Genomic DNA, 53676 nt, shown 5'->3' on the forward strand with positions numbered 1-53676 from the left:
GTGGTGCTGACCGGCGAGCCGCCGGACCCGACCAGGATTCCGGGCGGCTGCCGCTTCCACGCCCGCTGCCAGGTGCTCGCCTCCGGCAGGGCCGCGGAGGCGGGCGTGGACGCCCGGTGCAGGGGTGAGCTGCTGGAGATCCTGCCCGCCTCGGCCGGGGCGCAGGCGGCCTGCTACTACGCGGACGCCACCGGCTGAAAGGCGCGCGGTCCCGGCCCGGTATCGGCGGCCGGGACCGCGTCGTTCCGGGGTCAGCTGCCCGCGGGAGGCTGTCCCTCCGGGCCGCCCAGGTCGTCCCAGTCCGGGTCGTCGACGACGACGCAGGGGCCGGGCTCGCCGGGGATCATCATGGTCGCGAGCGTCCACACCACTCCGGGGTCCTCCCCGCCCCTCTCGGCGAACTCCAGCACCAGCGTGTGGTTCTCGTCGATGAGCCGCGGGTCGATGTCCAGCCCGCCCTTCCGCATGTGGACGGCACCGTCCGGCAGGAGCTTGCTCACTCCCCGGTCGCGCTCGCACCGCTTGCCGGGGCCGAGGTAGGTGACGTCGGCCTTGACGCCCGCCGCCCGCAGATCCCTCTCCAGCCGGTCGGCCTCCTCGAACTCGCGGATCTCCACCCCGACGGTGCCGTCGGACTTCTCGGTGACCGCGTACGCCGCGCTCTGCGCGCCCGTCAGCAGCGGCACCGCGAGCGCCGTGACCGCCGCCGCCCCCGTCACCGCCAGCCCCAGGAACAGGCGGCGCCCCCCGCGACGGCGCCTGTCCTCGCGCGCCGTGAACTCGGCTTTCAGATCCATCAGCAACTGCTCCTCGAAGCTCATACGATGATCCCTTCCGTGACGAAAGGCAGGTCCTTGAGAGTCCGGCGCGCGCGGTGCAGCCGCACCATGGCGGTCCCCGACCGGATGCCCAGGGCGGCCGCGGCCTCCGTGACCGTCAGCTGGTCCATGACGACCAGCTCCAGCACGGCGCGCTCACCCTCCGGTAACTCGGCCATCGCCTGGAAGGCCCGCCTGGCGGGCCGCTCCGCGTCGATCCGCTTCTCCACCCGGCTGATGTCGTCGCTGTCCAGCGGTCTTCGCCTGCTCACCCGGTCGGTCAGCTGGGACTCACGCAACGCCCGGCGCCGTTCGGCGGAGAGCGTGTTGCGGGCCACGCCGTACAGCCACGCGACCTCGCTGCCCCGCTCAGGCCGATAGGTGTGGGCGGACTCCATCACCGCCAGGAACACGTCCGCCACCAGATCGGCGACCTGGTGAGGGTCGTCGACCCGGCGGGCCAGGAATCGCGTGACCCCGTCGACGTGCCGCCGGTAGAAGGCCTCGAACGCCCCGATGTCGGTGGCGAACTCCGCCTGTTTGCGACGCACCGGCCACGCTCCTCTCGTCGATCCACACCTGTAATTGGCGGGAGACGGCCGGTGCCTTACAAAGGAGCCGGCTCTGCGAGACTGCTCGTACGGAAGGGGGACGGGGTGGAGCATCGCCCCGACTGCTGATGGAGAGAGCCGACGCCGCGCGCAACCGGGCCCGCGTCCTCGACGCGGCCGCGAAGCTGTTCGCGAGCAGGCCGCCGCACGAGGTGACGATGGAGGACATCGCCAAGGCGGCCGGCGTGGGCCGCGGCACCCTCTACCGCCGCTACCCCGACCGCGCCGCCATCGCCGTCGCCCTGCTCGACGAGCACGAGCGCGCCCTGCAGGAGAAACTGCTGCGCGGCGACCCGCCGCTGGGTCCCGGCGCGCCGCCGGCCGAGCGGCTGGCCGCCTTCTACGCCGCCATGGTCGGCCTGCTGGAGGACCACGCCCACCTGGTGCTGGGCAGCGAGGTGGGCCGCTCGCGGTTCGAGACCGGCGCGTACGGCTTCTGGCGCGCGCACGTGCGCTCCCTGCTCGCCGCCGCCGGCACCCCCGGGCCCGACGCGCTGGCCGACGTCCTGCTCGCCCCGCTGGCCCCCGACGTCTACGTCCAGCAGCGCCGGACGCTCAGCCCGGAGCAGATCACCGGCGCGCTGCGCCGCCTCACCCGAGCACTCTGACGATCGCCTGCCTGATGAACCGGCGGGCCAGCTTCGCCCTGCGGAACCGGCTCAGCACCGGCCCGTCCGTCCCGTACCTGCGGGCCCTGATCCCGTCCACCACGACCGGCGGCGCGCCCATCTCGCCGAGCACGTCGAGCGCCTCCCGCTTGCTGATCAACCGCCCGTCCCGCAGCGTCACGGCCGCCCGCGCCACCGTGACCATGCCCAGGTCCACCCACTCGTCCAGCAGCCACCGCCGCCGGCCCCGCGTCTTCACCAGCCAGAAGTCCCGCAGATCGGCCTGGACGAACGCGGCCAGCTCCGCGTCGGACACCGGCGGGATCAACGCGTCCGGCCCCGGTCCGTACAGCTCCAGCGCCCCCGTGAGCAGCTCCCGCCGGGTCACGGCGGTGACGGGCCGCTCGAACAGCTCGCCCATCGCCCACGTCACGTGCTCCCGTCCGTGTTCGGCCAGCTGCCCGTCGGTCATGTACGAGCAGTGCAGCCGTTCGGCCAGCGCCCCGTCCAGCCCTCGGTGCAGCCGCTCCACAGCGTCGCGCCGCCGCTCGTCCAGCGGCTCCCGGACCACGGCGATCAGGTCCAGATCGCTCCGCCCCGGCTGGTAGTCGCCCTTGGCCAGTGACCCGTGCGCCCACACCGCCATCAGCGGCACGGCGGCCCCGGCCTCCGACAGGAACCGGGTGAGCAGGATCTCGGTAGAGGTGTGCATGATCTCTACTCTCCCTCTCCATGGTTCGATGACAAGCGGTTAAAGGCATTGCCCCGGACGCGCCCGCTCGGGGACCATCTCCGGATGAGCTTCGAGCAGAGTGCGCGGCCCGTGGCGCTGATCACCGGGGTGGGCAGGACTGTGGGGATCGGGGCCGGGATCGCGACCCGGCTGGCCGCCTCCGGGTGGGACGTCGGCTTCACCTACTGGACTCCGTACGACGAGCGGATGGCGTGGGGCGCCGAGGCCGGGGCCCCCGAGACGATCCGCAAGGCGCTGGTGGGCGAGGGCGCGGCCGTCGCGGCCGTGGAGGCCGACCTGGTCGAGACGGAGACGCCGGCGCGGGTGTTCGACGAGGTGGAGAGCCGGCTGGGCAACGTCACCGCGCTGGTGATGTGCCACTGCGAGTCCGTCGACTCCGGGCTGCTCGACACGACCGTGGCCAGCTTCGACCGCCACTTCGCCGTCAACGCCCGCGCCTCCTGGCTGCTGATCCGCGAGTACGGCCGCCGGTTCCGCGGCGCCCACGGCACCGGCCGGATCATCGCGCTCACCAGCGACCACGTCGTCGGCAACCTCCCGTACGGGGCGAGCAAGGGCGCGCTGGACCGCATCACGCTCGCCGCCGCCCGCGAGCTGGCCCACCTCGGCGTCACCGCGAACGTGATCAACCCCGGCCCGATCGACACCGGGTGGATGCCCGACGACCTGAAGGCCACCTGCGCCGAGCACACCCCGCTGGGCCGGCTCGGCACCCCGCGCGACACCGCCGACCTGGTGCAGTTCCTCTGCTCGCCCCAGGGCGGCTGGATCAACGGCCAGCTGCTGAAGAGCGACGGCGGCATCTCCGCCTGACCGCCGTCAGAGCGCGTGCCCTCCGGCGACCTGGATGACCTGCCCGGTGATCCACCGCGCCTGCCGTGAGGCCAGGAACACGACGGCGCCGGCGTTGTTCACCAGCACGTCCACCGGCCCGAGCCGCCGCTCGACCGCGCCGAGCAGCCGCGCCGCCGCGTCCGGCGCGGCCAGGTCGGCCTCGACGGCGATCGCGTCACCGAGCTCGGCGGCCAGCTCCTCCGCGGCGGAGCCGGAGGGGGTCGTGTGCGGCCAGTCCGGTGTCGATCACGGGGTGCCGAACAGGGCGCTGACGGACTCGCCGAAGTGGATGCGGCGCATGGCCTCGGCCAGCGCCGGGGCGATGGACAGGACCGTGAGTTTGTCGCCGGGCTTGGGCGGGGGGACGGTGTTGGTGCAGACGATCTCCTTGACCTCCGGCAGCGCGCTGAGCCGCTCGATCGCGCCGTCGGAGAACAGGCCGTGGGTGCAGGCGACGCGGACGGAGCGGACGCCGCGCTCGCGGAGGCGGTCGAGGAGCTCGATGACGGTGCTTCCCTTGGCGATCTCGTCGTCCAGGATGATCACGTCCTTGCCCTCGACGTCGCCGATCACCGAGCTGATCACCACGCGGTCGTCGCTGAAGCGCTGCTTGGCGCCCATCGCCACATCGGCCCCGATCAGGCGGGCGAAGTGGGCGGCCTCCTTGGCGTTGCCCAGGTCGGGGGAGACCACGACGGTGTCGGACAGGTCGTGGCGGGAGAAGTGGGCCGCCAGCTCGCGCAGCGCGTGCAGGTGGTCGACGGGGACGCTGAAGAAGCCGTGGACCTGCGGCGAGTGGAGGGTCATCGTCAGCACCCGGCCGGCCCCGGCCGCCACCATCAGGTCGGCCACCAGGCGGGCGCCGAGCGAGATGCGCGGCGCGTCCTTCTTGTCGGAGCGGGCGTAGGCGTAGTGGGGCAGCACGACGGTGATGCGCGCCGCCGAGGCGCCCCGGGCGGCGTCGAGCATGAGCAGCAGCTCCACCAGGTGTTCCTGGGTGGGCGGCACCAGCGGCTGGATCAGGAAGACGTCGCGCTCGCGGCAGTTGGCCTGGAGCTGGACCGCGATGACGTCGTTGGCGAAGCGCGAGACGCGCACAGGATGGAGGGGGACGCCGAGGTGGGAGCAGATCTCCTCGGCCAGCTCGGGATGGGCGCTGCCACTGAAAACCGTGATGTCTCGCACGATTTCCCAAGAGTAGCGGATCACCCGTCGAGCAGCTCGGGGGTGAGCGCGTCCAGACGCTCGACGATGCGCCAGGCCAGGACCAGCGCGTCCGGCGCGGGCGGGTAGCGCGGGTGCAGGACGGCGACGACCCGCATGCCGGCCGCGTCCGCCGAGCGCAGCCCGTTGCTGGAGTCCTCGACCGCCACGCACTCGTCGGGATCGACGCCGAGGAGCCGGGCCACCTTCAGGTAGCCGTCGGGGGCGGGCTTGCCGCGGTCCACCTCCTCGGTGGAGACGGTGGCGTCGAAGCAGTCGTGCAGGTCGCTCGACTCGAGCACCACGTCGATGAGCCGCCGGGGCGAGGAGCTGGCCAGCCCGAGCGTGAAGTGGTCGCCGAGCCGCCGCACCGCCTCGGGCGCGCCCTTCATCAGCGGCAGGTGGGCGCGGTAGCGCTCGGCCATCCGGTCGACGACCTGCCGGGCGATCTCGTCCGGCGGCAGCCGCACGCCGAGCTCGTGCAGGTACGAGGCCCACTCGGCGGTGCTCATGCCCATGAGCCGCGACTGGGTGTCGTCCTGCCAGGTGCCGCCGTGCTCGGCGACGAAGGCGCGGCGCACCTCCTCCCACACCGGCTCGGAGTCGACCAGCACGCCGTCGAGATCGAATACGCAGGCTTCCACGGACAAGACCCTACCCATGCCCTCGGCCGTCCACTATTTCCGATAAGTCAAGCCAAGGGAGGTTCACGGTGTTTCGTACGTACGTTGACCGTGCCCATCCTGCTTTCCGGGCATTTCTCAGGCATGGCCGAGCTTCCGTACGAGGCTGACGACGATAGGGGCGCGGGTTTCGTCGCCCCGCTCGCCTCCGCCGTCGTCAGGGACGCCGACGGCAAGGTGGTGTGGGACGCGGACGCGTACGGACGGGTGGACGGCGGCTGCCCGGCCACGGCGCACCCGAGCCTCTGGGCGCAGGCGGGGCTGCTCGCCCGGCGCGGCCTGTACGAGGTGGCCGAGGGCGTCTATCAGGTACGCGGGCTCGACCGGGCGGCGATGACCCTCGTGGAGGGCGACACCGGCGTGGTCGTCGTGGACCCGCTCCGCTCCGCCGAGTGCGCCGTCGCCGCGCTGCGGCTGTACCGCGGGCACCGCGGGGACCGGCCGGTCTCCGCGGTGATCTACTCGCACTCCCGCGCCGACCGCTTCGGCGGCTCCCGCGGCGTCACCCTCGGCGGCGTGCCCGTGCTCGCCCCCGCCGGCTTCCTGGACCGCGCCGCCGAGGAGTTCCTGTACGCGGCCCCCGCCGCGAACCGCCGGGCCGCCTACACCTACGGGCCGGCGCTGCCGGGAGGGCCCGAGGGGCGGCTCGGCCCGGCGCGGTCGGCGGGCACGGTCTCCCTGGTCCCGCCCACGGCGCTGATCGAGCGGACCGGCCAGGAGGAGACGCTCGACGGGGTGCGGTTCCTGTTCCAGCTCGTGCCCGGCGCGGCGCTGGCGTTCCTGCTGCCCGAGCGGCGCGCGCTCGGCCTGGCGGTGAACGCCGGCGACCCGCCGGGCGGGTGCGACCCCCGGCTGTGGACGCGCGGTCTGTCGGAGGCGGTCACGCTCTTCGCCGGCCGCGCCGACGTGGCCTTCGCCGCGCACCACGAGCCCGTACGGGGCGGCGAGGAGGTCACGCGCCTGCTGGAGCGGCACCGTGACCTGCACTCCTACCTGCACGACCAGACCGTGCGCCTGATGAACAAGGGCCTGACCCCCCAGGAGATCGCCGAGTGCCTGCAACTGCCCCCCGCCCTGGCCGCCCTGCCCGGCTCGGCCGGCGTCATCAGGGCCGTCTACCAGCACTACCTGGGCTGGTTCGACGGCAACCCGGCCCACCTGTGGGAGCACCCGCCCCGGCAGAGCGCGATCCGCTACGTGGAGTGTCTCGGCGGCGGCGCGGCCGTGGTGGCGCTGGCCGAGAGGTATGCCGCCGGGGGCGACCTGCGCTTCGCCGCCCAGCTCCTCAACCACGCGGTCTTCGCGGACGAGGGCAACAAGCGGGCCCGCGACCTGCTGGCCGAGGTCTACACCCGGCTCGGCCACGGGGCCCGCGACCCCGCCTGGCGCAACGCGTACCTGATGGGGGCGCTGGAGCTCACGGACGGGATCGCGGCCGCGGACGGCGGGACCGTCGCGCCGGGCACGCTCGCCGCGCTCGGCGCCGAGCAGGTCCTGGACGCGCTGGCCGTCCGGGTGGACGGCCCGAAGGCCTGGAGCGAGAACCTGGCCATCGACTGGCACCTGACCGACCTGGGCCGCCGTTACCGCACGGTGCTGTCCAACGGCGTGCTCATCCGGCAGGCGGACCCGCCGGAAGGGCCGGTCGACCTGACGCTGCGGCTCACCCAGGCACAGCTCGTCGCCCTGCTCGCGGGGCGGGGCGTCGGCGAGGTGTCGAGGGAGGGCGACATGCGGGCGCTCAAGCGCCTGTTCGCCGCGCTGGACGCCCCTGTGCCCGGCTTCGCGATCGTGACCCCCTGAACCGGCGCGTCCACAGCAGCGTGGCCGCGGCCGCCAGCAGCACCGGCCCGAGCACCAGCGGCGCCGAAGGACCACCGGCGTGCCAGCTCGCCGCCGCGGCGCTCACGCAGGTCAGCACGGTCACACCCAGCGTCGCCGCCCACAGCGGCAGCACGTGCAGGAAGCCGAAGAACAGCGGGAACACCAGCCAGACCAGCGGCGGCGACAGCATCGCGAGCACCGCCCACGCCAGCGTGGCCGCCACCAGCCAGAGCTGCCCCCGAGCGTCACGAGTCACCTACTCACGGTAACCCGCCGGGTCCCGGCCGAGCGCCCCGCCCCCCTCGAGCAGGGCGTCCGACACCGTGACTAGAGTCCGCTCTAGCGAATCGAGGCACCAGAGTACGCTCAGGCTCGTGGACCGCGTCAAGAGCCGGCGGGCGGAGCAGCGCAGAACCACCCGGCGCCGGATCGTCGAGGAGGCGTTGCGGCTCTTCGTCGGCCAGGGCTACGCCGCGACGACGCTGGAGCAGATCGCCGACCGCGCCGGGGTGGCCGTCCAGACGGTCTACTTCCACTTCGGCAACAAGCGCGGCGTCCTCGCCGAGGGCCTCGACGTGCTGACGGCCGGCGACGACGAGCCGGTGCCGCTGATCGAGCGGCCGTGGGCCCTCCAGGCCACGGGGGAGCCCGACCCCGCCGGGTCGCTGAGGATCTGGGTGGGCAACGCCCGGGTGATCTTCGAACGCGTGGCGCCACTGATGCGCGTCCTGCGCGACGCCGCCGGCGCCGACCCCGAGATGGCCGTCACCTGGGAGACCAACCAGCGCCAGCGCCACGCCGACCACCTGGCGCTCGCCCGCCACCTGGCGGAGATCGGCGGCCTGAGGGATGGCATGTCGTCGGAAAGGGCAGGAGATCTGGTCTACGCGCTGGTGAGCCCGGAGACGTACCAGCTGCTGACCGAACAGCGGCGCTGGTCGCCGGCCGAGTGGGAGTCGTGGGTGTACGAGACGCTCTCCCGCTCGCTGCTCCGGGGCTGCTGACCGAACCGGGGGAGCACGTGGCGGACACCCGCAAGCACGCGCTGGCCGTCTGCCTGACGGCCGCGTTCATGGCCGGGCTCGACGTGAGCATCGTCAACGTCGCCCTGCCCTCGATCCGGGAGGGCCTGCACGCGTCGGAGGCGGGCCTGCAGTGGATCCTGTCCGGTTACGCGCTCACGTTCGGCCTGCTCCTGGTGCCGGCGGGCCGGCTGGGTGACGCGCGCAGCCGGCGGACGGTCTTCATGTGGGGGGTGGCGCTGTTCACGCTCGCCAGCGCGGCGTGCGGGTTCGCCCCCACCATGCCGGTGCTGATCGTGTCCCGGCTGCTGCAGGGCCTGGCCGCCGGGATGATCAACCCGCAGGTGTCGGGGCTCATCCAGCAGATGTTCCGGGGCGCGGAGCGGGGCCGGGCGTTCGGCGCGCTCGGCGCCACCATCGGCGTCTCGACCGCGGCGGGACCGCTCATCGGCGGCGCCCTGGTCTCCGCCTTCGGCGCCGACCAGGGCTGGCGGCTGGTGTTCCTGGTGAACGTGCCGATCGGGCTGGTCCTGGTGCCGCTGGCGCGCCGGCTGCTGCCGCCGCCGGAGCGGACCGGCCGCCGGGAGAGCATGGATCCCGTCGGGGTGCTGCTGCTCGGGGTGGCCGTGACCGTGCTGCTGCTGCCGTTCATCCAGCAGCACCAGTGGCCGGGCGCGGGCAAGTGGCTGCTGGTCCCGGCGTCGCTGGCCCTGCTGGCGGCCTTCGTCGCCTGGGAACGGCGCTACCGCGGGGAGCCGCTGGTGGACCTGTCGCTGTTCAGGCTGCGCTCCTACGGTCTCGGTACGGCGATTGCGCTGCTGTACTTCGCCGGGTTCACCGGCATCTTCTTCATCTTCACCCTCTACCTGCAGGCGGGCCTGCACTACAGCCCGCTGCTCGCCGGTCTGGCGATCACCCCGTTCGCGGTCGGCTCGGCCGGGGCGGCGGTGGTCGGCGGCCGGCTGGTGAACCGCGCGGGCCGCCGCGTGGTCGTCGCCGGGCTGGTCACGGTGGTCGCCGGACTGCTGGCGACCATGGCCGCCACCCTGCTCGTGCCCGGCCCGCACGTGGCGCTGGCGACCGCGCTGCCGCTGCTCGTGGCGGGCGTCGGCAGCGGCCTGACCATCGCGCCCAACCAGGCGGTCACGCTGTCGCAGGTGCCGCCGGCGGGCGGCGGCAGCGCGGCGGGCGGCGGCAGCGCGGCGGGCGTGCTGCAGACCGGTCAGCGGCTCGGCTCGGCCATCGGCATCGCGGCCGCCGGCTCGGTCTTCTTCGGCCTGCTCGGCCAGGGCTGGCCGGTCGCCTTCAGGCACGGCCTCATGGTCGTCGTGCTGTTCGTCTGCGCGGGGCTCGCCGCGGCGCTCTACGACCTGCTGCGCCGGTCATGAGAGCAGTGTGGCCTCCACGTCCGGGTCGAGGCCGACGGCGGGCCGGTCGGGCCGTACGGGCGCCCGCCCGCCGATGCTCCTGAGCCAGGCCCAGGTGTCGGCCACGGTCTCCTCGACCGGCCGGCACCGCAGGCCCGCCGCCACCGCCCTGGACACGTCGCCGCCGTGAACGAACGCGTGGCCCTCGCCGGGCAGCCAGATGGGCAGGTCGGTCCACGGCTGCACCCCGGCCGCCAGGATCGCCTCCTCGCTCGTCCAGCGCAGCTCCGCGTCCGACCCGGTGACCCGCACGCAGGTCTCCAGCAGCTCCCGCATGGTGACGAACCCCGGCGGGCTCACCACGTTGAAGGCGCCGCCGACCCCGTCGAGCGCGGCTTCGAGGCACCACCTGGCCAGGTCGCGGGCGTCCACGTACTGCAGGCCGAGGTCGGCGGGCTCCGGAGCGAGCACCGGTCCGCCCCGCGCGATCCTGGACAACCACCACGGCAGCCGCCCGATGTTCTCGTGCGGGCCGATGATCAGCCCGGCGCGGGCGAGCAGCGCCCGCCCGCCGAACGCCGCGGTCGCGGCGAGTTCGCCGCCCGCCTTCATCTCCGCGTATCCGCCCTCGCCGCCGTCGGGCGACCCCTCGACGACCGGCATGCTCTCGTCGGCTCCGTACGGGACGGGCGGGGCGTAGACGGACCGGCTGGACACGTACACGTAGTGACCGGCCCGGCCGGCGAGCAGCGAGGCGGCGTCGCGCACCGCGGACGGCGCCCACGACCAGGTGTCGGCGACCACGTCCCACTCGCCGCCGGCCAGCGCGTCGAGCCCGTCGGGCCGCGTGCGGTCGCCGCGCAGCGCGGTCACCCCGGCGGGTGGTTCGTGCGTGCCCCGGTTGAGCACGGTCACGTCGTGGCCGAGGGCCAGCGCCTCCGTCACGAAGGCCCGGCCGACGAACTCGGTCCCGCCCAGCACCAGAAGTCTCATCCGCTCACTGTGCCGCCGGAGCCCGGCCGCACGTAACCCCGCCAAGCCGACAGCGGAATCGCTCAGAGCGGAACTCGATGATTAGACCCGTTGCCGCCGGGCAGAGGCGGCTCGGAGGTTGTCGCATCAAGGGACGAGGGCCCGCTTCCCGTGGGTTTCAGGGGCGTCAGTGACGGGAAGCGGGCTCTTTCACGTCCGGGTGTCAGCCGGTCACGGTGATCCGGTTCGTGGCCGGAGGCGCGATCGGGTTGTTCTGGCCCAGGTAGTCGACGAAGGCGTCGATGTCGAGCGGGCCGCTCCACAGGTCGGTGCCCTCGGTGAACACCGGGAAGGCGTCACCGCCGCCCACCAGGAAGTTGTTCGCCGCCACCCGGATGGTCTGAGTGTCGGTCACCGGCTGGCCGTCGATCATGATGTTCGAGACCTTGCTCCCCCACGGCGCGCTCTGGCTGTAGGTGTAGGTCAGGTTCGCCGACGGCTGCAGGATCCGGTTGAACGGCTGGTTGTTCGGGCCGCCGGTGAACTGCTGCTCCAGCAGCGTCTTCAGCTGCGCCCCGGTCAGCGTCACCACCTGCATCAGGTTGTTGAAGGGCTGGACCGTGAACGCCTCGCCGTACGTGACGACCCCGTCGCCCTCACCGGCCGGCGAGCCCGCGTAGCTCAGCGACGCGCGCACGCCGCCCGGGTTCATGAACGCGATCTGCGCGTTGCCGCCGGTCCTGGTGGCCGCCAGCTGGGCGTCGGCGATCAGGTTGCCGAGCGGCGACTCTCCGGACGCGACCGCGACGTTCGGGATGTCCGCGGTGATCGTGCCGACGGGCCGGTTGGCCACCCCGGACACGCGGTCCTTCCACGTCTGCACGAACGCGGTGATCTCCGGGTCGGGGGCGACCGTGCGGGTCACGACGTGGTTGTCGGCCACGGTGGAGGCCCGGTCGATGTCGCGGGTGCGGGTGTCGACCCGGAGGTCCACCTGGGTGATGACGCGGCCGAACGAGCCGCCCTGCGAGAACAGCCGGTCACGGCCCCGCGGGTCCTTGACCGTGCACAGGTACGCCTGGTGCGAGTGGCCGCTGAGCACGAGGTCGATCTCGGCGTCGACCTGGGTGGCGATCCGGTTGCCCGCGCCGGGGACCGCGCTGCACGCGTCGGGCGACTGGCTCGGCGTCACCTGGTCGCCCTCGTGCACGAGCACGACCTGGGCCTTCACGCCCACCAGCGTGAGCAGCTTGGACGCCACGTTCGCGGCCTTGACCTCGTCCACGAACTTGATGTTCTTGATGCCCTCGGAGGTGACGATCGTCGGCGTGGTCTGCGTGACCAGGCCGATGAAGCCGATCGGCACCCCGTTCATCCACTTGACGCTGACCGGGGGCAGCGCGGGCACGCCCCAGTCGGCCATCAGCTTCTTGATCTGCGGGCTGTTGCCGAGCGCCGAGAGCGCGTCGGTGCGCTCGTGCCGGTTCTTGAAGAGCACGTTCGCGCCCACGTAGTCGAAGGCGGCGCCCTTCCATTTGCCGGCGGGGGAGCAGCCGTCCACCGGGTGGCAGCCGCCCTTCATGATCCGCCGCAGCTCGTCGTAGCCCTCGTCGAACTCGTGGTTGCCGACCGCGGCCACCTTGAGCCCGAGCTTGCCCATCAGCTCGACCGTCGGCTCGTCGTGGTAGGCGGCCGAGATGAGCGGGGTGGCGCCGATGAGGTCGCCCTGCGCCACCGCGATCGTGTTCCTGTCGGCCAGCGCCTTCATGTGCGTGGCGACGTACGCGGCGCCGCCCGCGTCGACGGTGTTGCCGTGCTCGTCGACCATCCGGCCGGAGGACCCGGTCGGAGGTTCCAGGTGGCCGTGGAAGTCGTTCAGTGCGAGCAGCCGGACGGGGACCGTACGCGGCTTGTGAGTTTTACTCGCGTCTGCCGGGAGACCGGCGAGCAGGAGTCCGCCTGAGGCGACCGCTCCGGCCAGCGCCAGCCGGAGGAAGGAACGGGACGTCATGGCCCATGACGTTACGGCGACAATCCGTGCAGCCAATGTCGCAAAGGTAACGATTCATCGGGGCCCCGGCTGGCGGTATTTGCCAGTTGTACGCCTAGAGTTCGAGCTGTGAGTACGCACGTGAGGATCAGAGAACGGCTGGACGACCAAGAAATCGCCGATGTCTTGAGTGTCGTGGAAGCGGCCACGGAAGCCGACCGCGTCCGCCCGCTCAACGAGCACGTGATGCTGCATCTGCGCTACGGCGGCGACCCCCGCGCCCGCTCGCTGCTGCTCTACGCGGACGAGCTCGTCGGATACGCCCACGTCGACCCCACCGACGAGGTGGAGGGCCCCAGCGGCGAGCTGGTCGTCCACCCCGCGCACCGGGGCCGCGGCCACGGCAAGGAGCTGCTGCGCGCCGTGCTCGACCTGACCGGCGGCAGGCTGCGGCTGTGGGCGCACGGCGGCCACCCCGGCGCGGAGGCGCTGGGCGCGTCGCTGGGCTTCGTGCGCGCCCGGTCGCTGTGGCAGATGCGCCGCTCCCTGTACGCCCCGATCGCCGACCCCACCGTGCCCGAGGGCGTCACGGTCCGCACGTTCCTGCCCGGCAGGGACGAGGAGGCGTGGCTCAAGGTGAACGCCGCCTCCTTCGCCCAGCACCCCGAGCAGGGCGCCTGGGAGCTCGACGACCTGCTGCGACGCGAGCGCGAGCCGTGGTTCGACCCCGAGGGATTCTTCCTCGCCTTCCGCGGCGACCGGCTCGTCGGCTTCCACTGGACGAAGATCCACGGCTCCGACGAGCACGGCCACGAGCCGCTCGGCGAGGTCTACGTGGTCGGCGTGGACCCGTCCCAGCAGGGCACCGGCCTGGGCAGGTCACTCACCCTGACCGGCCTGGCCCACCTGCGCTCGCGCGGCCTCGCCCAGGCCATGCTCTACGTGGACGAGACCAACACGGCGGCCATCCGCCTGTACGAGTCGCTCGGGTTCGCCCGCTGGGACGTCGACGTCATGTACGCCGCTACTCCACCGCCCAGTGAAGCGCGTAGTACGACAGCGCCGCGACCAGAGCCGCAGCCGGGATCGTAAGGACCCAGGCGGTCACGATGTTGCCCGCCACTCCCCACCGCACGGCCGACAGCCGCTTGGTCGAGCCCACGCCCATGATCGCCGAGGTGATCGTGTGCGTGGTCGAGATCGGCGCCCCGAACCCGATCGCGGCACCGTACAGGACCGTGGACGCCGCCGCCTCGGCGGCGAAACCCTGCGGCGGGTCGAGCGCGATGATGCGACGGCCCAGCGTGCGCATGATGCGCCAGCCGCCCGCGTACGTGCCCAGCGAGATCGCCGCGGCGGCGGCCAGGATGACCCACTGGGGGATGTCGTCGGTCGGCGCCACGTAGCCGCCGACCACCAGCGACAGGAAGATGACGCCCATGGTCTTCTGCGCGTCCTGCAATCCGTGGCCGAGCGCCATCGCCGCGGCCGAGACCGTCTGCGCGTAGCGGAACCCGCGGTTCGCCTTGCCGGGTTGCGCGTTGCGGAAGATCCAGTAGATTGCGATCATGATCGACGCCGCGAGCGTGAAACCCACGAGCGGCGACAGGATCATGGGGATGACGACCTTCTCCACCACGCCGTCCCAGTGGACCACGCTGGCGGACGCGAGCGCCGAGCCGATCAGGCCGCCGATGAGCGCGTGACTGGAGGAGGAAGGAAGACCGAAATACCAGGTGATCATGTTCCAGGTGATGGCGCCGATCAGGCCCGCCGCCACGATCACCAGGCCGTGAGAGCCCTGAGGTGCGTCAATGATCCCTTTGCCGACCGTCTGGGCGACCTGCGTTCCCAGGTGGGCGCCGATGAAGTTCATCGCCGCGGCCATGAACAGCGCCGCCCTGGGGGTCAGCGCGCGGGTGGAGACGGACGTGGCGATGGCGTTCGCCGCGTCGTGGAAGCCATTGGTGTAGTCGAAGATCAGCGCGATCACGACCACGCCGATGACTAGGGCGAGCGTGAGGTCCACCGGCCCTAGCTTTCCTTGACCGCGATGGATTCGACGGTGTTGGCGACGTGCTCGAAGGCATCGGCCGCCTCTTCGAGGGCGTCGATGACCTCCTTCATCTTCATGACCGTGAGCGCGTCGTACTCACCGCCGAACAGCTTGGCCAGCAGCCGGCGGTAGATCTGGTCGCCCTGGTTCTCCAGGCGGTTGACCTCGATCCAGTACTCGTTGAGGTTCTTCATCGACCGCAGTCGGGGCATCGCCTCCGCCGTGAGCTCCGCCGCCCGCTCCAGCACCTCGACCTGACGGACCACGTCTTTGGGGAGATGGTCGATCTGGTAGAGCACGATGAGGTCGGACGCCGCTTCCATGGCGTCCATCACATCGTCGAGGTTGGAAGCGAGACGGTAGATGTCCTCGCGGTCGAACGGAGTGATGAAACTCTCGTTGAGCCGGTTCATGATCGCATGGGTGCGTTCGTCGCCGGCGTGCTCGCAGGCCCGCATCTTCTCGGCCAGGGACTCCCGATCCGATCCGTCGCTGATGATCTCTACGAGCAAGCGTGATGCGGTGACCAGGTTGTTCGCCGAGTCGGCGAACAGGTCATAGTAGCTGTCCTCACGTGGCGTGAGCCGCAGGCGCACGTCGTTCTCCAGATGTGCGGGGATGGTCCGTGGAAAGGGTAAGGCTTACCAGGTGAAATGCGAACTTCATGTCCCCTTCTCCTAGGCGCTACCCTCCGTATGCTGTACGACACCGGGGCAAGAGTACTTCCAACGCCCCATAGCCGCGCAGCCGGGTACTACACCTCTGTGCGGTGAAAGCTCTGGAACGACCGCGACGGCGTCGGCCCGCGCTGCCCTTGGTAGCGCGACCCGTACCTCTCCGACCCGTACGGGAACTCCGCCGGCGAACTCAACCGGAACACACACAACTGCCCGATCTTCATCCCCGGCCACAACTTGATCGGCAACGTGGCCACGTTGGACAGCTCAAGCGTGACGTGACCGGTGAACCCCGGATCGATGAACCCGGCCGTCGAGTGCGTCAGCAACCCGAGCCGCCCCAGCGAACTCTTGCCCTCCAGCCTGGAAGCCAGATCGTCGGGCAACGTGATCACTTCGTATGTCGAGGCGAGCACGAACTCGCCCGGATGCAGGATGAACGGCTCGTCCCCGTCAGGCTCGACCAGCCGCGTCAGATCCGGCTGCTCCATCGAGGGATCGATGTGCGGATACCTGTGGTTCTCAAACACCCGGAAAAAGCGGTCAAGCCGGACGTCGATGCTGGACGGCTGGACCATGTCCCGGTGGAACGGGCTCAGCGCCAGGCGGCCGGCGTCGATCTCGGCAAGGATGTCGCGATCAGATAGCAGCACGATGAGCAACCTACCCGGTGTGTCCTGGCGAAGTCAGACGGCTCTGCTTGGTCAAGTGGGTCGGCTTTCCGCTAGAGTGTTGGTCGCGGCTTCGGGCCGCGACGCGGGTGTAGTTCAATGGCAGAACATCAGCTTCCCAAGCTGACAGCGCGGGTTCGATTCCCGTCACCCGCTCTCGAAGTGAAAAGCCAGGTCAGGGATGGGTTCCCGACCTGGCTTTGATCGTTTACGGACCTGTTGTCGATCTTCCGTGCAATTAGCGTGCAATTAGCCCACGGGAGCGAGCGCGCCGTCGTCGCCCTCGTCGCGCTGCTTGAGCTGTTGGTCGATGGCGTCCGTGATCACTTTGTCGGCGCCTCTCACCGCGTGCTGGTAGATCATGGCCGCTCTGACGTTGTCGTGACCCATGCGCGCCATCAGGTCCTTGAGGCCGGCCCCTGACGCCGCCGCCAGCATGTTTCCCGTGTGACGGAGATCATGGAAATGCAGTCCGGACAGTCCCATGTCCTTAACCACGTCGACCCAGCGCGTACGGGTGTTGAAGCCGCTTCGGCGGATAGGGCCGCCCTTCGCGCCGGGGAACACGAGCGCGCCCGGCTCGTCCTGGACGTAGGTGGCCATGTGCTCTTTGAGGATCGGGATGATGCTCTCGGGAAGGCCAACGGTTCGCCTGCCCGCCTTGGACTTGGGCGGCCCGAGGAGCAGCCCGCCCGATGAGCGCTCCGCGAACGCGACGCGTACGCGAACGGTCCTGGCCGCGAGATCCACATCCATCCGGCGTAGCGCGCTCACTTCTCCCCAGCGGAGACTCGCGAACGTAGCCAGCAGGACCATGGCGCGGAACCGGCGGTCTTGATCGGAGTCCGCCTTGCCATCGCGAGCCATGTTCCAGAGCGCCCGCTCTGCTTCGGCCCGCCACCAGGTCGAGTTCGTCGGCGGTGCCGTGGAAGCAGACCCTCATGCCGCCCTCCCGAAGGCATCGGCCATGGCGCGGATTTCGGAGTCGGAGACGTACGCAGCACGGACGCGGATCGGCTCAGGCGAGGTTTCCAGCCGCACGTATCCGACTCCCGCCCCCAGCTCCGGGACGGGGGAGATGTGATCGGCCAGCGCGCCCCGGTCGCGTGCGCCGTCGCCGAGGACCATGTCCACGTTGAGCGCCGTTACATCGAGAAGCAGGAACTTCCGGCGAAGGTAGTCCGAACCGCCTGCGGCTCAGATAATGGGATCATGGAATCGGCTGAGGAGTGGGATCGGTGCTTGGGGTGGACGTTCGAGTTGATCTCGGAGGATCCTGTTCGGCGCGAGCGGGCGCGTGGCCGACTGAGGGTTACTCAAGATCGCCGTAGTAAGGCGTTGTATGCCTTCAATGAGGTCTGGCGAGATGAGGGGTTGTCGGCCGCTGATCAGGCAGGAGGCCGATACGTCGCAGAGCGACGGAGAACGCTGCCAGATGCTTTGTGGGAGTTCATTCCCGCTGAGTCCTACGCCGATTGGGGCGGACTGAAATATGTCCTGCTCTATCTGGAGTGGGAGGCCCGATACCCGGACGAGTGGATGGCCTCTGCCAAGAGCTGGGGGACAAAACACGGTCAATTACACGATCTGGCCAGGGCCGTGCCATATCTGGCGACTGAGCTGATCGATCAGCTGGTTGACTTGATTTGCCTTGCCGTACGGCGTGAGCACCGTTGTGAAGATGAGGGATATGCCGTACTGGCCAGGGCGGTTGGCGGATTGCGGTTACGTCGTCTCCTGCTTGAGATCGCCGATGATCCTGATGAGGGTTTCCGCTTACGAGCCCGGTACCTCCTGTGGTTGTTAGACCACCCTGAGGCGCCCAAGCCCAAAGTAAGCCAATGGAAGGCGTGGTTGAGAAGTCGGGAAGCCGATCCGGTGTCTGAAAGAGCCGAACCTGTCGCCTGAGCACGACGAGGAAGGAGAGGCTCCCCGTCCCCCCACGTGCCCGTTGCGTGCCCGTCAGGAGGGTGACTAAGGGAGACTCGCGGGGAATCACGGTCACTCGACCGGCATCTGTCCAGGTCAGCGTTTCCCCTGCTCAGAGCACATTATCTTGAAAGAGTTCCCAAGCTGACAGCGCGGGTTCGATTCCCGTCACCCGCTCTCTCGGAGAGCCCTGCTCGCCGCCCCTTCGCGTCGGCTTCGGCGGGGCTCTTGTGCTGGTCGGGGGGACGACCCCCGAGCCCCCCGCGTGCCACCCTCTTCTCTCGGCTTCTCGTCTGAGGGCGCGGTTGCTGTTGCCTGGTAGATCGTTCTCGCGTACGCACGCGCCTCTGCAGGATTTCAGGGCTCTTTCACGGCTAACCTCGCAGGGCGGATCACGATGAGCCTGTGATCGAGTTGTGGAGTGACGCCGAGCTTGCCGTCGGGGCTGGCTTGGCCGTTCTGTTGATCCTCCTGCCCACTGTCGTCCGGCTTGCCAGGGTGATGCTGTCCCGCCACAGATAGTGCCTCCGGCGGCAATGAACCCGCCGACCTCACAGCGCGCCGCTGGCCCACGACGCTAATGATCAAAGTTGCATGAGCCCGGCAGCAGTTGGCCGGAACCCGCATCGCGCATAGAACTCTTCGAGGTGTGGCTCATAGTCGACGTGCAACCAGCTGGCGCCACGTGAGCGTGCCTCCTGAGCGGCACGCTGCACTAATAGCACGCCCACCCCCTGTCGACGAACTCGGGGGTGCACCGTGGTGTCGAGGATGAAGGCATGGATACCACCATCGGTGGCCACGTTGACGAATCCCACCAGCGCCCCCTCACGGTATGCGGCCACCCAGCAGAGACTGTGGGCCAGCATCCCCGAGAACGAAGCAGGACGATGATCAGGCCACGACGCGTCGAACAACTCGTTCAGCTCCACGTCCCCAAGCGCCGGCCGCACCTCCAACCTGATCTGGTTCTCCGGGGCCTGCTCCCTCATCACCATGCTGAGCAGGGTGCCATAGATGCCCTCGGCAGGGGCACTCCGGCACCGGGATGATCAGAAGGCAGAGTGCGCGTGCGGCGGCGAAAACCCCAGTCCAGGGACTGATCGCCGTGCAATTAGCGTGCAATTAGACAGGGCAACGAGGAGTCAACCACGGTCACTCGCGACCCGGTTTCCGCCCAGCTCAGGGCCCTCACGTGCGGTGGTCCGTGCAGTTCCCAAGCTGACAGCGCGGGTTCGATTCCCGTCACCCGCTCTCATCGTGAAAGCCCAGGTCGACCGAGGGATTCGGGACCCGGGCTTTGATCTTGCCTCGGTCTGGTCGATCTTTGTGGGCTATGAACAGCCATTAGCTCTTGATCACCCCTCTCGGGAGTAGCGGCCCGCCTCGCCCTCGTCGCCGTCTTCGTCTCGGGTGCCGAGTTGCCGATCGATGGAAGACACGCGCATTACGCCAGAACACCAGGTCACGGGCTGATCGTCGTGCATTACCCTGCCATTTGGGCAGTTTCGCAGCCTGAGCGCGGTGCTGAAACTAGCCCTTGTCCTGCGTCTCAGCGGTGAACGGGAACGCATCGTTGATCAGCAGTTCCGTTACCTTGAGCAGGCGGCGATGGTAGTCGAAGGCATCGTGGAATGGAGAGGGATGGCCCAGGTGACGCAGATGCCAGCAGATTTTACGCCGGCACCTGAGGAGAGTAGCCCTGTGTGCTGAGTCGGCCATGCCCTTGTTGCGGAGGTAGGTCGATACGCAGTTGGCAAGGGTAGCGTTCAACTCGACGAGGTTGTCCCTCTCTGAGATCGCTACGTCAGGGAATGGGACGAGTCCATGCTGGGCCCATAGGACGCCGACCTCTCGGAACATCACCCGATGCCCTTCTGGTCCGGGCCATCTCCATCCATGCAGGTATCGCACCTCCGGTGCCAAGGGACTACGGCGATGCTTTCGCTTTTCGAGGCGGCGGCGGTCGGCGAAGGCGTCGATCTCCGCGAGCCAGGCGTTCCGGCTGAGTTCCAGCATGTCCAGCGCCCGGATCAGGGCCAACTCATCGCGTCGAAGGTTGCCTGCCGTGGTCAGGTAGGACCAGGTCGCGTTGAAGCCGATTGGGTGGTAGCAGCCGGCTGCGGCCCTCAGCGCGCGGAAGCGCCTCCCGAATGGAAGGTCACGGTCGCGAACGCGCCTGGCGTATGTCCCGAAGCCCACAGCGAGATCATCCCTTACCCGGGGCCTTGGCATGCTTCCACTTCGGGTGGGATCGAGGGCAGGCGGGATGATCTCAGATGGGCGGGATGCGCGCGTCACGTGAGCAACATCAGGTCGCGGGTTGATCGCCGGGCCATTAGCGGGCCATCAAGAGGGGTGAGGAGGGGGCAACCCCGGTCGCTCAGGACCGACTCGTCGCCCAGCTCGGTGCCTCATCGGGCCATGATCGATGCGGTTCCCAAGCTGACAGCGCGGGTTCGATTCCCGTCACCCGCTCTCATCGTGGCAGCCCAGGTCGACCGAGGAATTCGGGACCTGGGCTTCGATTCTTCCAGGGCTGTTGATCTTTGTGTGCCACTGCGTGCCATTGGGCCCATCGACAAAACGATCAACTGTGCGGTTCGCTCAGGAGGAGGGGCCCGGGTCGGCAGGAACCGGGGCGATAACATCACGATCATGGTGGGCTGGGAGATTCGGTCGGCTTCGGTGGCGGACGTCGAGATGGTGGCCGAGTTGCGGGCCGTGGTGCTGAGGCCGGATCTCGAGCGGCTCGGGCGGTACGACGAACAACGTGTACGACAGCGGTTGCGGGATGGGTTCACCCCAGCGCACACCTGGATGATCGAGGTGGATGGCGCGTCGGCCGGCTGTGTGGCGCTGCGGCCGGCCAAGGACACTTACTGGCTGGAGCACTTCTACCTGGACCCGGATTCGCAGGGCAGGGGCATCGGCACTGCCGTTCTGAGCAGGCTGTTGGAGTGGTGCGACCGCGAAGGCGCCGTGGTTCGGTTGAACGTGCTGCAGGGCAGTTCGGCCCGCCAGTTGTACGAGCGACACGGGTTCACGGCCGAGACCGAGGACGAGGTGGACGTCTTCATGGTGCGCCACCCCTCTTCGTCTGGCGATCAACCGGCGGAAACCAGGCCGGGCGGATCAGACTCACGCCCTCGGCTCTGTTTCACACCGTGACAGGTACGGCTTCTCGCGTGCACATGAAGGAGCTCTACTTCGGCAGCGTCGCGCTCCGAGTGGACACAGCGCGGGTTCGATTCCCGTCGCCCGCTCTCAACGCGAAAAGCCAGATGGGTTCCCGACCTGGCTTTCGATCAAGCCCCTCAACAGTTGCTACCGCCCGCTCGGATCAATCGGATCTACATCAGCACCACCCGGTCAGCGTCGACATCGAACCCGAGATCCGGATGGTCGGGAGATCCCTCCGCACTCATCAACACGGACTTCCCGAGACGCCGTCCGAGCAGGCAGAAGAAATCCACGAGGACGTCCAGCCGCTCCTGCCCCTGCAACTCTCTGAGATCGACGTCGAAGTCGATCGACTCGGTTCGGTACATGCGGAAGATGACCAGCATGTCGAGGGCCAGACAGACTCTCAGCTCAGGCACTCCGTCGGCATAGGCAGCCACGGCCACGTCAGCAGCCGAAGTGAGCTCCATCGGCTCGCCACCCACCGAATCCCACGGCAGGTCAGGCACAGCACTCATCATCCCTCCAGAACGCGCCTTCGGTGAGGGACCCCGGGTCCGGGATGATCGCTGCATGGCCCTGCCCCGCTTCTCCTTCGGGCAGGTCGACGGCAGACGGGGTGATCAGGCGGGCGGTGAGCGCGCGTCGCGCGGCAGGATGGGCCCATGCCGCCCCCCAACGAGGACGAGGCGATGCTCAGGGGAGCCTGGAGACTCCTGCGGGACGCTCTGGGACATCTGGCCTGGTCTGCCCCCGATCAGATCGCCTGGCTCGGATCCGTGATGCACCCTGATGAACTGGCCCTGGATTACGATCACGCGTACCGGGTGTCGTGGATGCCCAGGGAAGCCGGGTGGATCAGAGACGAACTGTCACGACTTCTCGCCGAGATCGATCGGCTCACCGCCGAGCTGACAGAGGAAGGCCCGGCGCCATGGAGCGCCGAGGGGCTGCAAAGCCATCCCACATGGCAGCGCCTGAGAGTTCTGGCCTGCCAGGCTCTGGCACTTATGCCCCCGACCCCCTGGGATGGCGATCCGGACTCCTGATCGCTGGGCCATGAGCGAGCCATTAAGGGGTACCCGCGGCCACTCAGGACCGGCTTTCCGCCCAGTTCAGCGCCTTGGGGCGTCCTGTCAGGCCCTTCGTTCTTTCAGTAGACGCGCCGTCCTCCGCCAGCCGGCACGGCTGCGAACCTGATCGGCTCGTTCAAGATGGGGAAGGTCCTGTTGGTCACCGACCGGCCGTCGATGACCAATACGCTTCCGAGGGCCGGATCCTCAGGCTTCCACGTCCACTGTGCGCCCGATCTCGGTTTCGGCGCCGCCGCACCGAGTCCCTCGCCGTTCTGGGACCACGCCGCCTGCCTACTCTCCCTCTTCATCAGAGGACCGCGCGATCATTCCGTAAGGCGCCAGCAGAAAGACCTTGGGGGAAAGACGTTCCATGTCCCCGCGCCTGCCGAACACCAGGCCGGCGGCGAAGTCCACGAACTGCTTGGCCTCGCTGTCGGGCAGCTTGGTGAGGTCCATCACGACAGGAGTGCCGGTGCGGAAGAAGTGGCCCACCTGGATTGCCTCGTTGTAGTCCCGAGGACACAGCGTCTTGATCACGGAACATGCCTCCACCCCACGACAACATCAAGCCACCTATACAGCTACAGCACCGGACCGCACCACCCTCACCATCGCCTGATCACCGCACAGGGTCGAGGGCGATCGACGGCCTGGGCCTCGTGCCACAGCCCACCGGGCACCGTCGTGACGCGGGAGCGGCCTCCCGCGGCCGCTACGTGCCCGTCAGGAGAGCGACCAAGCGCCCGCGCGAGCCACGTACTCATACCTTCCGCACGATGACGCCCGCTGTACGGACGAAGCTTTCCACCGCCGCACGGACTTCCGGAGTCAAGGCCTTCACCGCATCCGTAGATTCGGCCTTGTTCATGCTCCCGGCCAACTCCATGGCACGGTTCGCGAGTCGTCTGATCTCGGCATCCTCTGTGATCAGCTCTACCTGATACAGAGCCGTCCACCCCGCCGCGCGTGCGCGCAAGACCTCGTCCTCCGCCGTACGAAAGGCTTCGCTGTTCTTGTCCTTGGCTCGCTCAGCCCAGGCCCTCCGTTGAGCTCTCCGGAAGTCCAGAACCATACGCGCGAAGTCGCTGTAGATCTTGATCTGCTCACCCCGAAGCCGCTCGGTTCGAGCGAACCGCTCCGATCTTTCGATGGAACGCCGCTGGAGCAGGTAAGTCATCAAAGAACCCAAGAGGGTCCCAGTGACCGCGATGATAGATGTGACGATCGCCGACATCCCCCGAGTGGACCATGAAGTGCTTTCGCTTGCGAAGTGCGGTCGGTCACTCTTGTCTCAGGTAGGGGCGCTCCAGATGATCACCGCGCCGGACATGAGCTACGGCCGAGGGCTGAGATCATCCCGCCCGCCATCGACCGGGACAAGCCGAGCAAGCCAGGGTCACGGGTTACGCGTCGCCGGAGTGCCGGCCGGATACCGACTTGCCTCACAGCGATACTTCATGATCGGTATATGGCCGCGACTAAGAGGACATCTGATATGACCGCGAACGCCTGTGTCTTCTGCAGAATCGTCGCAGGAGACGAACCCTCACAGACAATCCATGAAGACGATCACGCCATTGCGTTTCTCGACATCGCCCAGGTCACCAAAGGCCATAGCCTGGTCGTACCGAGAAAACATCACACGGACCTTTCAGAGATATCACCCGATGAGGCAGCGCAGGTCATGCGAACCGCCGTTCATGTCTCTCGCCGGCTAACTCAGGCTCTTGGCGCACCTGGCATCAACCTCTGGCACGCCAGCGGCGAAACCGCCTGGCAGAGCGTCTTCCATTTCCACATCCACGTGGTTCCCCGCTACACGCTCACCGACCTCGCTCCCCCTTGGACGGAGACCGAATCGCCGCTCGAGTCGCTTGCAGGCTTGGCAGAGGAGATTCGCAGCTGGTGCGATCTTCCATAGGAGTTCGCACAGCGGGTCCACGCACTCCGCCACCAGCGTGCATGTACGACATGACTTTCGTCAGGGTTGTTGATCGACGATCGACAGAGTGATCGCCCGGCCCGTCTCTGACAGGCTCGCCCCCGTGAAAACGCTCTTTCCCGGACGGTGGATCGGCGGTGTGACACTCGTCTTGGGGCCGGTGGTCATGTGCGCCGGATATCTGCTGCGTTACCTGAGCACAGTCACCGCCCTCACCCCTCAGCAGCAGGGGTGGGCCGAGGCGCAGCCGTTCGCCGCCTACGGTCAACTCCTCGCATACACCTCCGAACCCGCCCTTCTCACCCTCGCTTACGCGGTCTTCGCGCTGGGAGCGGTGCTGCTCTTCCCCGCCTTCGTCGCGCTGGCTCAGCGGGTCGGTGGCGGCCTCGCCTTCTGGGGCGCCGCCCTGCTGGTCGCCGGGCTTTTCTCCCGCCTGTACTTCGCCGGCGCCGACCAGACCGCCTTCCAGCTCACCGAGGTCATCGGGCTGGACCAGGCGACGAATGCGATCATGAAGGAGTACGTCGACATCTCCTACGGGCCGTGGCGGATCCCGGTCTGGGCCTCGGTCGGCCAGTACGCGGGCTCGCTCCTCTTGGCCGTCGCCGCCTGGCGCTCAGGCCTCTTCGGCACCGCCCGGGCCACGATGCTGCTGCTGGCAGGAGGCACCTGGATGGGCGTGCTGAAGGGCGCATCCATCCCCGACGTCCTGGTGACCGGCCTGCTCTGTGTGGCCCTGGTCCCGCTGGGCGCGCAGGTGCTACGGGACCGGCTGCCTGCCCCAACCGGGCGTTCGAAGATACTCAGCTGGTAGGACAGTGGTCATCGTGCGGGACGTCGGCGCATCTTGATGTCGCGCATGTCGGTCACCGCGACACGCAGGACGTCGTACGCCTGACTGTAGGCGTCGAGCGCCGCGAGGGCGCGCCGGGTGGCGTCGTGCTCGCCGTCGTCCGGCCCGGCCGGCACCTGGCAGCGGAAGGTGAACGCGGACAGGGTGCCGTCGTGGGTGAAGGCGCCCCGCTCGGTGAAGCCCACCTCGGACGCGGCGAGTACGGCGGCGCGGCCGGTCTCGTCGAGATCGCCGAACTTGCCGGAGACGATCACTCTGAACACTGTGGGTCCTTCCTGACGGCGTAGGTGAGGATGTGGCCGCCGAGCAGTTCCTCGGCCGCGTCGAGGATGCCGAGGACGGCCGCGGCGATGGTGTCGGGCTCCTTCCCGATGGCCGTGCGCCGGCCGATCTCCGTGTACACGAGTGAGTGCAGGGCGCCGATCTGCCAGGCCACCACGCGGGGCGGTGAGGGACGCGCCGATCTCCTCGGCGAGTGGGGAAATTTTAAGCTGACTCTATATTTGGAGTCCACTGGATTTTTCTGCAGGGGTGCTGCCGACGGCCCTACCGATCAGCCTCGCCGTCGTGGCATGTTGAAAGGGAGGAACCTCCTGGGAGGAGGGTCGGGGGACATGATGTGGGATTACGGGGCCGGCTCCTGGTTGGTCGGGGGCATCACCATGATCTTGATCTGGGCGCTGATCATCACTGCGATTGTGGCGCTGGTCCGCTACATCGGCGGCTCCCGGAACACGGGGATGCCGTGGAACCGGCAGGGATCGCTGCGGCCCGAGGACGTGCTCGCCGAGCGGCTCGCCCGAGGAGAGGTCGACGTCGACGAGTACAAGCGTCGTCTGGAACTGCTGCAGGGGCGAAGATGAGTTCCACGCGACACCGGCGCTAGGCAGGACGGGGCACGGAGGCCCACTCGGGGAGGGTGAACCACCGGGGCACGGCGCGGCGTAGCGCCTCGGGACCCTGCACCTCGACCGCCTGGAGGCGCAGGGCGTCCGGCCAGCTCAGGTTGCCGCGCCAGACCTCGACCATGCTGCGCACATCGGCGGTCACCGTCACGGTCACGGCGTGGCCGGGGTCCGTGTCGCAGACGTCGACCTCGTCACTGGTGATCACGAGCCACCAGCGGCGACTGTTGGACGGCACGTCCGGGAACCGGAACTCGATGACCGTCCGCCCGTCCGGAACGGCGGTCCGGTCGACGTTGCGGTGCATGTCCCACAGCAGCAGCTTCGGGTCCAGGTCCTCGTCGCCCAGCTCTCCGATCCAGCGGATGCCCCAGGCGGCGAGTGCCTCGACCACGGGGCGCAGCTCGTGGCCGGCCTGGGTCAGGACGTATCGCACGTCGTTGTCCTTGACGTGCCTCTCCACGATGCCTGCCTGGGTGAGCTGGTGCAGCCGCCGGGACAGCAGCGTGGGGGACATGCGCGGCAGTCCGCGGCGCAGCTCGTTGAAACGCTCGGTCCCGCACACCAGCTCCCGGATGACGAGCAGGGTCCAGCGTTCGTCGAGCAGTTCGACGGCCTTGGCCACGGGACAGAACTGGTGGTAGGAGGAGCCCATGTCCCGGAGTCTAGATTCGGCCGCCACGAATGCCAGTGGCAGCCGGATGCCGGTACAGATCGTGTACTAGATAGCGCATCCGCCCCTCCTTACCGTCGATTCCAGTCCACCGATCACGACGAGGGAGCAGTGCGATGACCGTCCCGAGCGACCCGACAGAGGCCGACCGTGCCCTGAAGGCCAAGCACCGCGCCATGTGGGCGCAGGGCGACTACGCCGCGGTCGCCGCCGAGGTCATCCCCGACCTGGGCGCGATCCTGACCGAGGCCTGCGGGGTGGGGCCCGGGGACCGGGTGCTGGACGTGGCCGCCGGGTCCGGCAACGCCGCCATTCCCGCCGCGCTGGCCGGGGCGAGCGTGGTGGCCGGCGACCTGACCCCCGAACTGCTGGAGGCCGGACGGGCCCTGGCGGCGCGGCGCGGCGCGGAGGTCGAGTGGCGGCAGGCCGACGCGGAGGCCCTGCCGTTCGCGGACGGCGAGTTCGACACGGTCGTGTCCTGTGTCGGGGTCATGTTCGCTCCCCACCACCAGGCCAGTGCCGACGAGCTGGTCCGGGTCTGCCGCCCGGGAGGCACGATCGGCCTGCTCAACTGGACGCCGGAGGGGTTCATCGGCCAGATGTTCGCGACGATGAAACCGTTCGTGGCCCCGCCTCCGCCCGGCGCGCAACCCCCTCCGCTGTGGGGCGACGAGGACCACGTCCGTGCGCTGCTCGGGGACGCGGTCACCGAGGTCGTCGCGCGCCGGCAGCTGGTCACGGTCGACCGGTTCGCTCACCCCGGCGCGTTCCTCGACTACTTCAAGGCCAACTACGGCCCGACCATCGCCGCCTACCGGGGGATGGCCGGGGACCCCGAACGGGTCGCCGCCCTGGACCACGCTCTCACCGAGCTGGCCCGCGACCATCTGCGAGGTGAGGAGAAAGCGGTGATGGAATGGGAGTATCTCCTCCTCACAGCACGCAAGCGCGCCTGACGTCGCCTCACCACTCGCGCGCCGCGCGCCGGGGCAGCACCACGCCGACCTCGTACGCGAGCACCACCGCCTGCACGCGGTCCCGCACGCCGAGTTTGGCGAAGATGCGGTTGATGTGCGTCTTCACGGTCGCCTCGCCGAGATGCAGCTCACCGGAGATCTCCCGGTTGGAGAGTCCCCGAGCCAGCAACCGCAGCACCTCGGCCTCCCGGGCGGTCAGGTCGGTCAGGCCAGGAGCGCTGACCGGTGGCGCCAAGGAGGTGTAGTGGTCGATCAGACGGCGGGTGATCTCGGGTGAGAGCAGCGTGTCTCCACGGACGACGGCGTGCAGCGCGCCCGCCAGCTCCTTCGGCGGAGTGGTCTTGAGCAGGAAACCGCAGGCGCCTGCGCGTAACGACCGGTAGACGTACTCGTCGAGGTCGAACGTGGTCAGCATGACGACGCGGCGGTCGGGGCGGTCCGCGAGGATCCGCTCCGTCGCGGCCACGCCGTCGAGCCTCGGCATGTGGATGTCCATCAGCACGACGTCCGGCTCGTGCCGGGCAGTCAGTCTCAGCGCCTCCTCGCCGTCCGCGGCCTCCGCGACCACCTCGATGCCGGGCTGGGTGCCGAGGATCATCCGCAGGCCGGTGCGTACGAGCACCTCGTCGTCCGCGATGAGGACGCGCGTCACACCGACGCTCCCGTACGCGACGGCGTGGAGCTTCCGCTCAAGGGCAGCTCCACCCGCACCTCGAACCCGCCGCCCTTCCCCGGACCGGTGGTGGCCGTGCCTCCGAAGAGCTCGACACGCTCGCTGATCCCCGTCACCCCGAGACCACTGCCGTCGCTCCGGCGGACGATCCGGGGGCCGTCGTCGACGACGTGGATCCTGAGATCGGTGTGTCCGACCTCGATCGCGACGGAGACCGCGGCCCCCGGGGCGTGTTTGACCACGTTGGTGAGGGCCTCCTGCAGCACCCGGTAGCCGCTGACGTCGACGGCCGCGGGAACCCTGCCGAGGTCGCCGTCGGCGGTGACGTCGACCCGCACGCCGGCGGCCCGGACTCCGCTCAGGAGCGGATCGAGGTGCCGTAACGAGGGCAGCCGCTCCAGACTCCCCTCAGCCCGGAGGACGACGAGCAGGCGGCGCAACTCGGTGACGACGTCACGACCGACGTCCTGCACCGCGTCCAGTGACTCATGGGCCTGCCGGACGTCGGAGTCGAGCACGGCCTGGGCGGCTCCGGCCTGCAGCACCATCATGGCGACGCCGTGCGAGACGATGTCGTGCAGCTCGCGGGCCACCCGGAGCCGCTCGTCGGTGCGGGCGGCGGCCTCCCGTTCGGCGGCGAGCGCGACCAGGCGTTCGGCCTCGGCACGCCGCATGCGTACGGCGTAGGCCGGTCCCATGACGGCGAGCGCGACGAAGACGATGAAGGCCCAGTCGGGGTCGTCCGCGATCGTGGTCTCGATCCCGGCCGCGAGGAAGTAGGAGACGGCGGCGATCACCGGCCCGTGGCGGCCGCCCACCGCGACGCACGCGAAGCAGACGACGACCAACGCCGCGAGCGGCGTGACCGGCGATTCGGGGAAGGAGCGGCGTGAGGCTCTGCGCGACGAAGCAGGCCCCGGCCAGGACCACCGCGGCCCGTGGGTAGGTGCCGCAGGCGGCGACCGCGAGGCAGTAGCCGGCGAGCAGCACGGTCAGCACGGCCATCCAGCCGCCGGACAACTCGGTGGGGCTGGGACCGTCGCCCTCGACGTACGGGGCGAGCGGCACGTAGAGCTCGGCCAGGCCGAACCCGAACAGCGCCAGACCCGCGGCGACAGTCACGAGGTCACGCCGCCCCAAGCCCCGGAGCCATCCCATGGCCGGGAGCGTATGTGAACCGCCCGCCGCCTGGCATCAACCCACGGGTTGATCGGCGTCCCGCGGAATCAACCCGTGGTTCAACGTCCCGGCCGACGACCTGGGCGGTACGGCGCTCCTAGCCTCTGCGTCGTCGGCCGGATCATGACAGGAGATGTCGATGGATGACCAGACCACCAGACCGTACGGCTCGCGTTTCGCGGCGGTCGCGATGGCGGGCGGCGGTGTTCTCTACAGCGCGGCCGGCGCCTTCTACTGGGCGATGTTCCCGGACGAGGTGTCCGAGACCGCGGCGAACGCGGACGTGGCCGCTTCCGCCCTCGGCGCCTGGCGGGTGGAGACGCTCCTCTTCGCGCTGGCGCACCTGCTGCTCCTGCCCGCGATGGCGGGTCTGATCGTGGCGGTCGGCCGCCGTAAGCGCCTGGTCGCCACCGTCGGCGGGGCCTTCGTCGTTCCCGCTCTCTACTTCTCGGCGGTCCACCTGTGGTACTACAACGCCTTCTTCGGGGCCCTCGCCGGAGGGGGAGTGACGGCGGACGCGGCCCGGCCGGTGGTCGACGCCCTTGACAACGACCCGCTGGTGGTGGCGTCGTTCCTGGTCTGGATCCTGGGCTGGCTGATCGGGCTCCTGATCCTGGCCTTCGGCGCGTGGCGAGCACGCCTCGTGTCCCTGTGGGTGCCGCTCGTCCTCACCGCCGGCATGGTGCTCGAGGCCGTCTCCAGCGGCCTGGCGCCCAAACTCGTGGTGAGCGCGCTGATGGCCGCCGGGCTGGTCGGGCTGGCGCGGGGCCTTCGCCCGAGCCGCGTGGAGAGCGTGTCGGTGGCCGGGCGGTAGCCGCCCCGCTCAACCGGCCATGCCCACGAGCACCGCCGCGGTGCCCATGGTCCGGTGATCCCCAGCACGCGCGCCCGCCACGTCCCCACGGCCAGCACGATCCAGCCGAAGAAGATCGCGAAGGACGGGGCGTGGAACACGTGGAAGGCGCCGTAGGAGGCGGCGACGGCCTGCTGAGCCGTCCGCAGGCCCTGGAAGTCGACGAGCTGGAAGGCGAGATGGTCGACCCCGGCGTGGAAGGTCCAGGCGAACAGGCCGAGCAGGACCAGCACGCCGCCCCACAACGCCCATCGCGGCTGCGTCACCCACACCCGCCGGACCAGGGCGATGACCGCGGGCCACAGCAGGACGTTCCCGGCGACGAAGGCGCTGTACGACAGGTTGATCCGGCCCGGGCTCGTGGCGAAGGCGGCGAGCTGCGCGGGGAAGAAGCCGTCCGCGTCCACGCGGAGGAGGACGCCGACGAGCATCAGAAGCGGCCCGAGGAGAAGCCCTGCCGCCTCGACCCAGCGACCGGGGAATGCGGTTGTCATGCCGTCGATCCAAGCGGTGGCGCCCTCGTCGCACATTGGCGGAAGGGCGAGCCTTCCGGGTAGCCCCGGCACTACCCCGGCTCCCCGCGTCAACGGGTGAGGCGGTCGTTGACCAGGCGCCGTCGTTCCGGAGACAGACCGCGAGCCGTCATGGCCCGCTCCAGGAGGTCGGGGTCGAAGCCCCGCCGCGCCATGTGGTCGATGAGGGGTTCGTACCGGTCGGCCCGGTCGCGCAGGAGCTCGGTGGCCAGCCGCAGTTCCAGGCGCACCACGGGAACGCGATGCGAGCCACAGTCGACCAATACGTAGTGCTGCCACGGGCCGCTGCCGATGCACTCCATCACGTCGGAGTCGGTCTCATGCTCGACCGTGCTGATCTCCACCTGGACCCCGTCGACCTCGTACCTGGTGAAGTACTGCGAGGCTCCCGGGAGCCAGGATGCCGCGTACAGGCAGGGAAAGGACGACAGAGCGGCGGCGAACGTGTCCACGTCCTCCCGCCGAGCCACCAGGAGATCGACATCCCCGGCGGGAAGCCGGACACCTTGCAGCAGAGCGGCACTCGTGCCGCCCACGCGGTATGTCGGGCCGGCTCCCAGGGCGGTCAGAGCCGTCTCCAGCGCCGCCGTCACGTCCTCCAGCCGCAGAGACGCCCCACCTGTGCTCATGACGGCCAGCGTATCGAGCACCGGGAAGATCTTGATCATTTTGGACGATTTCAGTCCCGGGTGGCGAGCATTCTCACGGGCGGCACATACTGGAGGGGATGAAGCCAGCCAGCGGTGCGTCCCATCGCCACCTGCCCACAAGTCCCTTCAAGCCCCGGCCTCCCGCCCCGCCTGTCGAGCGGTTCAGCGTGGACGACCGAGTGACCCACGATCGGTACGGTCTCGGCGTCGTCATCGCCGTGGAAGACGAGATCGCCGTGTTCGTCGATTTCGGATCGCGCCAGGAGCGGATCACTACACCGTTCAACAAGCTGTACAAGCTCTGAGGCCCGCCCGACGGAGGAGAAGCTGCCGGACCTGAGCCCGGCAGCCATGTCGTGTCCCGCCCGACTCAGGCGAGCCGCCAGGCGAGGAGCCCCTCAGGCGCGTCCGCTTGCGCGAAACCCGCCGTGACCAGCTCTTCCTGGATCACCTCCCGCCCAGGACGGTAGGCGTTGCCGACGATCTCCTCCTCGCTGAGCACCTTGTCGCCCTCGGTGACCCGGTAGAGGTAACGGGCCTTGCAGGCTTCCCCGCTGGACTCGATGATCTCCGACAGGACCGTGTAGGTGTGCCGGCCCACCTGGCGTGACTCCAGCTCCCGGAGGGGAGACGGGGCCGGAGGGCCGCCGTCGCGCCAGGTGAAGATCAGCAGGCCACCCGGCTCCAGATGTGCCGCCAGCACCGGCCAGAGGCGCCGGCGATAGTCCGGTTCCAGGGCGTACATCACTCTGATCATCACCATGGCCTCGACCGGCTCGTCCAGGTCCAGGCTCAGCGCGTCACAGGAGAGCACGGTCACGCGTTCCAGCAGTTCCGCGCGCGCGTTCAGCCGTGACAGCAGCATCCCGCGCATGCCTGCCGAGGGCTCCAGGGCGAAGATCTCGGCCGGTGTCGAGTCGGCCAGCGACGTGGTGATCAGGCCGGTTCCCGCACCGATCTCCAGGATGCTCCGCCGTACGCCTGAGAGAAGCGAAGGCAGTTTCCGGCGGATCTCGACCCCGTGCTCGTTCTCGTGGAACAGGTCATAGAAGGGAAGGGAGACGAAGTCGGTCATGGCGGGCCACGCTACTCCCGTACGAGATTCCTGACAGGCGGGAAGTCCTCTTCGCCTCTCACGGGCGGAGGCACGACGAGAGCGCGTCACACCAGGCAGAACTCGTTTCCCTCAGGGTCGGCCATCACCACGTGATCCGGTCTTTCCCGCAGGTCGTCCTGGCGGATCACCGTCGCGCCCGCGGCGGTCAACCGCTCGACCGCCTCGACCACACGCGGCCACCGCACCTCCCAGGGCGTGCCGCGGCCTCCGCCGACCTGTACGTCGAGGTGAAGCCGGTTCTTGACCACCTTCGACTCCGGCACCTGCAGGAAGGACAAGTCAGGACCTACCCCGTCGGGATCGGACAGATAGGCGCCCTCATCCCACTCCTCCTCCGGGACGTCGTGATGCGCGAACCACTCCTCCCAGCTGTCGAAGCCCGCCGGGGGCGGCTTCTCGACATATCCCAAGGCAAGGGCCCAGAACCTCGCCAGCTTCGCCGGCTGCGCGCAGTCAATCGTCAGACTCCATCTGGTCGCCAAAGGACTCTCCTCTTTGCAGCCACGCTCAGACTTCAGGATGATCGCCCAGTGAGAAGGCCCGCGTATGGGCAGTGAACTGGGTGGCGATCAGTTCCAGCAAGGCGGCGTGTGTCTCTTCGTCGGCGGCCGCGACCAGGCCGCCGGCGCCGGTGTGGGGCGGCCGGCCGTGCAGGTCGGTCACCACGCATCCGGCGGCCCGGCACAGCGCGATCCCGGCGGCGAAGTGGACGCTGTCCTGGAGATGGCCGTCGGTGACGTACGCGGCTCGCCGGCCGGCGGCGACCCAGGCCACGGCGAGGGTCGTGGAGACGACGCGGGGGCGGAACCGCTCGGCGAACGCGGGCTCGGCGAGCAGCCGCACAGCCCGGAAGGCCGGGTCATTGGGGAACGGCGGGTCGAGGTTGACGTCGACCAGGCGCGTGTCGGGCGACGGTGTGAGCCGCTCGTCCGCGCCGTCGTGGCGGAGGTACGCGTGAGCGCCGTCCGTCCAGAAGACTTCGCCGGCGAACGGATCGGACGAGGCCGCCACCGTGATGTCCGGGCCCACCCGCAGGGCGACGTTCACCGCCACCAGCATGTTCCGCGCGGCGTAGTTCAGCGTGCCGCACAGGGGGTCGACCAGCCACATGCGCTCCGCGGCTCCTGAACCCGTGCGGCCGCTTTCCTCACCGGTGACGGAATCGTCCGGCCGAGCCGTACGGATGACGTCCAGGATGGCCTGCTCCGCTTCGAGGTCGGCGGAGGTGGCGAAGTCGCCCCCGGATTTCGGGAAGCGCGCCAGCGGCGCGCCGTATCGGGCCGCCACGACGGCCGCTCCCGCCTGCGCCGCCTTGACGGCCACTTCCTCGTCTGTGATCAGCACGCGTGCAGGATAGGCGGGGTCTCCGGGCGGGGGTGGAGCGGGGTTAGGGGTATTGACGGAGGGGATTACTGGTCTCACCGAGAGTAGTGATCCTGGAGGTATGATGCGCCGGCAGAGGCCCGATCTCCCGCTGCTGGCCGTCGCCGTCGGGTTGCTGCTGGCGGTGGTCCTGTGGGGGGCGGTCTTCACCGAGTCCCTCACCGTGGCCGGGGACGCCGCGCTCGGCTGGGTGGTGGGCAACTTCGGCTGGTTGTTCGTGGTGGCCGCCGACTTCTTCCTGATCCTGGCAGTGGTGCTCGCGCTCAGCCGGTACGGGCGGATCCGGCTCGGCAAGGATGACGACGTCCCGGAGTTCAGCAACCTGGCCTGGACGGCGATGATGTTCAGCTCCGGGATGGGCATCGGGCTGATGTTCTACGGCGTCGGCGAGCCGATCACGCACATGCTCAGCCCGCCGCCCGGCCTGGGCATCGAGGCGGGCTCGCCCCTGGCCGCGCGGACGGCGATGGAGTACTCCCTGTTCCACTGGGCCCTGCACCCGTGGGCCATCTACGCCGTCACCGGCATGGCGCTGGCCTACTCCACCTTCCGCATGGGACGGGGCAACCGGTTCAGCGAGGCGTTCACCCCGCTGTTCGGCGGACGGTCCAGGCCGATGGTGGGGCGGGCGCTGGATCTGCTGGCGATCCTGGCCACGGCCTTCGGCACCGCGACCAGCCTGGGCCTGGGGGCGCTCCAGGTGGAGTACGGCCTGAACGAGCTGCTCGGGATCAGCGGGCGGCGGCTGGAGGTGGCCGTCATCGTCGTGCTGACGGGCGCGTTCGTCCTCTCGGCGTTCACCGGGGTGCACCGCGGCGTGCGCGTGCTCAGCACGGTCAACGTCTACCTGGTGGCCGTGCTGGCGGTGTTCATCTTCCTGTTCGGCCCGACCGTGGCGATACTCAACCTGATCCCCGCCTCGCTCGGCGGCTACCTGAACGACCTGCTCGCGCTGTCGTCCCGTACGGGCGTGTTCGTCGACAAGGCCTGGCTCGGCACCTGGACTCTCTTCTACTGGGCGTGGTGGATGTCCTGGGCGCCGTTCGTGGGCGCCTTCATCGCCCGGATCTCCCGGGGCCGCACCATCCGCGAGTTCGTCATCGGCGTGCTGCTCGTCCCGTCCGGCGCCAGCCTGCTGTGGTTCTCGATCAGCGGCGGCAGCGCCGTCTGGATGCAACTGTCGGGTACGGCGGACTTCACGGCGGAGATCGCGCAAGGCGCCGAGGCGGCGTTGTTCGCCCTCCTCGACCAGCTGCCGCTCGCCCTGCTCTCCACCGTGCTCGTGGTGGTGCTGGTCGGGCTCTACTTCGTGACCAGCGCGGACTCGGCCTCTCTGGTGCTCGGGTCGCTCTCCGCCCGGGGCTCGCTCGATCCCTCCCGGCTCCTGGTGGTGATGTGGGGCGTGCTGGTCGGGGTGGTCGCGCTGGCGCTGCTGCTGGCCGGCGGCCTGACGGCGCTGCAGCAGGCGACGATCGTGGTCGCGCTGCCGTTCATGATCGTCATGCTCCTGCTCTGCCTGGCGCTGGTGAAGGAGCTGCGCGAGGACCCCGGCGCGGGGCCGCTGCCGCGCCGCGCCCCGCGCGGCCTGCCGGGCGCGTTCCGCCGGGTCGGCGGCGAGGACGAGTGAACGGGGACGCTGGGGTGGAACGTGAAGCCCGCACACCGTACTCCTCGACCAGGCGGCGACCACGGTGTGCGGCTGTGCGGGATCCGTGACGTCGTACTGTGGAAGCGGCTGCCCCGGGAGGAGGTCGACGCGGATGGGTCTGGAGGTCGAGAGCCGGCCGTCCGATTCGCCGTACATCGAGCGGGTGTGGCGCAGCAGCAGCGGCGACGGGCTCGAACGGATGACGTCGGTGGCCACGGCCCACGGGGAGCTGGTCCTCTGGGAGGAACGCGGCCGGGTCAGCGTCTCGGTCCGGGGGCCGGAGACGCGGGCGAGCCGGGCTCCGGTGCCCGAGGACGCCACGTTCTTCGGGATCGTCTTCTCCGCCGGCACGTTGATGCCGCACCTGCCCTTCCACCGGCTCGTCGACCTCGACGTGGAGATCCCCGAGGTGACGCGCAGGTCGTTCTGGCTGAAGGGGTCCGCCTGGCATCTTCCCGGTTACGACAACGCGGAGTCGTTCGTACGGCGGATGGTCCGTGAGGGCGTGCTGGAGCGCGACCCGATCGTCGCCGAGGTGCTCCGCGGCGCGTCGCCGGACCTGTCCGAGCGCACGATCCAGCGGCGGTTCGTGGCGGCCACCGGGCTCACCCGCGGCGCCATCCGGCAGATCGACCGGGCCAGGCGGGCGGCCGTCCTCATCCAGGAGGAGGTGCCGATCCCCGACGTGATCGACCGGCTCGGATACTTCGACCAGCCACACCTGGCGCGGTCGCTCTCGCGCTACATCGGGCGGACCGCCACGCGGCTGAGCGACCCGTCGGAGCCGCTGTCGCTTCTGTACAAGACCTGAGCGTCCCTTCGCACCTAGTCTCCACTGTCGATCCGAACGACAGAGGAGCAGAGTCATGGCGAAGATCATTTCTAACTTCTTCATCTCGCTGGACGGCGTGGTGGAGTCGCCGGACCAGTGGCACTTCCCGTACTGGAACGACGAGATGGGCGCCGTGGTCCAGGCGGGCCTGCAGAGCCAGGCGGCGATGCTGATGGGCCGCAAGCTGTACGAGGAGTCGTCGGCCTACTGGACCACGACCGACCAGGACCAGGAGATCGCCGCGCTTTTCAACGCCGCCCCCAAGTACGTCGTGTCGAGCACCCTGGAGAAGGCCGACTGGAACAACACCACGGTCATCGGCGGCGACGTCGCGGCCGGGCTTCGCGAACTCAAGGAGCGGCTCGACGGCGACATCCAGATGTCCGGCTCCGCGACGACCGTGCGGTGGCTTCTCGCGAACGGGCTGCTCGACGAGCTGAAGCTGCTGGTCCACCCGATCGTCGTCGGCCGTGGTCAGCGGCTGTTCGAGGACACCCCGACCCACCCGCTCAAGCTGGTCGAGTCCCAGACGTTCCAGACCGGGGTTCTCAACCTGACCTACGTCCCGGACACCGACTGACGTCGTCGCCGTTCCTGTCGCCCAGGTGCTCTAGTCTCCAGCCATTGATCAAGCCCGGCGAGTCTGGAGAAGCACGGACATGAAGGCCGGCCAGACGAAGGTCACCGCCTCCCCACCGCGGCAGGCCGCGGCGGCGAAGAAGATCGGCGAGAAGACCCGCAAGGGCTACGCGCCCGCCGTGCGCGGGGTGCGGCAGCGCCGGGCCGTGACCCGCCGCGCCATCACCAGCACCCGCTCGACCGCCCGGCAGGCGCCGGTCCTGTGGCGCTTCGACAGCGGCGCGCCCGCGTTCGGCATCTTCGTGGAGGGCGAGCGCTGCTGGGTCGGCAACCAGCGCGGCGACGTCTGCACCGTCACCCACTCCGGCACCGTGACCGGCCGCTTCCGGCTGCCCGACGGCGTCAAGTGCATCGTGGCCGACGACTTCTGGATCTACGCCGGGTGCGACGACGGCCGCGTGTACGACCTGAGCGGCAAGGTGCCCAGGTCCGCGTACGAGATCGCCGCCGGTGTGGACATCTACTGGCTGGACATCCACGACGGCGTGCTCGGCGTCTCCGACCGGGCGGGGCGGATCACCACGATCGACTACGAGGACGAGTTCCAGTGGGCGCGGACCGGCGCCGGCGACTCGGCCTGGATGGTCCGGTGCGACGAGGACGCCCTCTACCACGGCCACTCGAACGGCGTCGCCCGCTACGACGCCGCCGACGGGACGCTCGTCTGGGAGAACAAGGTGGCCGACGACGTGCTGTTCGGCTGGCAGGAAACGCACTCGGTCTACGCCGGCACGGCCCGCCGCACCGTGCACGAGGTGGTCCTGGAGACCTCCGGCGGGGGCGACGGCGTGGTGGTGGAGTGCGTCAGGGACGGCGAGCGGCTCCGGGTCCGCGTGGTCAGCCCCGGCTACGAGTCGTGGAACGTACAGTTCCCGAAGGACATCCGCGAAGCGGGCGCCCGCTACCTGGTCGACGGCGTGCGCTCGGCCGGCCGCGGCGGTTTCTACCGCGCGTACGGCGAGATCAGGCGCCTGCTCTGACCCGATCCGCCCCCCGAAAGGACGAGACAGTGACTGAACCAGGACAGGACCGGTACCGATCCGTCGCCATGATCGGCCTGGTGAGTTCGGTGAGCTTGAGTTGCCTGGTGGGCTGGGCGGAGCTGCCCGCCGTCATCGTCGTCTTCCTGGCCGTTCCCGGGCTCCTGTGCGTCGTCTACCTGCTCTGGGCCATCCTGCGGGAGTGAGACCGCTCTTGACAGTTGGCCGAATGATGCATGCAATATATTGCACATCGCCAACCCGAGGAGCTGCGGCGTGTCCATCGACGACTTCGAGCGCTACCCCCTGACCTTCGGCCCCAGCCCCGTCCACCCCCTGGAGCGGCTCAGCGACCACCTGGGCGGGGCGCGGATCTGGGCCAAGCGCGAAGACTGCAACAGCGGCCTGGCCTTCGGCGGCAACAAGACCCGCAAGCTGGAGTACCTGATCCCCGACGCGCTCCGGCAGGGCGCCGACACGCTGGTGACCATCGGCGGCGTGCAGTCCAACCACACCAGGCAGGTCGCGGCGGTGGCGGCCAAGCTCGGGCTGAAGGCCGTCCTCGTACAGGAGAGCTGGGTCGACTGGCCCGACGCGGTCAACGACAAGGTGGGCAACATCCTGCTGTCGAGGATCATGGGCGCGCAGGTCCGGCTCGTCGAGGCCGAGTTCGGCATCGGCTACAAGGACAGCTGGACCGACGCCATCGAAGGCGTCCGATCCTCGGGCGGCACCCCGTACGCCATCCCGGCGGGCGCCTCCGACCACCCGCTCGGCGGGCTCGGCTTCGCCAACTGGGCGTACGAGGTGCGTCAGCAGGAGCGCGAGCTGGGCGTCTTCTTCGACACCATCGTGGTGTGCAGCGTGACCGGCAGCACCCAGGCCGGGATGATCGCCGGTTTCGCCGGGCAGGACCGCCCGCGCCGCGTCCTGGGCATCGACGCCTCCGCCAAGCCCGCCGAGACGCGGGCCCAGGTGGAGAAGATCGCCCGCGCCACCGCCGAGCTGATCGGCTTGGGCCGCGACCTGCGCGACGACGAGATCACGCTGCTGCAGGGATGGGCGGGCGACCTCTACGGCGTTCCCGTACGGTCCACGACCGACGCCATCCGGCTCACCGGGAGCCTGGAAGGGGTGATCCTCGACCCCGTCTACGAGGGCAAGTCCATGGCCGGGCTCATCGACCTCGTACGGAACGGCGACATCCCCAAGGACGGCAACGTCCTGTTCGCCCACCTCGGCGGCCAGCCCGCACTCAACGCCTACAGCGGGGCCTTCTGACTCACGCGAGCGCCGCGCGGATCTGTCCGAGCCACTCCGTGCCCAGCCGGCGTCCGTCGGGGAGCTGGTCGCCCCGATCCCAGCGCCAGGTGGTGATCATCGCCAGCATGAGGATCCGGCACTCGCGCAGCAAGTCCTGGTCGACACCCGGGTAGTGCTCGCCGACCTCTTCGGGCGCGTGGGCGAGGTCGAACTCGACAGGTCCGCGGCAGCACGTCTCGAGGTCGACGAACAGCAGGCCCTTCCTCGTGGTGAGCACGTTGCCCGGGTGCGGCTCGCCGTGCAGCAGCTGCTCGGCGCCGCCGCGTTCGCCGATCGCCCGTTTCAGGCTGCTCAGCGTGCCGGCGAGCAGCTCCCGGTCGGCGTCGGCGAGCGCCGGAGTACGGTCGCGGCTCGCCACGAGCCGCTGAGCCTGCTCGACCCGGTCCGTGAAGTGCGGCGCCGGGACGTCGAGCTTGCGCATGCCGGCATGCAGCCGCCCGAGCGCGTCGGCGTAGTCGGCCGGTGGGATCTCCCGGCGTGACACGGGTTCGTGGTAGGTCCACAGCGTGACCATCAAACCGTCACGCTCATGGACGCGTGGCTCCACCCGGGGGTCGAGCGCGGCCACCGGGCACCCTGCCTCGACGAGCCGTTGCGCGAGCTCGACCTCGAACCGCGCGACCGGCTGCGCCACGGGCGCCACCCGGGCCACGACGTCACAGGGCAGCAGACGCAGGGTGAGCGCGTTCGAGTCGTGCAGAACGATCGCGTCGTCCGCCGTCAGGCCGAGTGACGAGGCGACCGACGTGGCCGCGGCCACCGCACGCGTGGCATCTGCTGTCTGCATCGTCGCGAGCCATCCTCCCCAAGCGGTGCAACCCGGGCACCCTACCAACGGCCCCCGACGCGGAAAAAGCGGTTTAGCGGCTGCCCAGGGTGGCGTCGGTAGGGGAGATCAGCTGGGGCTTGCCGGTGACCTTCGGAGAGGCATCCAGGTGGGCAGGGGGCCGGTGGTCAGGAAGTCCTCGACCACTCTGGTGCACCAGTCGGGCTTCTCCTGGAGGAGGGTGTGGGACGTGCCGGGGACGACGGTCAGATAGCCGTCGGGCAGGCTCCGGTACAGCTCCACGGTGTGCTCCAGCGTCACGATGTCGTCGTCGGCGGCCATGACCAGCGCCGGACAGGTCACGGCACCGAGATCAGCCGGCTTCAGCCCGCGTTCCTCGGCCACCGCCCGCACGATCTTGGCCACCACCACCGGGAGATGGTCGGCGCCGTCAGGGGACACCTCCGCGTACGCCGCCACCAGGGGCGGAGGCAGCGGCCCCTCACCGGAGGGCCGCACGATCATGCCCTCCATGTCGAAGGCGCCACTGATCAGGACAAGCCGGTCGACGAGGTCGGGGCGGCGCACGGCCACCCACAGCGCCACGGTCGCACCGGCGCTGTAGCCGACGAGCCGCACCGGCCCGCCGACGACCTCGTCCAGGAACGCGATGGTGTCCTGCGCCATCAACTCGACCGTGATCGGCCCCGGCACGTCGGCCGTGTGACCGTGGCCGCGGCGTTCGGGCAGCAGCACCCGGAAACGGCCGGCCAGCGCGCCGAGGTTGCCGTGGAAGTCCCTGCTGTCGGAGAAACCGCCGTGCAGCAGCACCAGCGGCTCCCCTTCGCCGCGCTCGTCGTACCAGGTGCGCACGCCGTTCACAGCCACATAGCCCGCCATCGGGTCGTCCCTTCGTCGCCGCCCCGGTGACCGTCACCGGGGTACACAGGTCATACGGCGCGGAGGGCGGAAACTCATCGCTCCAGCACACCGGGCAGGCCGAAGAGCGGGAACAGCCGGTCGGCGTCGAGGTGGGTCGTCACCTCCGTGATCAGCCCGCCGGACAGTGTGAGGGTCACGAGCGCGAACCGCTCAAGCCTGCCGTCAGGTCCCGGCAGATACTGGGCGAACGCGGGCGAGCCGTTGGCCGCGGTCGGCACGAGGCGTGCGCCCGCGCAGGGGTGCCCGGCGGCGAGCAGCGTCCGGCGGATCTCCGCCCGCCCGCGCAGCCACCACCGGAACGGCGGCATCGACATGACGACGTCCTCGTGCAGCAACGCCACCATGGCCTCGACGTCGTACCGCTCGAAGGCGTCGCAGTAACGGGCGAGGAGCCGCCGCTGCGCCTGGTCGAGCGGAGGGTGGGGCTCGTCGGGGCTCACGGAGGCGGCCCGCAGCTTCGACCGGGCGCGTTGCAGCGCGCTGGTGACGGACGCGACGGAGGTGTCGAGCAGCCGGGCGACCTCGTCAGCTCTGCAGCACAGCACGTCGCGCAGGATCAGCACCGCCCGCTGCCGGGGCGGCAGTTGCTGCAGCGCGGCGACGAACGCCAGCCGGATCGTGTCACGCCGCGCGGCCAGCTCCGCCGGATCGCCGCCGGCCGGCAGCACGCGGGCGTCGGGGACCGGCTCGACGAACGCGCTGTGGGGGAGCGGCTCACCGAGGTCGGGACCGGCCTGCGCGGACGGGCCGAGGTCGATCGCCCGGGCCCGGCGCCGCGCGCCCCGCAGCAGGTCGAGACAGACGTTGGTGGCGATGGCGTAGAGCCACGACCGCATCGGCGCACGGCTCTCGTCGAACCGGTCGAGACTCCGCCAGGCGCGCACCAGGGTCTCCTGCACCGCGTCCTCCGCCTCGAACGGCGACCCGAGCATCCGGTAGCAGTAACCCGTCAGGGCGACCCGGTGCTGCTCCAGCAGATCCGATGCTTCTGGCTCACCCATGCCCGCGAGGCTACCGCCGCCCTCCGACAACTCCGCGAGGTCAAGCCGCCGCCACCACGCGGCTTGACCTCGCGCGCCTCGCCGGCCCTGCCGGTCGGTGTCGCACCGCCATCGCCACCCATGGTCGCGTACGAGCATCTCGCCGAGACAGGCGCCCGCGCCCATAATCACGCTGTGGGTGCGGCCGGCAAGGCTCCCACACGCGTACGACGATTCACGCGTCCGTGATCTGCATGACCACCGCCTTCGGCTCGGTGAAGAACTCGCGGCTGAAGTCGCCGCCCTCCCGGCCGATGCCCGAGTCGCCGACGCCGCCGAACGGGGCCCGTAGGTCTCTGATGAAGAAGCAGTTGAGCCAGACCGTGCCCGCGCGGAGCGCCGCCGAGACGCGGTGGGCGCGGTTGACGTTCTCGGTGAACAGCATGGCGTTCAGCCCGTAGCGGGTCGCGTTGGCCGCGGTGACGGCCTCGGCCTCGGTGTCGAAGGGCTGGACGACGACCACCGGGCCGAAGATCTCCTCGCGCCAGTGGCGGGCGGACGGGTCGACGTCCGCGAGCACGGTCGGCCGGACCGACCAGCCGTCGCCGAGCCCGCCGGTCAGCATCGTGCCGGGCGCGTTTTCGACGTACGAGCGGACCTTGGCGAAGTGGGACTCGCTGGCGAGCGGGCCGAGTTCGGTGGCCGGGTCCTTGGGGTCGCCGGTGCGGAGCGACTCGGCCTTCTTGACGAACCGGTCCAGGAACTCGCCGTAGACGGCCCGCTCGACGTAGAGCCTGCTGCCGGCCAGGCACACCTGGCCGGCGTTGCGGAAGATCGCCTCGGCGGACCAGTGGACGGCGTTGTCGAGGTCGGCGTCGGCGAACACCAGGTTGGCGCCCTTGCCGCCGAGCTCCAGGCTGACCGGGGTGAGGTTGGCGGCGGCGGCGCGGGTGATGGCGCGGCCGGTCGCGGACTCGCCGGTGAACGTGACGCGGTCGACCCGCGGGTCCTCGGTGAGCGCCTGGCCGGCGGAGTCGGGGCCGTAGCCGTGCACGACGTTGAGCACGCCCGGCGGCAGCCCGGCTTCGAGCGCGAGCCTGGCCAGGAGCGTGGCGGAGACCGGGGTGTCCTCGGCGGGCTTGAGCACGACCGTGTTGCCCCAGGCCAGCGCGGGGGCGATCTTCCACGACTCCAGCATGAGCGGGAAGTTCCACGGCGCGATGGCGGCGGCGACGCCGGCGGGCTCGTAGCGGGTGTAGGCGTGGTGGCCGGAGTCCATCGGCAGCGCCTGCCCGGTCGACAGGCGGGCGTGGTCGGCGAAGAAGCGGAGGTTGGCGGCGGCGCGCAGCACGTCGTGGCCGCTCTGGGCGACCGGTTTGCCCATGTCGCGGGTGTCGGCCAGGCTCAGCTCGGCGCGGTGCTCCTCGACGAGGTCGGCGAGCCGGTGCAGGAGCCTGCCGCGCTCGGCGAACCCCATCCGGGGCCACGGCCCCTCGTCGAACGCCCGCCGGGCCGCCGCCACCGCCCGCGCGGCGTCGTCGGCCCCGCCGAGCGCGACCTCGGCCCACGGTTCCCGCGTCCACGGGTCGACGCTGGGCATCCGCCGCCCGTCGAGGGATCCGGTCTCCTCGCCGTCGATGACGTGACCGTAGAAGCCGGTCATGAGCGCGGCCCCCTCTCGGCGATCGTGACGTCGCCGGCGGCCCAGTGGGTCGGCGGGATCTCCCGTACGATCACGCGGACGCTCTCCTTGGGTGAGCCGACGGAGGCGACGACGGCCTCGGTGACGTTGGAGATCAGCGCGCGGATGCTCTCGGCCGGACGGCCCTGGATGAGTGTGACTTCAACGAGAGGCATGGACACCACCTGGGAAGAGGTCGGCGGCGGTCCCGGTGCGGACCGCACGTTCCTGGTCGGGGGCGAGGCCGGCCGGGGCCAGGGCGGCTCCGGCGGGGCGTTCGGCGATGGGGAAGGGGTAGTCGGTGCCGACCATGACGCGGTCGGCGCCGACGGTCTCGACGAGCGTGCGGAGTGTGCCGGGGTCGTAGACGAGCGAGTCGTACCAGAACCGGCGCAGATACTCCCGCACCGGTCGTTCGGGCGCCCGGACGCCGGGGAGCATGGCCACGCACCGTTCGATGCGCGGCAGCATGGCGAGCAGCGCGCCGCCACCGTGCGCGAGCACGACCCGCAGGCCGGGGTGCCTGTCCAGGACGCCGCCGAGGATGAGCGTGGCGGCCGCGGCGGCGGTCTCGGCCGGCATGCCGACCGCGTACAGCAGCCCGTGCGCGCCGAGCCGGTCGGCGCCCAGCACCTGCCAGGGGTGCACGAGCAGCACCGCGTCGCGCTCGGCGACGGCCGCGTAGAAGACGTCCAGCGCCCGGTCGTCGAGCGGCCGGCCGTCGACGTTGGTGCCGATCTCGACGCCGGCCAGCCCGAGCCCGTCGACGCACTCGCCGACCATGGCGGCGGCGACGTCCGGCTCCTGCAGCGGCACCGTGCCGAGCCCGGTGAAGCGGCGGGGCTCGGCGGCGACGAGACCGGCGATCCACTCGTTCTGCGCGCGGGAGAGCTCGATCGCGCCGTCGACCGGGAGTCCGTAGCCGAACGTGACCGGGATCGGGGACACCACCTGGGAGGTCACGCCTTCGGCCGCCATGTCGGCGAGCCGCCGCCCGGTGTCCCAGCAGCGGTCGTCGAGGGCGCGGAAGAACCGGCCGCCCAGCTGGAGGTCGGCCGTGCACGGCCCGGTGGCCCGCAGGCCGGGCCAGGCTCCCGCGTACCTCTCGGACAGGCGCGGCAGGTCGCGCGGGATCGCGTGCGTGTGGACGTCGACGGTCACGGCGCCACCACCTGGGCGGTCTCGATGGACCCGCGCAGCTTGGCCAGCAGCGCGGTGAGCGTGCGGCGCTCGTCGCCGCTGAGCTGCCAGGCGATCGCGTCCAGGTAGCGCCAGTGGGACGGCAGGAACCCCGCCAGGAACCGCTCGCCCGCCTCCGTGTTGGCCACCAGGAACGAGCGGCGGTCGCCGGGGTTGACCCGCCGCTCCACGTACGACCGCGCCACCAGCCCGTCGACCACGCTCGTCAGGTTGGCCGGGCGCACCGAGATGGCCTGGGCCAGCTCGCCCATGTTGAGCGGCCGGTCGGCGCGGTGCAGGACGGTGAGGATGTTGAGCTGGCTTACTGTCAGCCCGTGGGGCGCCAGCTCGGCGGTGCCGGCCCGGTCGAACGACGACATCGCGCGGTAGAGGGTGAGGGTGAGCTTCAGCAGGTCGGGGTCGAACTCCGGGCCGTGCTCGTCCGCCGCGCGGGCGACCTGCCACTCGACGTCCTGGAAACCGGGCTCTTCGGCCACGCGGCCCCCTGGTTATTCGAAACGTAGATATTTATGGTGGATGATAATACAGATCCACTTCGAAATCCTGGAGGGCCCGGAATGGGCGAAGTCCTGGGCGTCGGCGTCACGCACTACCCTCCGTTCAGCGGCACGGACGCGGACATGGCCGGCCTCTTACGGCGCACCATGGCCGACCCCGGCATCCCCGCCGAGGTGAAGGACCCCGCCAACTGGACCGCGAACGCCCGCCGCGAGTGGGGCGACGACGGCGGCGCCACCGGTGCCGCGGAGCACCGCGAGGCTCTGATCAAGGGCTTCGAGCAGGTACGGGCCGCCATCGACGACTTCAATCCCGACGCCGTCCTGATCTGGGGCGACGACCAGTACGAGAACTTCCACGAGGACCTCATCCCGCCCTACGCGGTGCTCGCCTACCCCGACCTGGAGCTCCGGCCTTGGGCGCAGGCCGGCTACTCGGCGGACATGCAGGGCAAGCCGAACGTGTGGGACGAACCGTACGACACCACCTTCCGGGTGCGCGGCCGGCCCGACATCGCCCGGCATCTCGCCTCCGGGCTGCTGGAACGCGGCGTCGACGTGGCCTACGCCTACAAGCAGGCGCACCATCCGGGGCTGCCGCACGCGTTCCTCAACGCCGTCCTCTACCTGGACTACCACCGCACCGGCTTCGACTACCCGGTCATCCCGTTCCCGATCAACTGCTACGGCCGGCGGGTCGTCAGCTACCGCGGCTTCATGAGCGAGATCGAGGACAGGCGCGAGCTGGACCCGCCGTCGCCGTCGCCCGCCCGGCTGATGCAGGTCGGGGCGGAGGTGGCGCGGCTCTGCGCCGAGTCGCCGTGGCGGATCGCGCTGCTCGCCTCCTCCAGCTGGTCGCACGCCTTCCTGTGCGACCGCACCTGGCGGATGTGGCCCGACACGCCCGCCGACGCCCGCCTGTACGAGGCCCTCGTCAAGGGCGACCTGGACGTGTGGCGCGCCACCACGCTGGCCGACGTCGAGGCGGCGGGGCAGCACGAGCTGCTCAACTGGTTCCCCCTGGTGGCGGCCATGGAGGCGCTCGGCCGGCCGGCGCCGCAGTGGTCGGCGTTCGTGGAGACCGAGGTGTTCAACTCGAACAAGGTGTTCGCGGTCTACCGGTGACGCCTGCCGGGTCAGTCGAACAGGTCGTCGAGGGTCTGGACGGTGATGGCCCGGGTGGCCCAGGTTTCGAGCTGGTCGAGGTCGGCGCAGGCGGTGATGCGGGCCCGGGTGTCGTCCGGGATGTCGAGGCCGCGGGTTTCCAGGAGCAGCAGCACCAGGCGTGCGGCCTCTTCAGCCTTGCCTTCTGCCTTACCTTCGGCTTTGCCCTCGACTTTGCCTCGGGCTTGGCCTTCTTCGAGGCCGCGGCCGAAGTGTTCGCGCGCGAAAGGGCTGTAGACGGGCCAGGTGGTGGATTTCATGATCTCCTCCAGGAGGCGCCGGATCTCGGGCGCGGCCATGCTGTAGGCGTATTCATAGTACTTCGGAGCGTGTTCGTCGCGCAGTTCGGCCAGTGCCATGGCGAACGCCTCGATGACCTTGCGGTCGCGGCCGTGGACCATGACCGCCATGGCCGCCAGTCCGGGCTGGGCTGCGGCCTGGTGGGGGTCGGTGATGGCGGGGATGTCGTCCGGTCCCAGCACGTGGGCCTGGAGGCGGTATCCGGTCAGGCCGGAGTCGATCGGCTGGGCGTAGTAGGCGGCGGCCGCACGGTCGGGGCAGATCACCAGGACGGTGACGTCGCAGCCGAGCAGCAGCCACAGCGCGGCGGCGTAGCGGGCGAGTTGGTGGGGTGCCTTGGATTTGTCTTGCTGGATCTCCACGATGATGGCGTGGGCGGGGCTCTGGGGCGGGCCCATGACGAGGACCAGGTCGGCCTCGAAGTCGCCGGAGGGCCGAGTGTTGAACGTGCTGTCCTCCACACGGATCAGCGGGGTGACGGGCACGTCCACGCCCATGAGGTCGCGCAGGATCTCCACGGCCAGTTGGGGGCGTTCACTGATCATCTGGATGAGGGCGTCGTGTGAGGGGGACGGCATGTCGCCTATTGTGACATGAATATTACTTAGAGCGATGTCGATCGCGTTGCAGATGATGCCGACAGGGGAAGCGACACTCTTTCAAGATCGCTGAATGCCGCGATCAGCCACCACGCTCCTGGCGGCGGTGCTGGTGTTCAGCGGTCATCTTCTGATCGGACCCCTCGCGTTCGAAGACCATGCCGCACGCGCCGTTGGCGCACCAGCGGACCCGAATCGGGGCGTACACAAGGGCTTCGCCCCCCAGGCGCTCCGCGCCATCTCAGCTCAGGCGCTCCGATAAGGCGCCTTCGGCGCAACCCCCTGCGCCTCCGGCGCCTTCGCGCGCCCTGTCAGCCGTGGGATTCAAGGAGCGCGGACCCCTGGCGAGGAGCCGTCGGAAGGCGGGCTTACCTGGCTCACTCTGTTTCCCCGGCCGGCCCGCGGCACGCGCGAGGGCGCCGAAAGGCGCGGGGGTTGCGCCGAAGGCGCCTCAATGAAACGCCTGAGCTGTGGGGGCGCGGAGCGCCTGACGAGTGAAGACCTTTGGGCCGTGGAGCGGGGAGCCGGGGATGGGAGTACATTCTTCCGGTGCGTCGCATCTCTGTCGTGGGCAACTCCGGGTCGGGCAAGTCGACGGTGGCGGCGGAGCTGGCCGGGAGGCTGGGTGTGCCGTGGCTGGAGCTGGACTCGATCTTCCACATGCCGGGCTGGACCCCGCGCCCCGTGGACGAGTTCCGGGCCGAGGTCGACGCGTTCACCGCGGGCGACGGGTGGGTGGTCGACGGGAACTACTCGGCCGTGCGGGAGCTGGTGTGGTCGCGTAGTGACACCGTGGTCTGGGTGGATCCGCCGAGGGCCACGGTGATGCGCAGGCTCGCGGCCAGGACGCTGCGCCGGATGGCCACCGGGGCCGAGTTGTGGAACGGGAACCGGGAGAGGTTCCGGTTCCTGTTCACGAAGGACGAGTCGATCCTGCGCTGGGCGTGGGTGAAGCATGACGAATACCGCGAGCGGTACGCGAAGGCCGCCGTGGATCCGGCGTACGGGCATCTGAGGTTCGTCCGCGTCACGTCGAGCGGCGAGCTGGCGCGCGTCCTGGACGGCTGATCACTCGCCGCGCCGGGCGCGGGCGGCCCGGCGTTTGCCCTCGTGCATGGCCTGGACGCGGGCGACCGGGATGGTGTGGCCCTCCTCGATCAGGTCGGGGGGCAGCGACTGCGGCGAGGGCAGCCCAGCGGCCCACGGGTCGCCGTCGCCGAGCAGGCCGGGGGCGGTCCTGATGGTGAAGTCGCGCGGCGTCACCCGGTCGAGCTCGTCCCACCCGACCGGGAACGAGACCGGCGTCCCGGGCCTGATCCGCGGGCTGTAGGCGGCCACCACGGTGGCCCCGCCGGCCCTGGTCGAGTCGAGGAACACCTTGCCCTGGCGGTCTTCCCTGATGAACGCGGTGGTGGCCAGGGCGGGGTCGAGCCGCTCGGCCCGCGCGGCGACGGCCCGGGTGGCCGCGGCCAGGTCCTCCATGGAGATCCCGGCCACGACGGGCACGAACACGTGCAGGCCCTTGGCCCCGGAGGTCTTGACCGCCCCGGACAGCCCGGCCTGGGTGAGCGCCTCCCTGATCAGCCCGGCGGCCCGCACCACCAGCGAGAAGTCGCCGCCCTCCGGCGGGTCGAGGTCGAGCACCAGGTGCGTGAAGTGGTCGCCGACGAGCAGGGCGGGGTGGTATTCGACGGCCCGCTGGTTGGCGAACCAGAGCAGCGTCCGCCGGTCGTCGCAGAGCGCGTAGGAGACCTGGCGGTGCGACGCCTCCGCCCAGATGGTCACCGTGCGGATCCACGAGGGGGCGTACTTGGGGAGGTTCTTCTGCATGAAGGGCGCCTGCCCCGGCCGCACCCGCATCACCGACAGCGCCCGCCCGCGCAGTGCGGGCAGGATGCGGTCGTGTACCGCGTCGAGGTAGTCGACCAGATCACGCTTGGTCGCGTCAGCCCCGTCGAACAGCGGCTGGTCGAGATTGGTCAGCCGCACCTCGTCGCGCGTCTCATCGCCGGTCACCCCGCCCACGATAACCGCCGGGGACGACAATCAGTCCTTGACGTCCAGCCCCATGGACCTGGCCGTGCCTGCCACGATCTTGACCGCCTGGTCGAGGTCGTCGGTGTTGAGGTCGGGCAGCTTGGCCTCGGCCACCTGCCTGAGCTGGGCCGTGGTGACGACGCCGCCGCTCTGGTGGCCGGGGCGGGGGCTGCCGCCGTTCAGCCCGGTCACCTGGCGGATCAGCGAGGCCGTGGTGGGCTGCTTGACGGTGATGTCGAAGGCCCGGTCCTCGTAGACCGTGACCACGGCCGGTATCACGTAGCCGCGCCGGCCGGCGGTCAGCTCGTTGTACTGCTTGCAGAACTGCATGAGGTTGATGCCGAGCGGGCCGAGGTCCTTGCCGACGGTCGCCGGGCCGGCCTCGCCCGCGTTCAGGTGCATGGTGACGACCCTGGTCACCTTGTTCTTCGCCATGCGGGCTAAGCTAAAGTCTCCCGTAACAGGAGACTCAAATGGATTATTCGATCGGCAAGCTGGCGCAGCTGACCGGTCTCTCCGTCAAGACCATCCGGTTCTACTCCGACGAGGGCGTGCTGCCCGCGCCCGGCCGCACCCCCTCGGGCTACCGCCGCTACACCGACGAGCACCGCGTCCACCTGGAGCTCGTACGCACACTGCGGGAGATCGGCGTCGACCTGGCCACGATCCGCTCGCTGGGGCGGCGCGGGCTCAAGGACGTGCTCGCCCTCCACCTGCGGGCCGTGGAGACCCAGCTCACCGCGCTGCAGCGGACCCGGGCCGTGCTGCGCGCCACTCTCGCCAAGGACGACCCCGCCGACGAGGACCTGCGGCGGCTGCACACGCTCGGGCGGCTGGGCGCGGCCGAGATGGAGACGCTGCTGGACACGTTCATCGACGACGTGGGCGGCAGCCCCGCCCAGCGGGAGTGGCTGGCGGACATGCGCGCGTGCATGGCCCCCGAGCTGCCCGAGGACCCCACGGCCGCCCAGCTCGACGCGTGGCTGGAGCTGATGGACCTGCTGGCCGACGACGGGTTCCGGCGCAACCTGCGGGAGACGTCCGCGGACTTCTGGGACCGCCCGTACGACCATGGGACGTGGCAGCGGGAGAGCGCGGCCATGGCGGAGGAGGCGCTGCGGGCGGTCGAGGCGGGGGTCTCGCCCGCCGCGCCCGAGGCGGTCCCGGTGCTCGAACGCGCCCTCGCCGTCATGGGCGGCGACCGCGACGAGGTCCTGCGCGCCTTCGACCGGCACGATCCGCGCGCCGCGCGCTACTGGGAGCTGGTCGCGGCCGTACGGGGCCTCGACCCCGAGCCCTCACCCATGGCCGTCGCGTACGACTGGATCCACCGAGGGCTCAGAACCAATCGTGAACTTTCTCCGCAACCGGCGCGTACCTCGGAGTAATCGAACCATCGAGGGGAGCTGATGCGGGTGCGGACCCGCCTGCTGATCGCCGCCTTGGCCCTGTGCGTGCCCGCGTCCGCCGCGTGCGCGCCCGCCACCGGAGAACCGCTGCCCGCCGCGCAGGCCGCGTACGGGGAGGCCGACATCCGGTTCTCCCAGGAGATGATCCCGCACCACCGGCAGACCATCCAGCTCGCCGGACTGGCGGAGGGCCGGGCGGACAACCTGTACGTGCAGGATCTGGGCGGGAGGCTGATCGCCCTGGAGCAGGCCGACATCGACAAGATGGCGTCCTGGCTGCGCGAATGGAAGCGGAAGGTGCCGCCTGACGACGCGAAGGTCGCGCACTCCATGCCCGGCATGCTGTCGGCCGAGCAGATCAAGGTGCTGGAAGGGATGTCGGGCGTGGAGTTCGACAAGTCCTGGCTGACGGTGCTGTCGAGACACCTGGCCTCCGGCACCGAGATGGCCGAGAAGGTGCTCGACCAGGGCAGGCACCAGCCGACCCTGCGCCTGGCGAAAGAGATGATCAAGAATCAGCGGGCCACCATCGCCGAGATAGCCGGGCTGCTGGCCTGACCGGACCGGCAGGGCGGGTCGCCGCCGGGAAAGGCGCCCGCCCTGCCCGCCCCGCGTCAATCTCCCTTCGGAGGACCGGCCGCGCCGGCCATCAGCTCGCGCTCCTCACGCGTCGCGATGAGCCCGGCCGGCGCCACGATCTTCGACTCCTCGTACGGGGCCTCCGTGTCGGGCAGCGGCGCCCGGGAGCGGATCGCGACGATCCAGACCCGTGCGGCGTCCACGATCACGATGATGATGAGGATCGCGAACAGCGCGGCCAGGACGCCGTCGACGGTGGAGTTGAAGACGACCCGTTCCATGTCGCCGATCGACTTGGCCGGGGCCAGGACCTCTCCCTGGTCGAGTGCGGTCTGGTAGCGGTCGCGCTGGGCGAAGAACCCGAGGCCGGGGTCGGGCGAGAACACCTTCTGGTAGCTCGCCGTCAGCGTGACCGCGACGTCCCACGCCAGCGGGACACCGGTCACCCAGGCCCATTTCAGCCGCCCGCTCTTGATCAGCAGCGTGGTGGCGACGGTGAGCGCCACCGCCGCGAGCAACTGGTTGGCGATGCCGAACAGCGGGAAGAGCTGGTTGATGCCGCCCAGCGGATCGTTGACGCCCTGGTAGAGGAAGTAGCCCCAGGCCCCCACCACGATCGCGCTGGTCGCGAGGAGCCCCGGCCACCAGCTGACCTTGCGCATCGGCTTCCACACGTTGCCCAGCGTGTCCTGGAGCATGAACCGGCCCACGCGGGTGCCGGCGTCGACCGTGGTGAGGATGAACAGCGCCTCGAACATGATCGCGAAGTGGTACCAGAAGGCCTTCAGCGCGGCGCCGCCGAGGAACCCGGAGAAGATCTCCGAGATGCCGACGGCCAGCGTGGGCGCTCCTCCGGTACGGGCGATCAGGGTCTCCTCCTGGACCGCCGCCGCGGCCGCCTGGAGTTCCTGCGGCGTGATGACGAAGCCCATGTTGGTGACCGCCTCGGACGCCGTCTGGACCGTGGCGCCGAGCACCCCCGCGGGCGAGTTCATCGCGAAGTAGAGGCCGGGGCTCAGGATGGACGCCGCGGCGATGGCCATGACCGCCACGAACGACTCCATCAGCATGGAGCCGTAGCCGATCATCCGTACCTGGGACTCCTTCTGGATCATCTTCGGGGTCGTGCCGGAGGAGATCAGCGCGTGGAACCCGGACAGCGCGCCGCAGGCGATGATGATGAACACGAACGGGAACAGCGACCCGGCGAACACCGGCCCCTTGCCGTTGAACGCGAACTCGGTGAACGCGGTGTTCTGCATCGCCGGCATCGTGACCAGGATGCCGACCGCCATCAGCGCGATCGTGCCGATCTTCATGAACGTCGACAGGTAGTCGCGCGGCGCGAGCAGCATCCACACCGGCAGCACCGCCGCGATGAACCCGTACGCGATCAGCCACAGCGCCAGCGCCGACGGGCTCAGCGTGAAGACCCCGGCCCAGCTCGAGTCCTGCACCCACCCGCCGGCGACGATGGCGAGGATCAGCAGCGCGACGCCGATGACCGAGACCTCCACGACCTTGCCCGGCCGGAGCACTCGCAGGTAGAAGCCCATGAACAGGGCGATCGGGATCGTCATCGCGATCGAGAACACGCCCCACGGCGACTGCGCCAGCGCGTTCACCACGACCAGCGCCAGCACCGCCAGCAGGATGATCATGATGGCGAAGACCGCGATCAGCGCCGCCACCCCGCCGACCGGCCCGATCTCGTCGCGGGCCATCTGACCGAGGCTGCGCCCGTTGCGGCGCATGGAGAAGAACAGGATCACCATGTCCTGCACCGCCCCGGCGAAGATCACGCCGGCCACGATCCAGATGGTGCCGGGCAGGTAGCCCATCTGGGCCGCCAGCACCGGCCCGACCAGCGGGCCCGCCCCGGCGATGGCGGCGAAGTGGTGACCGAACAGGATCCGCCGGTCGGTGGGCTGGTAGTCGATGCCGTTGTCGAGCCGTTCGGCGGGCGTCGCCCGCCGGTCGTCGGTGCGGAGGACCTTGCGCTGGATGAAGCGGGCGTAGAAGCGGTAGGCGATGGCGTACGAGCCGAGTGCGGCGGCGAGCAACCAGACCGCGTTGACGTTCTC

Annotated in this window: 63 protein-coding genes, 1 tRNA gene and 3 pseudogenes (2 of these 67 running past the window's edge); 28 read left to right on the forward strand and 39 right to left on the reverse strand. The window is 69.9% G+C overall.

What is annotated here, in order from left to right; genetic code table 11:
• On the forward strand, positions 1–198 hold the 3' end of the coding sequence (locus tag AB0K05_RS27840) for an ABC transporter ATP-binding protein (protein WP_364232904.1). 807 nt of this gene lie to the left of the window's left edge; the window shows 198 of its 1005 coding nt (coding positions 808–1005); its start codon lies beyond the left edge, outside the window; it ends in the stop codon at positions 196–198.
• A 53-nt stretch (positions 199–251) separates the two neighbouring features.
• On the opposite strand, the gene AB0K05_RS27845 is transcribed toward AB0K05_RS27840, so the two are convergent.
• Both AB0K05_RS27845 and AB0K05_RS27850 read right to left on the reverse strand, forming a co-directional pair.
• The gene (locus AB0K05_RS27845; RefSeq protein WP_271275157.1) at positions 252–821 is read right to left on the reverse strand and encodes a hypothetical protein; all 570 of its coding nucleotides are present in this window, start codon (positions 819–821) and stop codon (positions 252–254) included.
• Complete coding sequence (locus AB0K05_RS27850) at positions 818–1369, reverse strand: sigma-70 family RNA polymerase sigma factor (protein WP_271275158.1); 552 nt, start codon at positions 1367–1369, stop codon at positions 818–820. Before AB0K05_RS27850 ends, AB0K05_RS27845 begins: the two co-directional genes overlap by 4 nt.
• A gap of 128 nt (positions 1370–1497) precedes the next feature.
• Between AB0K05_RS27850 and AB0K05_RS27855 the strand changes: the two genes are divergently transcribed.
• Positions 1498–2037, forward strand: coding sequence for a TetR/AcrR family transcriptional regulator (locus AB0K05_RS27855; RefSeq protein WP_219551550.1), 540 nt, complete (start codon positions 1498–1500; stop codon positions 2035–2037).
• On the opposite strand, the gene AB0K05_RS27860 is transcribed toward AB0K05_RS27855, so the two are convergent.
• Positions 2021–2749, reverse strand: coding sequence for a nucleotidyltransferase domain-containing protein (locus AB0K05_RS27860; protein ID WP_219551548.1), 729 nt, complete (start codon positions 2747–2749; stop codon positions 2021–2023). The genes AB0K05_RS27855 and AB0K05_RS27860 overlap by 17 nt on opposite strands.
• 84 nt (positions 2750–2833) lie before the next feature.
• Here AB0K05_RS27860 and AB0K05_RS27865 point away from each other — a divergent pair, with 84 nt between their 5' ends.
• Entirely contained in the window at positions 2834–3604 is a 771-nt protein-coding gene (locus AB0K05_RS27865) for an SDR family oxidoreductase (protein ID WP_271275159.1), read from the forward strand.
• A 6-nt stretch (positions 3605–3610) separates the two neighbouring features.
• On the opposite strand, the pseudogene AB0K05_RS27870 reads toward AB0K05_RS27865, so the two are convergent.
• The 3 genes and pseudogenes from AB0K05_RS27870 to AB0K05_RS27880 all read right to left on the reverse strand — a co-directional run.
• Positions 3611–3823, reverse strand: a pseudogene (locus tag AB0K05_RS27870) (SDR family NAD(P)-dependent oxidoreductase); the annotation flags it as partial.
• Positions 3824–3871: 48 nt separating this feature from the next.
• Positions 3872–4810 (reverse strand): ribose-phosphate pyrophosphokinase, encoded by a 939-nt coding sequence (locus tag AB0K05_RS27875; RefSeq protein ID WP_148036586.1) that lies wholly within the window; start codon positions 4808–4810, stop codon positions 3872–3874.
• A gap of 20 nt (positions 4811–4830) precedes the next feature.
• Positions 4831–5472, reverse strand: coding sequence for an HAD family phosphatase (locus tag AB0K05_RS27880; RefSeq protein WP_261809056.1), 642 nt, complete (start codon positions 5470–5472; stop codon positions 4831–4833).
• 90 nt (positions 5473–5562) lie between these two features.
• On the opposite strand from AB0K05_RS27880, the gene AB0K05_RS27885 reads away from it, so the two are divergent.
• Positions 5563–7314: an alkyl sulfatase dimerization domain-containing protein gene (locus tag AB0K05_RS27885; RefSeq protein WP_364233193.1), complete on the forward strand. Its 1752-nt coding sequence runs from the start codon at positions 5563–5565 to the stop codon at positions 7312–7314.
• On the opposite strand, the gene AB0K05_RS27890 is transcribed toward AB0K05_RS27885, so the two are convergent.
• The gene (locus tag AB0K05_RS27890; RefSeq protein WP_148036589.1) at positions 7253–7591 is read right to left on the reverse strand and encodes a hypothetical protein; all 339 of its coding nucleotides are present in this window, start codon (positions 7589–7591) and stop codon (positions 7253–7255) included. The two genes, AB0K05_RS27885 and AB0K05_RS27890, sit on opposite strands and share 62 nt — an antisense overlap.
• 118 nt (positions 7592–7709) lie before the next feature.
• On the opposite strand from AB0K05_RS27890, the gene AB0K05_RS27895 reads away from it, so the two are divergent.
• A complete protein-coding gene (locus tag AB0K05_RS27895; protein ID WP_271275161.1) occupies positions 7710–8339 on the forward strand; it encodes a TetR/AcrR family transcriptional regulator in 630 nt (209 codons plus the stop codon).
• Complete coding sequence (locus AB0K05_RS27900; RefSeq protein ID WP_364232911.1) at positions 8294–9745, forward strand: MFS transporter; 1452 nt, start codon at positions 8294–8296, stop codon at positions 9743–9745. The genes AB0K05_RS27895 and AB0K05_RS27900 overlap by 46 nt, the downstream gene beginning before the upstream one ends.
• On the opposite strand, the gene AB0K05_RS27905 is transcribed toward AB0K05_RS27900, so the two are convergent.
• Together AB0K05_RS27905 and AB0K05_RS27910 are read right to left on the reverse strand one after the other, a co-directional pair.
• The gene (locus tag AB0K05_RS27905) at positions 9740–10717 is read right to left on the reverse strand and encodes an NAD-dependent epimerase/dehydratase family protein (protein ID WP_271275163.1); all 978 of its coding nucleotides are present in this window, start codon (positions 10715–10717) and stop codon (positions 9740–9742) included. The genes AB0K05_RS27900 and AB0K05_RS27905 overlap by 6 nt on opposite strands.
• Positions 10718–10919: 202 nt before the next feature.
• On the reverse strand, positions 10920–12707 hold the full coding sequence (locus tag AB0K05_RS27910; RefSeq protein ID WP_271275164.1) for a bifunctional metallophosphatase/5'-nucleotidase: 1788 nt from the start codon (positions 12705–12707) through the stop codon (positions 10920–10922).
• A gap of 108 nt (positions 12708–12815) precedes the next feature.
• Between AB0K05_RS27910 and mshD the strand changes: the two genes are divergently transcribed.
• Positions 12816–13778 (forward strand): mycothiol synthase, encoded by a 963-nt coding sequence (gene mshD, locus AB0K05_RS27915; protein WP_364232914.1) that lies wholly within the window; start codon positions 12816–12818, stop codon positions 13776–13778.
• Here mshD and AB0K05_RS27920 read toward each other — a convergent pair.
• The 3 genes from AB0K05_RS27920 to dcd all read right to left on the reverse strand — a co-directional run bounded on the left by AB0K05_RS27920 (position 13711) and on the right by dcd (position 16072).
• A complete protein-coding gene (locus AB0K05_RS27920; RefSeq protein ID WP_271275165.1) occupies positions 13711–14715 on the reverse strand; it encodes an inorganic phosphate transporter in 1005 nt (334 codons plus the stop codon). The two genes, mshD and AB0K05_RS27920, sit on opposite strands and share 68 nt — an antisense overlap.
• A 5-nt stretch (positions 14716–14720) precedes the next feature.
• Positions 14721–15338 (reverse strand): DUF47 family protein, encoded by a 618-nt coding sequence (locus AB0K05_RS27925; RefSeq protein WP_148036594.1) that lies wholly within the window; start codon positions 15336–15338, stop codon positions 14721–14723.
• 158 nt (positions 15339–15496) lie between these two features.
• Entirely contained in the window at positions 15497–16072 is a 576-nt protein-coding gene (gene dcd, locus AB0K05_RS27930; RefSeq protein WP_148037269.1) for a dCTP deaminase, read from the reverse strand.
• A 103-nt stretch (positions 16073–16175) separates the two neighbouring features.
• On the opposite strand from dcd, the gene AB0K05_RS27935 reads away from it, so the two are divergent.
• Positions 16176–16246 (forward strand) — tRNA-Gly (locus AB0K05_RS27935).
• 93 nt (positions 16247–16339) lie between these two features.
• Here AB0K05_RS27935 and AB0K05_RS27940 read toward each other — a convergent pair.
• Together AB0K05_RS27940 and AB0K05_RS27945 are read right to left on the reverse strand one after the other, a co-directional pair.
• Entirely contained in the window at positions 16340–16957 is a 618-nt protein-coding gene (locus AB0K05_RS27940; RefSeq protein WP_271275166.1) for a site-specific integrase, read from the reverse strand.
• A gap of 72 nt (positions 16958–17029) precedes the next feature.
• Positions 17030–17224: pseudogene (locus tag AB0K05_RS27945) on the reverse strand (cell division protein FtsK); the annotation flags it as partial.
• Between AB0K05_RS27945 and AB0K05_RS27950 the strand changes: the two are divergent.
• The gene (locus tag AB0K05_RS27950) at positions 17171–17998 is read left to right on the forward strand and encodes a hypothetical protein (RefSeq protein WP_364233199.1); all 828 of its coding nucleotides are present in this window, start codon (positions 17171–17173) and stop codon (positions 17996–17998) included. The pseudogene AB0K05_RS27945 and the gene AB0K05_RS27950 sit on opposite strands and share 54 nt — an antisense overlap.
• 605 nt (positions 17999–18603) lie before the next feature.
• Here the strand turns inward: AB0K05_RS27950 and AB0K05_RS27955 are convergent.
• Positions 18604–19017, reverse strand: a complete 414-nt coding sequence (locus AB0K05_RS27955) for a GNAT family N-acetyltransferase (RefSeq protein WP_271275168.1) — start codon at positions 19015–19017, stop codon at positions 18604–18606.
• Between the two features lie 535 nt (positions 19018–19552).
• Positions 19553–20221: a hypothetical protein gene (locus AB0K05_RS27960; protein WP_271275169.1), complete on the reverse strand. Its 669-nt coding sequence runs from the start codon at positions 20219–20221 to the stop codon at positions 19553–19555.
• Between the two features lie 456 nt (positions 20222–20677).
• Between AB0K05_RS27960 and AB0K05_RS27965 the strand changes: the two genes are divergently transcribed.
• A complete protein-coding gene (locus AB0K05_RS27965) occupies positions 20678–21190 on the forward strand; it encodes a GNAT family N-acetyltransferase (protein WP_364232919.1) in 513 nt (170 codons plus the stop codon).
• A gap of 182 nt (positions 21191–21372) precedes the next feature.
• On the opposite strand, the gene AB0K05_RS27970 is transcribed toward AB0K05_RS27965, so the two are convergent.
• Positions 21373–21711, reverse strand: a complete 339-nt coding sequence (locus AB0K05_RS27970; RefSeq protein WP_364232922.1) for a hypothetical protein — start codon at positions 21709–21711, stop codon at positions 21373–21375.
• Between the two features lie 156 nt (positions 21712–21867).
• On the opposite strand from AB0K05_RS27970, the gene AB0K05_RS27975 reads away from it, so the two are divergent.
• The gene (locus AB0K05_RS27975; RefSeq protein WP_271275172.1) at positions 21868–22251 is read left to right on the forward strand and encodes a hypothetical protein; all 384 of its coding nucleotides are present in this window, start codon (positions 21868–21870) and stop codon (positions 22249–22251) included.
• A 360-nt stretch (positions 22252–22611) separates the two neighbouring features.
• On the opposite strand, the pseudogene AB0K05_RS27980 reads toward AB0K05_RS27975, so the two are convergent.
• Both AB0K05_RS27980 and AB0K05_RS27985 read right to left on the reverse strand, forming a co-directional pair.
• Positions 22612–22812 (reverse strand): annotated as a pseudogene (locus AB0K05_RS27980) (cell division protein SepF); the annotation flags it as partial.
• A 226-nt stretch (positions 22813–23038) separates the two neighbouring features.
• Complete coding sequence (locus tag AB0K05_RS27985) at positions 23039–23512, reverse strand: hypothetical protein (RefSeq protein ID WP_271275174.1); 474 nt, start codon at positions 23510–23512, stop codon at positions 23039–23041.
• A gap of 261 nt (positions 23513–23773) precedes the next feature.
• Here AB0K05_RS27985 and AB0K05_RS27990 point away from each other — a divergent pair, with 261 nt between their 5' ends.
• Positions 23774–24199 (forward strand): HIT family protein, encoded by a 426-nt coding sequence (locus AB0K05_RS27990; protein ID WP_364232925.1) that lies wholly within the window; start codon positions 23774–23776, stop codon positions 24197–24199.
• 160 nt (positions 24200–24359) lie between these two features.
• Positions 24360–25034 (forward strand): hypothetical protein, encoded by a 675-nt coding sequence (locus tag AB0K05_RS27995; RefSeq protein WP_364232927.1) that lies wholly within the window; start codon positions 24360–24362, stop codon positions 25032–25034.
• A gap of 8 nt (positions 25035–25042) precedes the next feature.
• Here the strand turns inward: AB0K05_RS27995 and AB0K05_RS28000 are convergent, their stop codons facing one another.
• Both AB0K05_RS28000 and AB0K05_RS28005 read right to left on the reverse strand, forming a co-directional pair.
• The gene (locus tag AB0K05_RS28000; RefSeq protein ID WP_271275177.1) at positions 25043–25336 is read right to left on the reverse strand and encodes a DUF6204 family protein; all 294 of its coding nucleotides are present in this window, start codon (positions 25334–25336) and stop codon (positions 25043–25045) included.
• The gene (locus tag AB0K05_RS28005) at positions 25324–25509 is read right to left on the reverse strand and encodes a hypothetical protein (protein WP_271275178.1); all 186 of its coding nucleotides are present in this window, start codon (positions 25507–25509) and stop codon (positions 25324–25326) included. The genes AB0K05_RS28000 and AB0K05_RS28005 overlap by 13 nt, the downstream gene beginning before the upstream one ends.
• Positions 25510–25687: 178 nt before the next feature.
• Between AB0K05_RS28005 and AB0K05_RS28010 the strand changes: the two genes are divergently transcribed.
• On the forward strand, positions 25688–25936 hold the full coding sequence (locus AB0K05_RS28010; protein ID WP_148036604.1) for an SHOCT domain-containing protein: 249 nt from the start codon (positions 25688–25690) through the stop codon (positions 25934–25936).
• Between the two features lie 19 nt (positions 25937–25955).
• Here AB0K05_RS28010 and AB0K05_RS28015 read toward each other — a convergent pair whose 3' ends face one another.
• On the reverse strand, positions 25956–26633 hold the full coding sequence (locus AB0K05_RS28015; protein ID WP_271275179.1) for a helix-turn-helix domain-containing protein: 678 nt from the start codon (positions 26631–26633) through the stop codon (positions 25956–25958).
• A 134-nt stretch (positions 26634–26767) separates the two neighbouring features.
• Between AB0K05_RS28015 and AB0K05_RS28020 the strand changes: the two genes are divergently transcribed.
• Entirely contained in the window at positions 26768–27607 is an 840-nt protein-coding gene (locus AB0K05_RS28020; RefSeq protein WP_271275180.1) for a class I SAM-dependent methyltransferase, read from the forward strand.
• 7 nt (positions 27608–27614) lie between these two features.
• Here the strand turns inward: AB0K05_RS28020 and AB0K05_RS28025 are convergent, their stop codons facing one another.
• Entirely contained in the window at positions 27615–28280 is a 666-nt protein-coding gene (locus tag AB0K05_RS28025) for a response regulator transcription factor (protein ID WP_271275181.1), read from the reverse strand.
• Positions 28277–29149, reverse strand: coding sequence for a sensor histidine kinase (locus AB0K05_RS28030; protein ID WP_364232933.1), 873 nt, complete (start codon positions 29147–29149; stop codon positions 28277–28279). Before AB0K05_RS28030 ends, AB0K05_RS28025 begins: the two co-directional genes overlap by 4 nt.
• A gap of 470 nt (positions 29150–29619) precedes the next feature.
• On the opposite strand from AB0K05_RS28030, the gene AB0K05_RS28035 reads away from it, so the two are divergent.
• Entirely contained in the window at positions 29620–30294 is a 675-nt protein-coding gene (locus AB0K05_RS28035) for a hypothetical protein (protein ID WP_364232935.1), read from the forward strand.
• Positions 30295–30425: 131 nt separating this feature from the next.
• Positions 30426–30890, forward strand: coding sequence for a hypothetical protein (locus AB0K05_RS28040; protein ID WP_364232938.1), 465 nt, complete (start codon positions 30426–30428; stop codon positions 30888–30890).
• A gap of 26 nt (positions 30891–30916) precedes the next feature.
• On the opposite strand, the gene AB0K05_RS28045 is transcribed toward AB0K05_RS28040, so the two are convergent.
• Complete coding sequence (locus tag AB0K05_RS28045) at positions 30917–31534, reverse strand: hypothetical protein (RefSeq protein ID WP_364232941.1); 618 nt, start codon at positions 31532–31534, stop codon at positions 30917–30919.
• A 59-nt stretch (positions 31535–31593) separates the two neighbouring features.
• Here AB0K05_RS28045 and AB0K05_RS28050 point away from each other — a divergent pair, with 59 nt between their 5' ends.
• Positions 31594–31821 (forward strand): hypothetical protein, encoded by a 228-nt coding sequence (locus AB0K05_RS28050; RefSeq protein ID WP_148036611.1) that lies wholly within the window; start codon positions 31594–31596, stop codon positions 31819–31821.
• A 65-nt stretch (positions 31822–31886) separates the two neighbouring features.
• On the opposite strand, the gene AB0K05_RS28055 is transcribed toward AB0K05_RS28050, so the two are convergent.
• The 3 genes from AB0K05_RS28055 to AB0K05_RS28065 form a co-directional block, all read right to left on the reverse strand.
• Entirely contained in the window at positions 31887–32591 is a 705-nt protein-coding gene (locus AB0K05_RS28055; protein WP_271275186.1) for a class I SAM-dependent methyltransferase, read from the reverse strand.
• An 86-nt stretch (positions 32592–32677) separates the two neighbouring features.
• The gene (locus tag AB0K05_RS28060) at positions 32678–33115 is read right to left on the reverse strand and encodes a VOC family protein (RefSeq protein WP_271275187.1); all 438 of its coding nucleotides are present in this window, start codon (positions 33113–33115) and stop codon (positions 32678–32680) included.
• A 25-nt stretch (positions 33116–33140) separates the two neighbouring features.
• Positions 33141–33977: an inositol monophosphatase family protein gene (locus AB0K05_RS28065; RefSeq protein WP_271275188.1), complete on the reverse strand. Its 837-nt coding sequence runs from the start codon at positions 33975–33977 to the stop codon at positions 33141–33143.
• A 100-nt stretch (positions 33978–34077) separates the two neighbouring features.
• On the opposite strand from AB0K05_RS28065, the gene AB0K05_RS28070 reads away from it, so the two are divergent.
• The 6 genes from AB0K05_RS28070 (at position 34078) to AB0K05_RS28095 (ending at position 39396) form a co-directional block, all read left to right on the forward strand.
• Positions 34078–35643, forward strand: coding sequence for a BCCT family transporter (locus tag AB0K05_RS28070; protein WP_271275189.1), 1566 nt, complete (start codon positions 34078–34080; stop codon positions 35641–35643).
• Between the two features lie 133 nt (positions 35644–35776).
• A complete protein-coding gene (locus tag AB0K05_RS28075) occupies positions 35777–36475 on the forward strand; it encodes a helix-turn-helix domain-containing protein (RefSeq protein WP_148036616.1) in 699 nt (232 codons plus the stop codon).
• 55 nt (positions 36476–36530) lie between these two features.
• On the forward strand, positions 36531–37076 hold the full coding sequence (locus tag AB0K05_RS28080) for a dihydrofolate reductase family protein (protein WP_148036617.1): 546 nt from the start codon (positions 36531–36533) through the stop codon (positions 37074–37076).
• Between the two features lie 79 nt (positions 37077–37155).
• Positions 37156–38115, forward strand: coding sequence for a hypothetical protein (locus AB0K05_RS28085; protein WP_271275190.1), 960 nt, complete (start codon positions 37156–37158; stop codon positions 38113–38115).
• Positions 38116–38144: 29 nt separating this feature from the next.
• The gene (locus AB0K05_RS28090) at positions 38145–38321 is read left to right on the forward strand and encodes a hypothetical protein (protein ID WP_271275191.1); all 177 of its coding nucleotides are present in this window, start codon (positions 38145–38147) and stop codon (positions 38319–38321) included.
• Between the two features lie 70 nt (positions 38322–38391).
• Positions 38392–39396 carry a 1-aminocyclopropane-1-carboxylate deaminase gene (locus AB0K05_RS28095; RefSeq protein WP_271275192.1) on the forward strand — a complete coding sequence of 335 codons (1005 nt, stop codon included), beginning with the start codon at positions 38392–38394 and terminating at the stop codon, positions 39394–39396.
• A gap of 1 nt (position 39397) precedes the next feature.
• Here AB0K05_RS28095 and AB0K05_RS28100 read toward each other — a convergent pair whose 3' ends face one another.
• The 7 genes from AB0K05_RS28100 to AB0K05_RS28130 all read right to left on the reverse strand — a co-directional run bounded on the left by AB0K05_RS28100 (position 39398) and on the right by AB0K05_RS28130 (position 45483).
• Complete coding sequence (locus AB0K05_RS28100) at positions 39398–40225, reverse strand: aminoglycoside phosphotransferase family protein (RefSeq protein WP_364232948.1); 828 nt, start codon at positions 40223–40225, stop codon at positions 39398–39400.
• A gap of 108 nt (positions 40226–40333) precedes the next feature.
• A complete protein-coding gene (locus AB0K05_RS28105) occupies positions 40334–41104 on the reverse strand; it encodes an alpha/beta hydrolase (protein ID WP_364232951.1) in 771 nt (256 codons plus the stop codon).
• Between the two features lie 74 nt (positions 41105–41178).
• Positions 41179–42147 carry a sigma-70 family RNA polymerase sigma factor gene (locus AB0K05_RS28110; RefSeq protein WP_364232953.1) on the reverse strand — a complete coding sequence of 323 codons (969 nt, stop codon included), beginning with the start codon at positions 42145–42147 and terminating at the stop codon, positions 41179–41181.
• A 214-nt stretch (positions 42148–42361) separates the two neighbouring features.
• Entirely contained in the window at positions 42362–43789 is a 1428-nt protein-coding gene (locus AB0K05_RS28115; RefSeq protein ID WP_364232956.1) for an aldehyde dehydrogenase, read from the reverse strand.
• Positions 43786–43983, reverse strand: coding sequence for a 2-hydroxymuconate tautomerase (locus tag AB0K05_RS28120; RefSeq protein ID WP_271275197.1), 198 nt, complete (start codon positions 43981–43983; stop codon positions 43786–43788). Before AB0K05_RS28120 ends, AB0K05_RS28115 begins: the two co-directional genes overlap by 4 nt.
• Positions 43970–44968: an amidohydrolase family protein gene (locus AB0K05_RS28125; RefSeq protein WP_364232959.1), complete on the reverse strand. Its 999-nt coding sequence runs from the start codon at positions 44966–44968 to the stop codon at positions 43970–43972. Before AB0K05_RS28125 ends, AB0K05_RS28120 begins: the two co-directional genes overlap by 14 nt.
• On the reverse strand, positions 44965–45483 hold the full coding sequence (locus AB0K05_RS28130) for a MarR family transcriptional regulator (RefSeq protein WP_219546115.1): 519 nt from the start codon (positions 45481–45483) through the stop codon (positions 44965–44967). The genes AB0K05_RS28125 and AB0K05_RS28130 overlap by 4 nt, the downstream gene beginning before the upstream one ends.
• A gap of 81 nt (positions 45484–45564) precedes the next feature.
• Between AB0K05_RS28130 and AB0K05_RS28135 the strand changes: the two genes are divergently transcribed.
• Complete coding sequence (locus AB0K05_RS28135; protein WP_364232962.1) at positions 45565–46629, forward strand: hypothetical protein; 1065 nt, start codon at positions 45565–45567, stop codon at positions 46627–46629.
• A gap of 11 nt (positions 46630–46640) precedes the next feature.
• On the opposite strand, the gene AB0K05_RS28140 is transcribed toward AB0K05_RS28135, so the two are convergent.
• Positions 46641–47546: a hypothetical protein gene (locus AB0K05_RS28140; RefSeq protein ID WP_271275199.1), complete on the reverse strand. Its 906-nt coding sequence runs from the start codon at positions 47544–47546 to the stop codon at positions 46641–46643.
• Between the two features lie 570 nt (positions 47547–48116).
• Here AB0K05_RS28140 and AB0K05_RS28145 point away from each other — a divergent pair.
• Positions 48117–48635, forward strand: a complete 519-nt coding sequence (locus AB0K05_RS28145; RefSeq protein ID WP_148036626.1) for an adenylate kinase — start codon at positions 48117–48119, stop codon at positions 48633–48635.
• Here AB0K05_RS28145 and AB0K05_RS28150 read toward each other — a convergent pair whose 3' ends face one another.
• Together AB0K05_RS28150 and rplK are read right to left on the reverse strand one after the other, a co-directional pair.
• Complete coding sequence (locus tag AB0K05_RS28150; protein ID WP_271275200.1) at positions 48636–49583, reverse strand: ATP-dependent DNA ligase; 948 nt, start codon at positions 49581–49583, stop codon at positions 48636–48638.
• 30 nt (positions 49584–49613) lie between these two features.
• On the reverse strand, positions 49614–50039 hold the full coding sequence (gene rplK, locus AB0K05_RS28155) for a 50S ribosomal protein L11 (RefSeq protein ID WP_219546123.1): 426 nt from the start codon (positions 50037–50039) through the stop codon (positions 49614–49616).
• 38 nt (positions 50040–50077) lie between these two features.
• On the opposite strand from rplK, the gene AB0K05_RS28160 reads away from it, so the two are divergent.
• Together AB0K05_RS28160 and AB0K05_RS28165 are read left to right on the forward strand one after the other, a co-directional pair.
• The gene (locus tag AB0K05_RS28160; protein ID WP_364232967.1) at positions 50078–50992 is read left to right on the forward strand and encodes a MerR family transcriptional regulator; all 915 of its coding nucleotides are present in this window, start codon (positions 50078–50080) and stop codon (positions 50990–50992) included.
• Positions 50993–51013: 21 nt separating this feature from the next.
• Positions 51014–51571, forward strand: a complete 558-nt coding sequence (locus AB0K05_RS28165; RefSeq protein ID WP_364232970.1) for a DUF305 domain-containing protein — start codon at positions 51014–51016, stop codon at positions 51569–51571.
• A 56-nt stretch (positions 51572–51627) separates the two neighbouring features.
• On the opposite strand, the gene AB0K05_RS28170 is transcribed toward AB0K05_RS28165, so the two are convergent.
• On the reverse strand, positions 51628–53676 hold the 3' portion of the coding sequence (locus AB0K05_RS28170; protein WP_148036631.1) for a carbon starvation CstA family protein. It continues 84 nt past the right edge of the window; the window shows 2049 of its 2133 coding nt (coding positions 85–2133); its start codon lies off the right edge, out of view — the gene reads right to left on this strand; the stop codon is at positions 51628–51630.

The organism is Nonomuraea sp. NPDC049486, assembly GCF_040676925.1.
GTDB classification, from domain to species: domain Bacteria; phylum Actinomycetota; class Actinomycetes; order Streptosporangiales; family Streptosporangiaceae; genus Nonomuraea; species Nonomuraea ferruginea.

Excerpts from the sequence above, each read along its gene's own strand:
- AB0K05_RS27910 (WP_271275164.1), bottom strand. The coding sequence starts at position 12,707 with ATGACGTCCCGTTCCTTCCTCCGGCTGGCGCTGGCCGGAGCGGTCGCC.
- AB0K05_RS28075 (WP_148036616.1), top strand. The coding sequence starts at position 35,777 with ATGGGTCTGGAGGTCGAGAGCCGGCCGTCCGATTCGCCGTACATCGAG.
- AB0K05_RS28135 (WP_364232962.1), top strand. The coding sequence starts at position 45,565 with ATGGGCGAAGTCCTGGGCGTCGGCGTCACGCACTACCCTCCGTTCAGC.
- AB0K05_RS28120 (WP_271275197.1), bottom strand. The coding sequence starts at position 43,983 with ATGCCTCTCGTTGAAGTCACACTCATCCAGGGCCGTCCGGCCGAGAGC.
- AB0K05_RS28100 (WP_364232948.1), bottom strand. The coding sequence starts at position 40,225 with ATGCAGACAGCAGATGCCACGCGTGCGGTGGCCGCGGCCACGTCGGTC.
- AB0K05_RS28110 (WP_364232953.1), bottom strand. The coding sequence starts at position 42,147 with ATGGGTGAGCCAGAAGCATCGGATCTGCTGGAGCAGCACCGGGTCGCC.
- AB0K05_RS27865 (WP_271275159.1), top strand. The coding sequence starts at position 2,834 with ATGAGCTTCGAGCAGAGTGCGCGGCCCGTGGCGCTGATCACCGGGGTG.
- AB0K05_RS28105 (WP_364232951.1), bottom strand. The coding sequence starts at position 41,104 with ATGGCGGGCTATGTGGCTGTGAACGGCGTGCGCACCTGGTACGACGAG.
- AB0K05_RS28085 (WP_271275190.1), top strand. The coding sequence starts at position 37,156 with ATGAAGGCCGGCCAGACGAAGGTCACCGCCTCCCCACCGCGGCAGGCC.
- rplK (WP_219546123.1), bottom strand. The coding sequence starts at position 50,039 with ATGGCGAAGAACAAGGTGACCAGGGTCGTCACCATGCACCTGAACGCG.
- AB0K05_RS28165 (WP_364232970.1), top strand. The coding sequence starts at position 51,014 with ATGCGGGTGCGGACCCGCCTGCTGATCGCCGCCTTGGCCCTGTGCGTG.
- AB0K05_RS28055 (WP_271275186.1), bottom strand. The coding sequence starts at position 32,591 with ATGACCGACTTCGTCTCCCTTCCCTTCTATGACCTGTTCCACGAGAAC.
- AB0K05_RS27940 (WP_271275166.1), bottom strand. The coding sequence starts at position 16,957 with ATGGCTCGCGATGGCAAGGCGGACTCCGATCAAGACCGCCGGTTCCGC.
- AB0K05_RS27965 (WP_364232919.1), top strand. The coding sequence starts at position 20,678 with ATGGTGGGCTGGGAGATTCGGTCGGCTTCGGTGGCGGACGTCGAGATG.
- AB0K05_RS28160 (WP_364232967.1), top strand. The coding sequence starts at position 50,078 with ATGGATTATTCGATCGGCAAGCTGGCGCAGCTGACCGGTCTCTCCGTC.
- AB0K05_RS28035 (WP_364232935.1), top strand. The coding sequence starts at position 29,620 with ATGGATGACCAGACCACCAGACCGTACGGCTCGCGTTTCGCGGCGGTC.
- AB0K05_RS27855 (WP_219551550.1), top strand. The coding sequence starts at position 1,498 with ATGGAGAGAGCCGACGCCGCGCGCAACCGGGCCCGCGTCCTCGACGCG.
- AB0K05_RS27905 (WP_271275163.1), bottom strand. The coding sequence starts at position 10,717 with ATGAGACTTCTGGTGCTGGGCGGGACCGAGTTCGTCGGCCGGGCCTTC.
- AB0K05_RS27860 (WP_219551548.1), bottom strand. The coding sequence starts at position 2,749 with ATGCACACCTCTACCGAGATCCTGCTCACCCGGTTCCTGTCGGAGGCC.
- AB0K05_RS28115 (WP_364232956.1), bottom strand. The coding sequence starts at position 43,789 with ATGACCGGCTTCTACGGTCACGTCATCGACGGCGAGGAGACCGGATCC.
- AB0K05_RS28070 (WP_271275189.1), top strand. The coding sequence starts at position 34,078 with ATGATGCGCCGGCAGAGGCCCGATCTCCCGCTGCTGGCCGTCGCCGTC.
- AB0K05_RS27845 (WP_271275157.1), bottom strand. The coding sequence starts at position 821 with ATGAGCTTCGAGGAGCAGTTGCTGATGGATCTGAAAGCCGAGTTCACG.
- AB0K05_RS27955 (WP_271275168.1), bottom strand. The coding sequence starts at position 19,017 with ATGGTGATGAGGGAGCAGGCCCCGGAGAACCAGATCAGGTTGGAGGTG.
- AB0K05_RS28050 (WP_148036611.1), top strand. The coding sequence starts at position 31,594 with ATGAAGCCAGCCAGCGGTGCGTCCCATCGCCACCTGCCCACAAGTCCC.
- AB0K05_RS28020 (WP_271275180.1), top strand. The coding sequence starts at position 26,768 with ATGACCGTCCCGAGCGACCCGACAGAGGCCGACCGTGCCCTGAAGGCC.
- AB0K05_RS27990 (WP_364232925.1), top strand. The coding sequence starts at position 23,774 with ATGACCGCGAACGCCTGTGTCTTCTGCAGAATCGTCGCAGGAGACGAA.
- AB0K05_RS28015 (WP_271275179.1), bottom strand. The coding sequence starts at position 26,633 with ATGGGCTCCTCCTACCACCAGTTCTGTCCCGTGGCCAAGGCCGTCGAA.
- AB0K05_RS28080 (WP_148036617.1), top strand. The coding sequence starts at position 36,531 with ATGGCGAAGATCATTTCTAACTTCTTCATCTCGCTGGACGGCGTGGTG.
- AB0K05_RS28045 (WP_364232941.1), bottom strand. The coding sequence starts at position 31,534 with ATGATCAAGATCTTCCCGGTGCTCGATACGCTGGCCGTCATGAGCACA.
- AB0K05_RS28140 (WP_271275199.1), bottom strand. The coding sequence starts at position 47,546 with ATGCCGTCCCCCTCACACGACGCCCTCATCCAGATGATCAGTGAACGC.
- AB0K05_RS28010 (WP_148036604.1), top strand. The coding sequence starts at position 25,688 with ATGATGTGGGATTACGGGGCCGGCTCCTGGTTGGTCGGGGGCATCACC.
- AB0K05_RS27985 (WP_271275174.1), bottom strand. The coding sequence starts at position 23,512 with ATGTCGGCGATCGTCACATCTATCATCGCGGTCACTGGGACCCTCTTG.
- AB0K05_RS27975 (WP_271275172.1), top strand. The coding sequence starts at position 21,868 with ATGCCGCCCCCCAACGAGGACGAGGCGATGCTCAGGGGAGCCTGGAGA.